We start from the raw sequence: 55008 nt of genomic DNA on the forward strand, positions 1-55008 counted from the left end.
TGGTACTGCAGGGGGGACCCTGTGGGAGAGTAGGACGCCGCCGAACAAATATTGCAAAGAAGCCCCCGCACCTCGGTGCGGGGGCTTCTTTGCGTCCAGATTCGTTTTCAGTTCGGATTCGCTTCCCGAGGGCCGCTTCCGTAGTACCCCGATATTACGGTGACCCCCATGAACCCTGATGTGCGCCCCGATGACCGCCCCGCCGGCAGCCGTGACGTCTTTGAGCAGTACCTGATCCGCTCGGTACGCGCCGAGGAGTGTCCCGTGGTCTGTCATACCGGGAGTTCGTGGTGGGGCCAGCGGGAGCGGGCCTGTTCGCGGGAGCGGAGGAGGGCCAGGGTGGGGAGGCCCCGGTCCGGGCCCGAGCCTCGGCCCGTGGAGAGCAGATCCGGGAGTTGGGGGAGCGGGGCCACCGCGGCGACGTCGTCCAGGACGAGGGCAAGTGGTGGGTCGAGGCGACCGGAGGATGACCGTTCGGCCATGCGACGGCCGCGCTCGACCACGCTTGAGGCGAGGGCCGTCAGGAGCGGCATGGCGCCGGGGTTCGACTTTGGGTCCTCGATGGGTTCACCTACCACATAAAGCGTGCCCCCTTCGTTGACGAAGGAATCCAAGGTGAGGGTGTCGGTTCGGTTGGGAGTGCAAGCTTCCCGGACGTTGACCGTGAAGAGCGCGGAGAGGGCTCGGGCCGTCAACTCCTGAGCGATGTCCCGGCGTTCCGGATGCGAGGTGAGCGCGGCTTCGAGTTCGCCCGCGGAGCCGGAGGCGGCCTTGGGGTTCGTACGGAGGATGCGTACGGCTTCCTGGACCTGGGTGCCCTGGGCCCAGCGGTGGATGTGGCGGATGGTGCGCCCGTCCACGGCGGCGGCATGGAGGTAGCTGCGCAGGAGCGTTTCCGCGGTGTCGGCGACCGCCTGGTCGATCTTGGCTGTGGGGCGGACCGGGGCGAGGAGTGCCGCCGCGCGGTCCTTCGCGGTGCCCTTGGTCTCGCAGCCCGCGGAGGGGGACCAGTGGAGGCGGGCCGGGGTGTCGCAGAGGTGGGAGGGATCGTAGAGGAGGACGGGGCCCAGTTTCGCCCGGGCGTCCTTCGTGCTCGACCAGAGGGCGGGGTCGGAGGTGATGACGAGGGCGGGGCCGGCCGCGTCCTGGATCGCCCGGACGGCGAGGGGGTGGCGGGTCTCGGGCGGGCCGAGGACCACGGGGCCCCGCGGGGCCGGCACGGGGCTCTCCCAGCCAGCCGCCCGTTCTTCGACGTCGGCTGCCAGAGAAACCGATTCCAGTGGCGGCTTCGCCGCCCGGTCCGGCGTCGCCACGGGATACTCCGCCGGTGGCCGCGGCGCCGTGACGTGCTCGACCGGCGGGCCGGACTCGTGCGCCCGATGTTCCGCCGCGGGGTGTGGCGCCGCCGGTCGCTCCGCCGCCAGGCCTCGTGCGGCCTCGCGGGGCTCGTCCTTGGTCAGAGGGTCTGGCGTCAAGTGGTCCGGGGCCACATGCTCCGGGGTCACGCGGTCCGGGGTCAGAAGGTCCGGCTCCGCCATGGCGAGCGCCCTGCGTCTCGCTCTTCCCGCGCGCCACCTCGCCACCGTCCCCAGCACGAACACCGTGAGGACCAGCAGCGCCATCAGTTGCCCGATGAACAGGCCCCAGAAGAGCCCGTACCCGGAGAGCTGGTCCGCCGGGGTGTCGGGCCAGGCGGCCGCGATGTCGTGCGGGGTCGAGATGAGCTGGCGTATGGCCAGAGGCGTACGGCGGAAGGTGATCCCGGCGGGCCAGGAGCCGTGGGAGAAGAGGCCGGCGAGGCCGGTCGCCGTCCACACCATGACGGTCATGCCGAGGCCGAAGGCCAGGAGGCCGAGCAACAGGCCGTCGGGAATGCCACCTTCGCCACGGCGGGGGTGATCGCGGTGATGATCGCGGTAGCGACTGCGATCGTCCGGGCTCATCTCGGGCCGCTCCTCTACGCCACTGTGGACTCGGACGAGTCGTCGAGATCGTTCAGGTGTTGCTCCATGAAGGCCGCCGCCCGCTCCTCGGCCTCCAGCTCGGCGGCGCGCAGGGCGTCGTCCGCGAGGTGGTCGGCCGACGACTGCGTCATGGCGCGGTCGGTGAAGACGAGCGGCCGTTCGGTCTCGGTGATCAGGTGTTTGACCACTTGGACGTTGCCGTTGACGTCCCACACGGCGATGCCCGGGGTGAGGGAGGGGATGATCTCGACCGCCCACCGGGGCAGGCCGAGTACCCGGCCCGTCATTCTGGCCTCGTCCGCCTTCTGGGCGTAGATCGTCCTTGTCGAGGCCATCTTCAGGATCGCCGCGGCCTCCTTGGCGGCGGCCCCGTCGACGACGTCGGACAGGTGGTGGACCACGGCCACGAACGACAGACCGAGCCGGCGGCCGAACTTCAGCAGGCGCTGGAAGAGCTGGGCCACGAACGGACTGTTGATGATGTGCCAGGCCTCCTCGACGAGGAAGATGCGCTTCTTCCGGTCGGGGCGGATCCAGGTGTGCTCCAGCCATACGCCGACGATCGCCATGAGGATGGGCATGGCGATGGAGTTGCGGTCGATGTGGGACAGGTCGAACACGGTGAGCGGGGCGTCGAGGTCGATGCCGACGGTCGTCGGGCCGTCGAACATGCCCCGCAGGTCACCGTCGACGAGGCGGTCGAGGACGAGGGCGACATCGAGGCCCCAGGCGCGTACGTCGTCCAGGGCGACGTTCATCGCCTCCGCCGAGTCCGGTTCGGGGTGGCGGAGTTGTTCGACGATGTCCGTCAGAACGGGCTGGCGGTCGACGATCGTCTCGTTGACGAACGCGTGCGCGACCTTCAGCGCGAAGCCGGAGCGCTCGTCCAGGCTGTGGCCCATCGCGACCTCGATGATCGTCCGGAGCAGTGCGAGCTGTCCGGTCGTCGTGATCGCCGGGTCGAGCGGGTTGAGCCGGATCCCCATGTCCAGGGCCGCGGTCGGGTCGAGGCGGACGGGGGTCAGTCCCAGTTCCTCGGCGATGAGGTTCCACTCACCGACCCCGTCCTCGCCCTGTGCGTCCAGGACGACGACCTGCCGGTCGCGGAACCGCAACTGCCGCATGACATACGTCTTCTCGAGCGCCGACTTGCCGTTGCCCGACTCGCCGAGGACCAGCCAGTGCGGCGCGGGGAGCTGCTGTCCGTACAGCTGGAAGGGGTCGTAGATGTATCCCTTTCCGGAGTAGACCTCGCGGCCGATGATGACGCCGGAGTCGCCGAGGCCGGGGGCGGCGGTCGGCAGGTAGACGGCCTGGGCCTGGCCGGTGGAGGTGCGCACCGGCGGTCGGGTCGTCTCGACCTTGCCGAAGAGGAAGGACGTGAAGCTTTCCGTGAGGACGGACAGCGGGTCCCGCATAGAGTCCTACCTCCGGATACCGGTCGCGAACGGGAGTGTGTTGACGAAGGCTCGGTGGTGCTCGCGGTCGCACCACTCCAGCTTCAGGTACGACTTGCCGGCCGAGGCCCTTATCGTCCGCTTGTCGCGGGCGAGGGCTTCGGGGTTGCGGGACGAGACGGTGATGTACCCGACGAGGTTGACGCCGGCGGCGCCGCTGGCGAGGTCCTGGCCGCGCTGGTCGACGCGGTTGTGCGAGGCGACGTCGCGCGGGTCGACGGTCCGGTTCATCTTGGCCTGGCGGCTGGCCTCGGCGTCGTCGTTCGTCTTCTCGGTCAGCATCCGCTCGATGGCGATCTCGGTGGGTTCGAGGTCCATGGTGACGGCGACCGTGCGGATCACGTCCGGGGTGTGGACGAGCAGCGGAGCGAGGAAGTTGACGCCCACCGGGGTCATCGGCCACTCCTTCACCCAGGCCGTGGAGTGGCACCAGGGGGCGCGGGTGGAGGACTCGCGGGTCTTGGCCTGGAGGTAGGTCGGCTCCATGGCGTCCAGTTCGGCCGGCCAGGCGTTGCGCCTGGTCATCGCCTGGATGTGGTCGATGGGGTGGTCCGGGTCGTACATCGAGTGCACGAGGGAGGAGAGTCTGCCCTGGCCGAGTGGCTGGCGGACCCGGATGTCGGCCTCCTGGAGGCGTGAGCAGATGTCGGTGAGCTCGCGGGCCATGACGACGGCGAGACCGGCGTCCTTGTCGAGTTTCTTGCCGCCCTTCGGACGGGCGGCGCGGGCCATCGCCTGGCCCTCGGCGGCGAGTTCGCGCGAGTAGTGCATGCAGGCGACGAGGTAGGCGCGGTGCTGCTCGCTGCTCGTCGACACCATGGACTGCAGCTGCTCGTACGACTGCTGGAGCCAGCCGGGTGCCCGCTCGTCGCCGCGTACGGAGACGTCCTTGGCGTGGGCGTCCGGGTCGGCGGGGAGCGTACGGGCGAGCATCTGGAGGCGGGTGACGAAGCCGTCGCCGTTGGCGACGTGCTTGAGGAGGGTGCCGAAGCGGTCGACGAGGGCTTCCTGGTCCTCGCTGTCGCGCAGGCCGACGCCCGGCCCCTCGATCTCGATCGCGGCGGTGACGGTCTTGCGGTCGGCGTGCAGGAGCACGGCGATCTCGTCCGGGCCGAAGGGGGCCGCGAGCCAGTTGATGCGGCCGATGCCCGGCGGCGGGCCGACCTCGACCTCGCGGCCGTCGGTACTGGTGCCCGACTCCATGACGTTGCTGCGGTAGGCGGAGCCCTGGCGCAGGCTGCGCTTGTAACTACGGTTGATCTCGAACCACTTGTAGAAGGTGCGCCGCTTGTACGGTACGTAGACCGCGGCCAGCGCGAGCATCGGGAAGCCCATGAGCAGCACGATGCGCAGGGAGAGCACGGGGACGATCAGGCCGCACATCATGCCGAGGAACGCGCCCGTGATGATCAGCCCGATCTCGCCGGACTCGCGGTTGCGGCCGACGATCGCGCTCGGCCGGGCGCGGCCGATCAGATATGTACGGCGGGGCGTGACCGGATGGGACACATGGGCCGCATGAGAATCGGTCGTCAACGCCCTTCACCTCCCGTGCGGTTGCTGTTGCTGTTGCGGTTGTTCCCGGCGTGGGGGGTGTTCATCGGGCTGGAGCGGGGCGGTGGTGCGGAGGGGACAGCTCCGCCGCCGCCCGAGGAGCCGCGTGAACTGTGGGCCGCGACGCCGCCGGAGATGGGGTTCGACGGGCGGGCGCCGCTGTTGCCGCCGCCTCCGCCGTTGTTGTCGGCCCGGGTGCTGTGGGTCTTGATGCCCTGGGCGACGAGGGTGGCGGGGGAGCTGATGGCGGCTGCGGCCTTGCCTTCGGCGCCCTGCATGATGCGGTTGTTGCGGCCGTTGGCGATCTCGTCGCCGAAGCCCGGTACGAAGCGGTAGATCATGGCGCTCGCGAAGATGGCGAGCAGGATGATCGCGAGGCCGGACACGACGGCGGAGAAGGCGTCCGGGCCGTCCTCCGCGGAGAGGGCTCCCGCGAGGCCCAGCACGATCACGATGACCGGTTTTACGAGGATGACGGCGATCATGATGCCCGCCCAGCGGCGGACGTGGCCCCAGAGGTTCTTGTCGACCAGGCCGGCGTAGACGACCGTGCCGAGCAGCGCGCCCACGTAGAGGAGCGCGGCGCGGATCACCAGTTCCAGCCACAGGACGCCCGCGGCCAGGATCGACACGAGGGAGACCACGATCAGCATGATCGGGCCGCCGCCGATGTCCGTGCCCTTGTTGAGGGCGCCGGAGAAGTTGCCGAAGAACTGGTCCGTCTGGTTGCCGGTCGTCTTGGCGAGGACCTCCGCGATGCCGTCGGTCGCCGACACGACGGTGTAGAGGATGAGCGGCGTGAAGGCCGACGCCAGCACCGTCAGCCAGAGGAAGCCGATCGCCTCTCCGATGGCCGTGCTGAGGGGGACACCTCGGACGGCTCGCTTGGTCACCGCGAGCAGCCACAGGAGGAGGGTGAGGATCGACGACGCGGCGAAGACCACCGCGTACTGCTGGAGGAACGTGCTGTTCGTGAAGTCGACCGTCGCCGTGTTCTGCACCGCGTCGCTGAGCTTGTCTATGGTCCAGGAGGCGGCTTTCGCACAGCCCTTGGCGAGGGAGGCGAGGGGGTCTAGGGCGGTGGTGGGGTCGTTCAGGGAGGGGCTGTCGCCGCCGCTTTTGCCGGTTTCTTGTTCGCAGAGTCCTTTGGAGGGGCCGACGATCAGGTCGCAGCGGGTGTCGGACGGCGAAGGGGTCGGCGTCGGTGCGGCGGCCGCGCGGGTGGCGAGCACGATGAACGTGGCCTGCACAGCTGCGACGGCGGCAGTGACCTTTAGTACGCGGCGTGAGCTACCGGGCATAGGTGAAGCCTCCGTACTCTTCGACGGCCTTCGAGATCTCGTCGGACGGTGAGACCGTGTTGTCGCCGTTCACCGGCGCCGGCCCATCCTTCTGGGAGAAGCTGTCGACCTTCCAGTCGCTCTCGGCCCACCGCAGCTGAAGTGTCATGGTGAACCAGTCGTTGCTGACCGGGTTCTTCGAGTCGTCGCCCGCCGTGCCGAAGACGCCTGTGCACCAGACCTCGACGGTCGCCGTGCTGTCCGAGTAGTCCGTGACCTTGGTGCCGACCGGCATGGTGCGCGAGACGTAGGTCTGTCCGGCCGCCGCGTTGCCGTTCTCGTCCAGGCCGACGTTGCTCAGGAACTCCTTGGAGTACGCCTTGTCCAGCTTGTCCTTGAGCGCGGCCACCTTGTCGGGGACGAACACCTGTTGGACGATCTCATCGCGCCTGGCGGGCTTGAAGATGTCGGCCGAGACCAGAACCGCCGCGTAGTTCGCAGCGGCCGACTCCGCCCCCTGCTTGTTCTGTGGGAATCCCGAGGGGATCCCGGCCGCCTTCGACTTCACCGGCTGATCGCCGGAGGCGGCCGTCGGGGCGGTGCCCGGCTTGTTGCCGCCGCCGGCCTCCCCGTCGGAATCTCCGCCACCACGGTTCGCGAAGGCGATGGCCGCAATCAGGAGGACCACGACACCCACCACCGTGACGAGGCTGCGTGACGACGAACGGCCGCCGCGTCGCGCCCCGCCGTGGACGTCGCCGGCGCTGTCGGGGAGCCGCGTGCGCGTCTGGCCGGTGCCGCCGTAACCGCCGTCCTCGCCGCGCGCTCCGTGCTGGTCGCCGAGACTCATGTCGCGTACGCCCCCTCAACCTCTTGCTGTACCGCGTGGTACGACGGTAGCCCCGCTGGCTCCCGCGCGGACACGGTGTGGTGACTCGACATCAGGGAAACGCAACCTCAGCCGGTGGGCACGACGGACGGGTGGGGTAGGGAAGGGGATCGGGTGTGCCCGGCCGGGTCTGAGGACGCCGGACCGGCGGTCGCCTAGACGGCCATGCCGTACACGATGGTGAAGAGCGTGCCCAGTGAACCGATGATGAAGACTCCGGTGAGCCCCGCGATGATCAGGCCTTTGCCCTGCTCCGCGCTGAAGGTGTCGCGCAGGGCTGTCGCGCCGATGCGTTGCTTCGCCGCTCCCCAGATCGCGATGCCGAGGCACAGGAGGATGGCGACCGCCATCACGACCTCGATCATTACCCGAGCCTCGTTGCCCAGGGTGCCGAACGGGCCCCAGTCCGGAGCGATTCCGCCGATGATCGTGTTGATGTCGCCCTTTTCGGCTGCGAAAAGCATGTAAGTCACCGCCCCTAGTGGGTTGTTCTGCCTCCCCTGCCACTCTGCGCAGAGGTCACGGCTATTGTCGCTGACAATGACGCTGTCGCATGTCGACTTGGCGTCATTGGTTGGCGGGTTTCGTACGAATCCCTTGTCACCGGCGCTCGCGGCACCCCTTCGGGGGCGCGGGACGGTATACGAGGAGGCGTATCGTCACTCTGTGTATCACGGCAGGTCACGCCGGGCAATGAAGTGGGTGCGGAACCTGTGGTGTGGTTCCGTCGTTAGTCCCTTCCTGCGCGACTGCCGCCTGATGGTGGCCGACTCCGCCTGTCCATCGAGCCCGACTCCGTCCCGTGTGCGCCGGTCCGTCGTGCTGATGTCTTCTGGGTCGTACGTCTCCTGGTGAGTAGACGTCACCCGTTTTGTGCTGGGCGAAGGTTATCCCGGGTGGGGCGATGGGGTGTGCCGGGGTGGGGGTGCGTGCTGCGCAACGGAGTGCCTTGCGGGTGGGATTGGCAACGGGGCGGAGTCCTCCTTACGGCTGCGACTACTGTCCAGTAACCTCGCACGGCAGGCCGCCCAGGCCCTTGTGGGCCGCATAGGAGGAACCGTGCCACGCTCTGAACGCTCGCCCCTGTTGCTCGCCGGCCTGTTGGCGTCCGCCGCAGTCGCCCACTTCGCGGTGCCCCGGCAGTTCGACTCGACCATTCCGCGTGCGCTGCCGGGTGAGCCTCGCACCTGGACGTACGCGAGCGGTGTCGTCGAGCTGGCGCTGGCGGCCGGGGTGGCGGTGCCCCGTACGAGGCGGGTGGCGGCGCTGGCCACCGCGGCGTTCTTCGTCGGGGTGTTCCCCGCCAATGTCCAGATGGCCGTGGACTGGCGTCACCGGCCCGCGCCCCAGAAGGCCGCGGCCCTGGCCCGGCTGCCGCTTCAGGTGCCGCTGGTGCTGTGGGCACGGGGTGTGGCGCGAGGTGGTTCCGCGGGGCGGTCCGCCTAGTTCTAGGGCTTGGCGCCCTGCTCGCCCCCGAGCGGATCCGTGTCCGGCGCCTCCACTCCCTCCACTCCCTCCACGAAGTGGTCGAACTCGCCTGCCTGTACGCCGAGTACGAAGGCGTCCCACTTCTTCTGGGTGGTCGTGACGACCGTCTCGGGGTCGCTGGTCTCGCGGATGTAGACGAGGTCGTTGTCGCCGAAGGCGAGCTCGATCCAGGGGCCCGGGCCGGTTGCCTCCGGCGGGGCAGCGCGTTCCCAGGTGAGGTTCGCGGGGATGTCAGACATGGGTCGGGCTCTCTTTGAGTACGTGGATGAGGGCGGCGAAGGCGTGGGGGGTGGCCCCGAGTATGGAGTGGGCCGGGTCGCCGCTTTCTGTGAGGTGGATGACGCCGGCGGGGGTGGTGGCTATGTGTACGCAGGAGGCTCCCTCGGAGCAGTACGACGACTTCTGCCAACGTGGGTTCATGGGCATTCCCTTCACAGCTCTCGCATCACGTGCTGGATGAGGTCGCGGGTCTTCTCCGGTGAGATCGTGATCCTCTCGATCCGGTCGAACAGTGTGCGGTACTTGTGCAACTGTGCGTCGGCGTCGAGGAACGCGAGGCCGTGGGCTTGATCGAGATACACGGTGTCGAGCTGCGATACGGGGCCGTGGGCGTAGTGGATCGATTGGCCGGACCCCGGGTAGGCCCCGGCGTCGAAGGTGATGGCCCGCAAGGTGATGCGCTCTCGGTCGCTCATGTCGAGCAGGTGCTGGAGCTGCTGTCGGGCCACGGTCGGTCCGCCGACCTTCATACGCAGGGCCGCCTCGTGGATGACGGCTTCGTACGGAGTGGGGTCGTCGCGGTAGAGCACGCTCTGTCGCTTGATGCGGAACGACAGGCGGTACTCGATATCGGGCGGTGTGAGTTCGGTGACCGCTTGGCGGAAGATCTCACGAGCGTGGTCGAGGGTCTGGAGCAGGCCCGGGATGCGAGCCGTGACGCTGTCGCGCAATGACGTGGCGTGATGTTCCAGTTCGGGTAGGTCCAGCAGCGGGCTGGGTACGAACTCGCGGTACTCCTCCCACCAGCCGCGCCTACGGTCGTTCGTCATGTTGGTGAGGGCTTCGATCAGGGCCTTGTCCGGGCAGTCGTAGTGGCAGGCCAGTAGGCGTACACGGTCCGGGCTCACGCCCATGCGGCCGGACTCCATGTTGCTGATCTGGTTCTGCTTCATGCCCAGGAGTTGACCCGCCTCGGTGGACGTCAGCCCCGCACGTCCACGGAGTTTGCGCAGCTCAGCGCCCAAACGGAGTTGACGTCCCGTCGGGTTGCTTCTCACGGTTCGCTTTGCCTCTCGCCACGGCTGGTCACTTACACGAGTGGGAGCCTAGCCCTTTTCGAGAATTCCGATAACTCATTATCGGTTCACGCCCTACCTTGGGGTTCAGGCGCCCCGCTCAGAAGTACCCCGCTCGACGGAGCGACCGCGGTCACTGAGCAACCGTCCAACTCCTCTACGTGATCGGAGACTTCTGATGGCAACCGTATCCCCGTCCCGGACCTACACCCTCACGCTCCCGCGCGACCCCCGTGCCCCGGGCATCGCCCGCGTGACCCTGCGTACCGTCCTCGCCGCGCATGACCTCGCCCGGCTCACCCCCACCGCTGAGCTGGTCGCCGCCGAGCTGCTCGCCAATGCCCACCTCCACACCGGCGGCCCGTACGCCCTACGGCTGCGGGCCGTCGATGCCGGGCGGGTGCGTATCGGTGTGTGGGACTCCGACCCCACCGTCCCGAAGGGCTTCGACGAGCCCGGTGTCGTACCGCCGGACATGGCGGAGAGCGGGCGCGGGCTGCACCTCGTGCAGGCGTGCGCCGATACGTGGGGCGCGTACGCGCCGAGCGGAGGCCGGGGCGGGAAGCTGCTGTGGGCCGAGTGTCAGTGACGTGACCTAGGGTGATGGTAGGTGGTCGGAACGTGAGGGGGAGTGGTGTGACAGAGGTTGAGCAGCGGCTCAGGATGACGGCGTGCACCCGTGCGGGTCGTGAAACGGACGCAGTGGAGAGACCGCGCAGTACGGCAGTTTCACTGCCGAGGTCGGACATCGTGACGGTGTCGTCAGTGCCGCGGATCCGTCCCAAGCCCCGCCCCGGAAATCTGCGCGAGGTCGCCGAGAATCTTGAGGAGGCGACAGGTCTGCGGGTGCAGGTTCTGAGAGGGAAGTTCGTGATGTCCCCGACGCCGCGTGGCAAGCGCGCCAAAGTGATCTATCTCCTTGAAGAGATGATCAGGCCGCAGCTGCCGCCGGAGCTTGTCGCTGTGAAGATGTCGTCCATCGAGATGCCGGATGAACCGGACGACTACGTGACGCCGGATCTCTTGGTCTGCCCCTGTGAGTTCTTGGAGTCGGACGACTGGCTGCTCGATCCGCGCGATATCGAAGTCGCCGTCGAGGTCATCTCGCAGTCCGAGAAGTCCAGGGAGATCAGGGACAAGACCGACTGGTACGCCGTCGCGGGCGTGGCGGCCCTCCTTGCCATCGACCCTCGGAAGGGCACCTGGGCCCTTCACACCCATCCGGACAACGGTGCCTATCGGGAGGTGCTGCCCGGCAAGTTCGGGGAGCCGCTCACGCTGCCTTCGCCCCTCGGCTTCGAGGTGGCCACGGACCGGTTCCCGTTGTACGGGGATTCGCCGCGTGCCGGGCGAGGCGCCGACGCGTAGGGGGCAGCGCGCAGGAGTTGGGCTACCGCTTCGCTGATCCGGTTCGTGCGGGATCGCCGCGCTGTGCCGGATATCCGGAAGGGTGGCAGGTGATCATTCCGTGGTGAGGCCGGCGCATCTACACTGACGGTCGGCGGATTACCGTGCGGCGAGGGGCGGTTGACGGTGCGTAAGGCCTGGATCTTGGCGGCCGCCGCAGCGGGAGCGGGGCTTAGCTTCGTCATGGTGCTGGTCGTCGGCGTCTACATGGTCGCCGGGAACCTCGCCAACGGCGTGGGGCAGGGGGCCGTCGGCCTGGCCAAGGGCGCCGTACCGGCGGCATATCAGACCCTCGTGCAGAAGTGGGGCAATCTGTGCAGCGCGATTAATCCGGCACTTCTCGCCGCGCAGCTGTATCAGGAGAGCGGGTTCAATCCCGACGCGAAGAGCCCGGCCGCCGCACAGGGGATAGCGCAATTCATCCCCGGAACGTGGGCCACGCACGGAATCGACGGCGACGGGGACGGCGACCGCGACGTATGGGATCCGAATGACGCGATTCCATCGGCCGCGAAGTACGACTGCTCGCTCGCGAAGTACGTCAAGGACGCGCCCGGAGACCCGACGAAGAACATGCTCGCCGCGTACAACGCGGGGGCGTACGCCGTCATCAAATACGGGGGCGTTCCGCCGTACAAGGAAACCCAGAACTACGTGAAGACGATCACGACACTGGAGGAGAGCTTCGCCGCTCCGGTCGGTCGTGTGCAGCCCTCGCAGCAGGCCGCCGCCGCCATCGACTACGCGCAGAAGAAGCTCGGCACGCTCTATCTCTGGGGCGGCAACGGCACCGCTGACCAGGGAGGACGCTTCGACTGCTCGGGGCTGACCAAGGCCGCGTACGAGAGGGTGGGGATCACCCTGCCCCGGGTGGCCAACGACCAGTACAACGCCGGGCCGCATCCCAAGCGGAACGAGCTGCTGCCCGGGGATCTGGTGTTCTTCTCGGACGACCTCACCAACTCCCGGGCCATCCGCCACGTGGGCATCTACGTCGGCGGTGGATATATGATCAACGCCCCTCGGCCGGGAGCCGTGATCCGCTTCGACCCCATCGACACTCCCGACTACTTCGGGGCGACCCGTGTGACCGAAGATGGCGCGAAAGCATTGCCCACCTCTGTGTGAAACCCTCCCCTGAACTGCAGTGATGTATCTCCCTTCGATAACGTCTGGGTGATCATTCGGTGGAGGGCGGAACGTATAGAGGGGGACTGTGCGTTCCTGTTCCTGAAGCCGACGACGGTGGTTGATGGCGCGGCGCATCCGATGGGGTGCGTCGGGAAGATGACGACGAAGGGCCGCTGCACCATGGCTGGACTCGCCGACTCCGGATCGAACCCAGACGTCGACTTGCTCTACGACATCAATGGTCTCGCCAAAGACGCGCCGCACTGGTTCGACCGCGTCATGGAGTTCGTGGGCGAGTGGGGACTCCTGCTCGTCATGGTTCTGCTGGTGCTCTGGTGCTGGCGGACCGTTCGGCTGCGGGGTGGAGACGATGCCGCCTCCTCCGTGGCCTCACTGATCTGGGCGCCGCTGGCCGCCGGGGTCGCCGTACTCGTGAATGTGCCGATACGGGGCTTTGTCGAACGGCCCCGGCCCTTTGTGGACCACGATGGGCTGGAAGTCCTGATCGGCGGCAAGAGCGACTATTCGTTCGTCAGCGATCACTCGACTCTCATGATGGCGATGGCTGTCGGGCTGTTTGTCGCGAACCGGAAGCTCGGCCTTGTCGGGATAGGGCTTGCGCTGTTCGGTGGGTTCTGCCGGATTTATATGGGCGTGCACTATCCGACTGACGTCGTGGGGGGATTTGCCCTCGGGACGGCGGTTGTTCTGCTGCTTTCGCCGCTTGCCACTGCTTTGTTGACGCCTGTGGTGAAGGCGGTCGAGCGGTCTGGGCGGGGGCGGTGGCTGGTCCACGCGGGTGGCTCCGCCGGTGAGCGGGGGAAAAGGGTTCCCGGGGCTCGGGGCGAGGTTGAGGCCGACGCGGGGGCCGGGGCTGGGGCTGGTGCCGGGTCCGAGGAGCGGGACCTCGCTGCGTAGGCAGAGGGCTGCCGGGGTGGCGGGGGGTCGGGGTGGCGTGTCGGGGCTCGTTGTCGGGTGCCGCTCGGTGGGGGCTTGTCGCGCAGTTCCCCGCGCCCCTAAAAGACTGCGCCGTTCCCCGCGCCCCTGGCCTGCGGCCTTGAAAGACTGCGCCGTTCCCCGCGCCCCTAGGCCCTCTGGCCCCTGGCCTGTGGCCTCGTGGCTCTAGAGGGACTGGGGGTCTTTGAAGAAGTCCTTGGGGTCGTACTTGGATTTCAGGGATTTCAGGTGTGGGGCCGCTGAACCGTAGTACGCCTTGCGCCAGTTGGTGAGGGTGGGGTCCGTGTAGTTCTGGTAGGCCGCGCCTGAGGCGTGGGGGCGCATGGACGTGTGGGCCTGTGCCAGCCAGGACTGGGACGCGGAGCCGGATGTGCCGGGGCGCCAGGCCGCGATGTACTGGGCCAGCATGCGCGAGCGGCGGTGGACGAAGGCCGTCGCCGTGGGGTCGACGCGGTTGATCGCGCCGCCGAGCGCGGTGAGCGCGATGCTTCCCGTGCCGCCCCGCACTCCGGATATTCGGGCGAGCAGGGTCTGTATGCCCGCCGCCGAGATCGAGCGGTCGTAGAAGTCCGAGCGGCCCGCGTACGTCTCGCGGCCCAGCGCGCCCCGCGCCGAGCGGCCCGGTGTCCCGCCCGGGAGATGGCACTGGGCGTCGGTCGGGAAGGTCGAGCAGCCCGCGTACACCTCCATCGACTCCTGGTAGGAACGGCGCTTGAGGGAGACGCTCCGGGCGGAGGCGCCGATCCGGTCGGCGAGGCGGTCCACGGCGTTCTGCAGTTCGCCGTACGTGCCGAGCGAGAACGCGGCGACGGAGACCGTGGGCGTGCCACCGGCCGAGTTCGCGAGGTGGAGCGAGGACCAGATCTCGTCGGGCTGGTCGGGGCCCCACTCCTGCCAGGCCTTGATGACCGCGGCCGCCCTCGACCAGGGCCAGGACATGTTCGCCGTGACGCCCTGTGGCGCCGGATGCGTCTTGAAGCGCAACTCGGTGACGACGCCGAAGTTGCCGTTGCCCGCGCCGCGCAGAGCCCAGAACAGGTCCTTGTTCTCGGTCGCGCTCGCGGTGAGCTGCTTGCCGTCCGCCGTGATCAGGGTCGCCTGCGTGAGGCTGTCGCACGTCAGGCCGTACGCCCTCGACACCACCCCGTGGCCGCCGCCCAGCGTCAGACCCGAGATGCCCACCGTCGGGCACGAACCCGCCGGAACGGTCACGCCCTTCGCGGCGAGCCCGCGGTAGACGTCGATCAGCTTGGCGCCCGCGCCGACCACGGCCTCGTCGCCGGACGCCCGCACCTTGGAAAGCTTCGATACGTCGACGATCAGTCTGCCGTCCCCGGAGGACCAGCCGGCGTACGAGTGGCCGCCGTTGCGGATGGAGACGCGGATGTCGTGGGCGCGGGCGTAGGAGAGCGCCGCACGGATGTCGTCGGAGTGGGCCGCGTACGCGACCGCCGTGGGCTTCAGGGCGTCGAACCGGGTGTTGTAGAGCTGGTGGGCCGCCGCCCAGTCGGCGTCGCCGGGGCGGACCAGGGGCCCGTCCAGATCCTTGGCCAGTGCCCGCCAGTCGGCCGCCGCGGTGCCCTTGGCTGTTGTGGTCGTCGTGCTGGTCGAGGTCGTTGCGGTGCCGGCTCCGGGGTCGGTCTGTGCACCGGATGCGCGCGTCCCCGTGGCCGACCGTGGTCCGGAGCCTTCGTCGCTGCACGCGGCCGACGCCGCTGTCACTGCGACCGCGGCGCCGCCGCCGATGAACGTACGCCGTTGCATGTGCCCCTCCCGTGCCATGTGAGCCTCTCGTTGCTCCCGTGGTACGAGACGGGCCCACGGTCCGGCGGGTTCCACCGGCGGCGCTCCGCAATCCCGGGGCCTGATGGGGTGCCGTCGTGTTCCGGCCGGGGAGGGCGAGCCGGGGTCGCCGTTCCGAAAGGGAGGCCTCCGGTCGTCGGGACCCGTACGTGTTCAACCCGTAAGCGTTCCGTGACCTCACCGCACTGACGGCAGGGGTTCACCCTGCGTTCACTCACGGCCATTGGTCGCTTCACCTGTTCTGCCTAATTTCGGCCTTACCCGGTGCGTAGTGCGGACGGAAGCGAGTGCATGCGCCGGTCGATGAACAGAAATACCAAGCAGTCTCGTCGGACCAGGGGCTGCCCCACGACATCGCACGCCGCCCACCACGGCGGCTTCTGGAAGGAACTCCCGAAAGTGAAGCTTCAGCGCAAGAACCGGCTTCGCGCCCTTTCCCTCGGTGCTGTCGCCGTCTCCGGCGCCCTGGCGCTGACGGCGTGCGGCTCCGACGACACCGGTGGCAGTGGGGACGGCGGCGGCACGACGGCCGCCAGCGGTTCCATCAAGTGTGACGACGCCAAGGGCCAGTTGCTGGCCAACGGCTCCTCCGCGCAGCAGAACGCGATCGACGCCTGGGTCAAGCAGTTCGCCGCTGCCTGCAAGGACGTCCAGATCAACTACAAGCCCGAGGGCTCGGGCGCCGGCATCACCGCGTTCACGCAGGGCCAGGTCGCCTTCGCCGGTTCCGACTCCGCGCTGAAGCCCGAAGAGGTCACCGCCGCCAAGGACGTCTGCAAGGGCGGCACGCCCATCGACCTGCCGATGGTCGGTGGCCCGATCGCGGTCGGCTACAACGTGCCCGGCGTGGACAACCTCGTCCTCGACGCCTCCACCCTCGCCAAGATCTTCGACAGCAAGATCAAGACGTGGAACGACAAGGCGATCAAGGCGCTGAACCCCGACGCCAAGCTCCCGAGCACCAAGATCCAGCCGTTCCACCGCTCCGAGGACTCCGGCACCACGGACAACTTCACCAAGTACCTGAAGGCCGCCTCCCCGGCCGACTGGAAGTACGAGGGCGGCAAGGCATGGCAGGCCGAGGGCGGCCAGTCCGCTTCGGGTTCGGCCGGTCTGGCGCAGAACGTGAAGCAGACCGCCGGCGCCATCTCGTACTTCGAGCTGTCGTACGCCAAGGACGGCGTCAACACCGTCGACCTGAAGACCGAGGCCGCCAAGCCGGTCGAGGCGACCGTCGACAACGCCACCAAGGCCATCTCCGAGGCCAAGGTCGTCGGCACGGGCAAGGACCTGGCCCTCGAACTCAACTACAAGCCCACCGCCGACGGCGCGTACCCGATCACCCTGGTGACGTACGAGATCGTCTGCGACAAGGGCAACAAGGCGGAGACCCTGCCCGCCACGAAGGCCTTCCTCACCTACATCGCGAGCGAGGACGGTCAGAAGCTCCTCGCCGAGGCCGACTACGCGCCGATCCCCGAGGAGATCATCGCCAAGGTCCGCACCACCATCGCCGACCTGAGCTGACCTGAGTGTGCGGCCCGGTCCCCCGGCGGGACCGGGCCGCACCGTCCGGTGCACCGCCGCCTGGAGCCGCTCCGCAACGGTTCCGCAGACCGGAGAACCCGATGGATATATCTACTCAAGACGCACCTCCGCCCCCCTCCGTCGCCCCGACCCCCGTCGAGCAGAAGCGCGCCGCCCGTGGCGCGACCCGCCCCGGCGACCGCATCTTCCTCGCGCTCTCCCGCGGGTCCGGCATCTTCCTGCTGGTGATCATGGCCGCGATCGCGGTCTTCCTCACCTACCGCGCCGCCCTGGCCATCAGCAAGGACGACGCGAACTTCCTCACCACCTTCGAGTGGAACACCAGCCTCGAACCGCCGTCCTTCGGTATCGCGGTCCTCGCCTTCGGCACGGTGGTCTCCTCGATCGTCGCCATGGCCATCGCGGTCCCCGTAGCGGTCGGTATCGCGCTCTTCATCACGCACTACGCGCCGCGCAAGCTCGGCGGCCTCCTCGCGTACGTGATCGACCTGCTCGCCGCGGTGCCGTCCATCGTGTACGGCCTGTGGGGCGCCCTGGTCCTCGTGCCGTACATGGGCGGGCTGTTCGGCTGGCTGAACGACTACTTCGGCTGGACCGGCATCCTCGCCTGGGAGGAGGGCGCGCCGCGCTCGATGCTGACCGTGGGCATCCTGCTCGCGATCATGATCCTGCCGGTCATCACGAACGTCAGCCGTGAGGTCTTCCGGCAGACACCGCGGATGAACGAGGAGGCCGCGCTGGCTCTCGGCGCCACCCGCTGGGAGGTCGTCCGGCTGACGGTCCTGCCCTTCGGGCGCTCCGGGGTCATCTCCGCCTCGATGCTCGGTCTCGGCCGCGCGCTCGGCGAGACCATGGCCGTCGCCACGGTCCTCTCGCCGGACTTCAAGATCCACGCCAGCCTGCTCGACCCGGGCGGCGGCACCTTCGCCCAGAACATCGCCAGCAAGTTCGGCGAGGCGTCGGAGTTCGGCCGTGACGCGCTCATCGCCTCCGGTCTGATCCTGTTCGTCATCACCCTGCTGGTCAACGGCGCGGCCCGCGCGATCATCGCTCGCCGCAAGGAGTACTCGGGGGCCAACGCATGAGCCAGGCCACAGTCACCGACAGGCGTCCCAGCACGCTGCGCGGCGCGAGCCTGCCCAAGTGGGGGCCATGGGCGATCGCCGCGGGTTCCCTCGTCGTCGCGATCGGCATCGGCCTGGGCGCCGGGCTGCACAGCCGCGTCCAGTGGGGGCTGATCGCCGCGATCCTCTACGTCCTCGGTACGTACGCCATCTCCACCAAGGTGGAGGGCCGCCGGCAGGCCAAGGACCGGATCGCCACCAGCCTCGTCTGGGTCTCCTTCCTCGTCGCCGTGATTCCGCTGGCCTCCCTGATCTGGGAGACCGTCAAGCGCGGTGTGAAGGTCCTCGACGTCTACTTCCTGACCCACTCGATGGGTGTGGTCGCGGACTCCGAGCCCGGCGGCGGTATCTATCACGCCATCCTCGGCACGCTGGAGCAGGTCGGTCTCGCCACCGTGATCGCGGCGCCGGTCGGTGTCCTCACCGCGGTCTACCTCGTGGAGTACGGGCGGGGCGGCCTCGCCAAGGCCGTCACGTTCTTCGTGGACGTGATGACCGGCATCCCCTCGATCGTCGCGGGTCTGTTCATCCTGAGCCTCATGGTCATGCTCGACCTGCAGCCCTTCGGATTCGCCGGTTCGCTCGCGCTGGCCATCCTGATGATGCCGATCGTCGTGCGCTCGACGGAGGAGATGCTCAAGCTCGTCCCGAACGAGCTGCGGGAGGCCTCCCTGGCGCTGGGCGTGCCCAAGTGGCGCACCATCCTCAAGGTGGTCCTGCCGACCTCCGTCGGCGGTATCACCACCGGCGTCATGCTCGCCGTCGCCCGCATCACGGGTGAGACCGCTCCGGTGATGCTGCTGGTGTGGGGCGCGGACTTCATCAACTCGAACCCGTTCGAGGGCGCCCAGGCGTCGTTGCCGCTGTACATCTACCAGCAGTACGCGAACAGCGCCGGCGCCAACGCGGCGTACGACCGTGCCTGGGCGGCGGCTCTCACGCTGATCGCCTTCGTGATGCTCCTGAACATGGCCGCCCGCGGGATCGCCCGCTGGAAGGCCCCGAAGACCGGCCGCTGAAGAAGAAGGTGCGGCTGCCGCCGCGCGGGGCCAACCAGTGACCTTTCCGAAAGAAGCAGTGATTGACATGGCCAAGCGAATCGATGTGAGCGGGCTCACCGCTTACTACTCAGCCCACAAGGCGATCGAAGACATCTCCATGACGGTGGAGCCGCGCTCGGTGACGGCGTTCATCGGCCCGTCCGGCTGCGGCAAGTCCACCTTCCTGCGGACCCTGAACCGCATGCACGAGGTCACCCCCGGCGGGCGCGTCGAGGGCAAGGTCCTCCTCGACGACGAGGACCTGTACGCGCACGGCATCGACCCCGTGTCCGTACGCCGGACCATCGGCATGGTCTTCCAGCGGCCGAACCCCTTCCCGACCATGTCGATCTTCGACAACGTGGCGGCGGGGCTGCGGCTGAACGGCTCGTACAAGAAGTCCGAGCTGAACGACGTCGTGGAGAAGTCGCTGAAGGGCGCGAATCTCTGGAACGAGGTCAAGGACCGGCTGAACAAGCCCGGCTCGGGGCTGTCCGGCGGTCAGCAGCAGCGGCTGTGCATCGCCCGTGCGATCGCGGTGGAGCCCCAGGTGCTGCTGATGGACGAGCCCTGCTCGGCGCTCGACCCGATCTCCACGCTGGCCATCGAGGACCTGATCGGTGAGCTGAAGGAGCGCTTCACGATCGTCATCGTGACGCACAACATGCAGCAGGCGGCGCGGGTCTCCGACCGGACGGCGTTCTTCAACCTCTCGGCGGTGGGACAGCCCGGCAAGCTCATCGAGATCGACGACACCGAGCGGATCTTCTCGAACCCGTCCGTGCAGGCGACCGAGGACTACATCTCGGGGCGCTTCGGCTGAGCCGGTCTCTTCCGTAGACCCCTCAGACCCCTCAGCCCCCTCCTCCACCCCTTCAGCCCCTCCAACACCTCAGACTCCTCGCGGTGCTGCATGGCGGTGCCACCGCGGGGCCCAATAGGGCCCGCCTCCCGGTCTCCGGGGGGCGGGCCCGTTGGCTGTTTTCACAGAAGGTTTCCAGCGAAGGACAGAAGGCTTCCAGCGAAGGACGGAAGGTTCTTGACGGAAAGTCTTTACAGGAATGCCAGGTTCACGATGTAGAAGCTGGCCGCTGCCACCAGGGCCGCCGCCGGCATGGTGATGAACCAGCCGAGGATGATGTTCTTGGCGACACCCCAGCGGACCGCCTTCACCCGCTTCGTGGCTCCGACACCCATGATCGCGGACGTGATGACATGCGTCGTGGAGATGGGCGCGTGGAAGAGGAACGCGGTGCTGAACATGATCGAGGCGCCGGTCGTCTCCGCGGCGAAGCCCTGCGGGGGATCCAGCTCGATGATCTTCCGCCCCAGCGTGCGCATGATGCGCCAGCCACCGGCGTAGGTACCCAGGGACAGCATCACCGCGCACGCGATCTTGACCCAGACCGGAATCGGGTCGCCCGCTTCCTCGACATCCGAGATGACCAGGGCCATCACCACGATGCCCATCGTCTTCTGGGCGTCCTGGAGGCCGTGGCCGAGGGCCATGCCGGCCGCCGACACGGTCTGCGCGATACGGAAACCGCGCTTCGCCTTGTGCGGGTTGGAGCTGCGGAAGAGCCACATGATCGCGCACATCACCAGATAGCCGGCGATCAGGCCGACCACGGGGGAGATGAACATCGGGATGACGACCTTCTCCAGGACGCCGGACCAGATGACATCGATGCCGCCCGCGAGCGCCGCGCCCACCATGCCGCCGAACAGCGCGTGGGAGGAGGAGGACGGGAGGCCGAAGTACCAGGTGACGAGGTTCCACACGATCGCGCCCACCAGGGCGGCGAACAGGATCCACATGCCCCTGTTGCCGTGCGGTGTCTCGATCAGGCCCTGGCTGACGGTCTTGGCGACGCCGCTGCCCATGAAGGCGCCGGCGAGGTTCATCACCGCGGCCATCGCGAGTGCCGCGCGCGGCGTCAGCGCACGCGTGGACACGGAGGTGGCGATGGCGTTGGCGGAGTCGTGGAAGCCGTTGGTATAGGTGAATCCGAGCGCGACGCCGATGGTCACGATCAAGGCGAAGGTGTCCATGAAGAGGTCAGGACTCCTTGACCGCGATGGTCTCCACCGTGTTGGCCACGTGCTCGAACGCGTCGGCGGCCTCTTCGAGGACGTCCACGATCTGCTTCAGTTTCAGCACTTCGATGGCCTCGTACTTGCCGTTGAAGAGCATGGCGAGCAGCTTGCGGTGGATCTGGTCGGCCTGGTTCTCCAGGCGGTTGACCTCGATCCAGTACTCGGTGAGGTTGTCCATCGTGCGCAGGTTCGGCATCGCCTCGGCGGTCAGCTCCGCCGCCCGCGCCAGCACCTCGATCTGCTGCTCGACGCCCTTCGGCAGTTCCTCCACGTTGTAGAGGACGACCAGGTCGACGGCCTCCTCCATGAAGTCCATGATGTCGTCGAGGCAGGAGGCGAGGTTGTAGATGTCCTCGCGGTCGAACGGCGTGATGAACGAGGAGTTCAGCTGGTGGAAGATCGCGTGCGTGGCATCGTCACCGGCGTGTTCCGCGGCCCGCATACGCTCTGCGATCTCGACTCGGCCGGACGAGTCCGCCCCGAGCAGTTCCATCAGGAGCTTGGAGCCCGTGACGATGTTGTCCGCGGACGCGGCGAACATGTCGTAGAAGCTCGTCTCCCTGGGGGTCAGACGAAAGCGCACGTGGGGTCCTCGGATTGCTTCGGTGTCGGTCAGGCTGATGCTAGGCGCATCATCCGGCCACGGCTAACGGCCGCCCCCCAGTGTCGCCCATCGGGCACAGTGATCAGCACGGGGTCCCACGAGGGCGTTGGCCAAGGGCCCTATACCCAGCAAAGTTCGTTACAATATACCCGGTAGGGGTATAAGTCAGCAGGAGGACGCGATGACGACCACCGAGGCCGGCGCCACGGCGCCCTCCGGGGAGAGTGCGGCAACCGGTGCCGCGGAGACGGGTGCCGGGGAGATCGTGACGGACCACGACCGCGGGATCCACGGCTACCACCACCAGAAGGGCGAGCACCTCAAGCGGCTGCGGCGGATCGAGGGCCAGGTCCGCGGCCTGCAGCGCATGGTCGACGAGGACGTCTACTGCATCGACATACTCACTCAGGTCTCCGCCTCCACGAAGGCCCTGCAGTCCTTCGCCCTCCAGCTTCTGGAGGAGCACCTGCGCCACTGCGTCGCGGACGCCGCCGTCAAGGGCGGCGCCGAGATCGACGCCAAGGTGGAGGAGGCGACGAAGGCGATCGCACGGCTGCTGCGTACGTGACCCTGCGGGGGCGGGGGCGGGGGCGGGGGCGGGAGCGCGGGGCCGGTGCGTTGTCCGCGAGCGGTGTCACTTTCCGGCGCTGTTGCCGTGTTCCTCGAGGAAGCGCTCTTCGGCCACTCTGAGCACCTCGTCGATACGGTCGGGGCTGAGCCGGTCCTCACGGGCGGCGGAGGCCGCGATGATCAGGTCGCCGCACAGCTCGATCTCGGCGAGGGCCACGTGGTCCTGAACTGCCGTACCGCGCGTAGGAGCCACGTGCATCACCTCTTCCTGCCGTCACCGACTTCCTAGAGTAGGGAGAGGCCCACGGACAGCGCATGGCACCAACGGACCATTTCCGGCCCCGTGTGTTCAGTCCTCCTACCGTCCCGCCCATGGCAGCTGCGGCCCGGCCACTCCGTCACTCCGGTGTCACTTCTCCCCCGTTCCTCCGCCGTTCCGTCACTCGCTGTCCCGCGACCCGCCGTTCCGTCACTCGCTGTTCTGCGACCTGGCGTTCCGTCATTCGGCGATCCGCCCGGCGAAGATGTCCTTCGCCTTCGGCAGATGTACGTCGACAGCGGTTCCGAAGCCGTACAGCAGCGTCGTGGAGAACACCGCGACCGTGGCCTTCTGCTGCCCGTTCACGAAGCTGAACCGGTGGCGGACCTTGCGGACGCGCCCCTGGTCGTCGAGGTAGACGTCGAAGGGGACCGTCGCCGTGGCGAAGCCCTTCGCCGCCGCCCGCAGCGCCGCCTGATGGCCCGCCGCGGCGCCGCGCGCGGCCACTTTGAGGTCGGCGGTCCCCCGATAGTGCCGTACGGCCGTGCCCGCGACCGACGTCCTCCCCATGTACGCCGCCTTGCGTGCGCCGCGCAGCAGCTCGGCGGCCGCGAACGGATCGGTCGCGCCGCCCGTGACCAGGTTCCCGTCGGAGAGGGTGGCCGTGTCGACGCGTACCCATTTGTCGGCGGGCACACCCGCGCCGCGGTTCTTCATGTAGAGGGCGCCCGGTGCGAGGAGCTCGGTGATCGGGCGGTGGCCGTCGGTGCCGGCCGGGTCCTGCGGGAGGAGCACCTTCAGTCGCCCCACCTGGCCCGCGAAGTCGTAGACGCCCTCGCCGCGGATGGTCACGCGGGTGCCGCCGGTGGCCATTTCCATCGACGTACGGGCCTTGGAGGTGCCAGCTCGGATCAGGTTCCCGGCGGCCCCGTGGAGCATCTCGACCGGGTCCTCGGCGGACCGGGCGTCGTCGGAAGCGGCCCCGCTGCCCGAGCAGCCGACGGCGCAGAGCAACAGCCCCGTCGCCGCGGCGGCCAGGGCGACCGCCCCGTCCTTTCGTTTTCGCTGCCGCTCCACCATCGCCTGCTACCCCCAGCCGGGACGTCCTTGGGCGGGCTTCCTGTTGTTCCGCCTAACGACGGGTGGGGGGTGTTGTCACGCCGGTCAGGGGTACGGGGAAGCGTTTGCCCGGCATCGGTACCGTGGAGCGCGTGGCGCGAGAGGAAGAGCTCAGTCCCCTGGAACACCGGACGACAACAGTCGAGCAGGGCCGTTTCTGCCTGGCTCGGTGCACCTGCGGCTGGAGAGGCCCGGCCCGCCGCGCCCGCAGCCTGGCCCGCACGGACGCGCAGACCCATGCGACGGGGGGCACCCGGTAGATGCCGCAGCCCCGTAAGGGGGCGCGGCTGAGGGGCGCGGGGAGCTGCGCGACAAGCCCCCACGCACCCGCAGCCGGACACGTGCGGCCCGCACGCAGCGCTAAACGTGCCGCAGGACCGCGAGCAGTTCGTCGACCAGGTCTCTGTCGCGGGGCTGGGTGATCCGTTCGCGGGCCGCCGCCGGGGGGAGCCAGAGGACGCGGTCCACCTCCCGGTTGGGGACGAAGCGGCCTCCAGTCGCCTCGGCGGCCCAGTAACGCACCTGCTTGGGGCGGTCGTTGGCCACGTAGTGGAGGGTCGTCAGACGGGGGCCGGGGGCACAGGTGTGGCCGGTCTCCTCCTCCACCTCGCGGAGCGCCCCGGCGAGTGCGTCCTCGCCGCTCTTCAGCTTGCCCTTCGGGTGGGACCAGTCGTCGTACTTCGGCCGGTGGACCAGGCAGATCTGCAGTTCGCCGTCGGCGGGCGAGCGGCGCCACAGTACGCAGCCCGCCGCGAGCACCGGCTCTCCGTTCGCGTGCGTGGGGTCTCCGTTCGCCTGCACTGGGCCTCCCATCGCGAGTACCGGCCTCCGTCGGTCACGGAGTGCCGACCGTCTCCCTCATCCAGGCTCGCTGAAACGTGAACCTGGCCGCTTCCACCTCGTGTCGCTGGTCCGCGTGGAGCACCCCGAGCGCGTATGCCGTCGCCGGGGCGATCCGTGGGGTGCGGGCCGCCGAGGCCGCCGCCGCGGCCGCCTCCGCCGCGTCGCGGTGCCGGTCCAGGGCCTGGCCGGCGTTCAACAGGCGTACGTCCACGAGGGCTTCGCCGCCGAAGAGGATCTCGCGCGCGTAGCGGTGCAGGCGCAGCAGGAGGCGTACCTGGTGCCAGGGGGCGTCCTGGGGCTGCGGCGCCGTGTCGGCGGAGAGGCCGTGGACGAGGGCCTGCGAGTTGTAGGGGTGGCCCGCGGTGACCAGGGGCAGTCCGGTGACGGCGTCGCAGAGGCGTTGCTCAGCGGCGGCGGCCAGCGGCTTGAGACCCGAGGCCGCCCCGGTCATGGCCGCGGTCGCGGTGAGCGGGACTTCGCTGGCCAGTACGGCGACGTTGTCGGCGACGGCGTGGAAGCGGCTGGAGCCCAGGGCCTGGAGCGCGGCCGAGTGGGAGCGTGTCCGGGCGAGGGTCAGCTGGCGTTCCAGGAGGGCGCCCGCCTTGGCCGCGCCGACGGTCAGGGTGCCCTTCTCGGTCCGTACCTCGGCCCGCACCTCCGTCCGCACGTCCGCCCGTACTTCCGTTCGTACCTCCGTGCGCACCTCGGAGGCGGCCTGGGCCGGGAACGCCGCCGAGCCCGACAGCCGGTGCAGTGCCGTGAGCAGCCGCTCCAGGCGGGCCCCGTAGGCGTGCTCGCGGGCCAGGGCCCCCGACAGCCAGGCCAGTTCGGGGCGCATGGCCTCCGACCAGCCCTCGTCGAGCAGGGGCCGGAACGTGTGCAGGGTGCCGCTGATGCGACGGGCCGAGCGGCGCAGGGCGCGCGCCGCGTCCACGGCCTCCTTCGAGCCGTTCTCCCCCACGCTCGAACGCGCTCGCGCGGGGGGACCCCCACCCGTGGCGCCGCCGGCCTCGCGGTGCTGGCGCAGCGCGCGGAGGAACTCCGTGGCCTGGGACCGGAGATAGGCCGCGAGGGCGTCCCCGGCCATGGGTCCGGCCGTCGGGTCAAGGTGTTGCTGTGCCACGCCGGCGCCTCCGGGCGTCAATGAGCATCTCCTGGACGTTGCGCAGGGGCTGTCCGTCGGCGTCGGTCGCGTGCCGGGTCCATTCGCCGTCGGGGCCGAGGTGCCAGGAGGAGGTGGTGTCGGACATGCCGGTCTCGAACAGCCGGCTGAGGGCCGCCCGGTGGGCCGGGTCGGTGATCCTGACCAGGGCTTCGATACGGCGGTCGAGGTTGCGGTGCATCATGTCGGCGCTGCCGATCCACACCTCGGGCTCGCCTCCGTTGCCGAAGCCGAAGACCCGGGAGTGTTCGAGGAAGCGGCCGAGGACGGACCGTACGCGGATGTTCTCGGACAGGCCCGCGACTCCCGGCCGCACCGCGCAGATCCCGCGCACCCAGATGTCGACCGGTACGCCGGCCTGGGAGGCACGGTAGAGCGAGTCGATGAGGGCCTCGTCCACCATCGAGTTGACCTTGATGCGGACATGGGCGGGACGTCCGGCACGGTGGTGCTGGACCTCCTTGTTGATCCGCGTTATCAGGCCGTCGCGCAGGGACTTGGGTGCGACGAGGAGGCGGCGGTACGTCTCGCGGCGGGAGTAGCCGGAGAGCCGGTTGAAGAGGTCGGAGAGGTCCGCGCCCACCTGTGGGTCGGCGGTCAGGAGCCCCAGGTCCTCGTACAGCCGGGCGGTCTTCGGGTGGTAGTTGCCCGTGCCGACGTGGCAGTAGCGGCGCAGGGTCTCGCCCTCCTGGCGCACCACGAGTGACAGCTTGCAGTGGGTCTTGAGGCCGACGAGGCCGTAGACCACGTGGCAGCCGGCCTCCTCCAGTTTGCGGGCCCACTTGATGTTGGCCTGCTCGTCGAAGCGTGCCTTGATCTCGACGAGGACGAGGACCTGCTTGCCCGATTCGGCGGCGTCGATGAGGGCGTCGACGATGGGGGAGTCGCCCGAAGTCCGGTACAGCGTCTGCTTGATGGCCAGCACGTCGGGGTCGGTCGCCGCCTGTTCCAGGAACGCCTGGACGGAGGTGGAGAAGGAGTCGTACGGGTGGTGCAGCAGGACGTCGCGCTCGCGCAGGGCCGCGAAGATGTCGGGTGCGGACGCCGACTCGACCTCCGCGAGGTCGCGGTGGGTGCCCGCGATGAACTTCGGGAACTTCAGCTCGGGCCGGTCGAGGGCGCCGATGCCGAAGAGGCCCGTGAGGTCCAGCGGGCCCGGCAGCGGGTAGACCTCGGCCTCGGAGATCTTCAACTCCCGTACCAGCAGGTCCAGTACGTACCGGTCGATGGACTCCTCGACCTCCAGGCGCACCGGCGGGCCGAAGCGGCGCCGCATGAGCTCCTTCTCCAGGGCCTGGAGAAGGTTCTCGGTGTCGTCCTCCTCGACCTCCAGGTCCTCGTTCCTGGTGAGGCGGAACGTGTGGTGCTGCAGGACCTCCATGCCGGGGAAGAGCTCCTCCAGATGGGCCGCTATGACGTCCTCGATGGGGACGTAGCGGTCCGGGGAGGCCTCCAGGAAGCGGGAGAGCAGCGGCGGGACCTTCACGCGCGCGAAGTGGCGATGGCCGGAGACCGGATTCCGTACGACGACGGCGAGGTTCAGGGACAGCCCCGAGATGTACGGGAAGGGGTGGGCCGGGTCGACCGCGAGGGGGGTCAGGACCGGGAAGATCTGGTGGCGGAAGAGCGTGAAGAGGCGGGCCTGCTCCTTCTCCGACAGCTCGCTCCAGCGGACGAGGTGGACGCCCTCCTCCGCGAGCTGGGGCGCCACGTCCTCCTGGTAGCAGGCGGCGTGCCGGGCCATGAGCTCCCGCGAGCGGGCCCAGATCATCTCCAGCACCTCGCGGGGCTGGAGGCCCGAGGCCGAGCGGGTGGCCACACCGGTGGCGATGCGCCGCTTCAGGCCGGCCACCCGGACCATGAAGAACTCGTCCAGGTTGCTGGCGAAGATCGCCAGGAATTTCGCCCGTTCGAGGAGGGGCGTGTTCGGATCCTCGGCGAGTTCGAGGACCCGCTCGTTGAACGCGAGCCAACTGCGCTCCCGGTCGAGGAACCGGCCCTGCGGAAGCTGGACGCCGTCCTGTACCAGGTCCTCGTACGCGTCGAGGTCGGCGTCGAGGTCGGGCTCCAGGTCGGAGACGTTCGCCGCCACGGTGTGCGGGCGGTGTGCGGCTATGGAACCGACGGACGGTTGCGGATGCTGTACCTGCGCCTGGACATTGGGCTGGCTCATGAACCCATTCTTCCGTGTCGGGCCGGAAAGCGGCGCGTCGGAACGAGCGGGCGGGAGCGCCGCATGGAGGTGCGGACTCTCGTTCTCCCTCGTGCGGGAGGGCTCGCGCTCCGGCGGAGGCGAGGGCTCGGGCGGGGCGGGGTTCATTGACCGAGGGTCGCAAGCCAGTCTGAATCACTGGTTACGGCGACATGACGTGCGGGATATCGGGGGGAGGCTCCCGGGGGTCCGCATGGCTGGTCCGTACGTCCCTCCCCCCGTAGGAGGGACGTACGGACCGGGGGCCGGGCGCTCCCGTCAGGCCGTTCGGCGGCGCAGGACCCAGAAGGCCGCCCCGGTGGCGAGAAGGGTGATGGCGAGGACGATTCCGGTCTCGACGAGGTGCATGGGCCAGTAGTGGGACTCGGGCTGGAAGGCCAGGTCGTCGAACTCCCACTTGCCGCTCCGCCACCCCTCCCCCAAGGAGCTGTCGCCGGACTTCGACGACCACAGGTGCGGCCGGTACTCCTCCAGGATGTGGTTGATCAGGTACATCACCCCGCAGGAGACGGCCAGCGCGGGCAGCGACCGCCGCAGCACGACCCCGGCGAGGGCGCCCACGGCCAGGGCGCACAGGGAGTACGCCACCAGGACCGGGCCGCGCGCGGCGAAGATGTCGGCGGAGGCCCAGTTGTTGCTCATCAGGTCCCGCTGGGCCACCCAGGCCCACCGGAACGCGAACACGAACACGGTGCCGCCGATCGTGAGCAGCAGCGCGGGCACCGCGAGCTTGGCGGCCAGCCAGCGCGTCGGCGAGACCGACTGGGTCCAGGCGAGCCGCGCGGTGCCGTTCTCCATTTCGCGGCCGATCAGGGCGCCGCCCGCGAAGGCGGCCACGGCGAAGAAGCTGTAGTAGACGAGGGTGGAGGCCCAGCCGATGGTTCCGCTGTAGCCGACCTGAGCCTGGATGGGGCACACGTACGAGTTCGGGCCCGACGGGTTCTGGCCGCAGGCGGCGAGCCGCTCGTGTACGGCTTCCGCGGTGACCTCGGTCTCCCAGACCAGCGTGGCGACGGCGGCCAGCAGGAAGGCGACCCACAGGACCAGCGCCGGGCGGTGCAGGCGCAGCACGGCCCACGGCAGCCCCGTGACCGGTCCGCCGTGCGGCCCCCCGGCTCCTTCGGCTGTTCCCTTGGCGGCGACGGTACTCATACGGCGGCTCCTGTGGCGGCGGTACGGCGGTTGAGCAGGACGAACGCGGCGGTGACCGCGAGTGCGGCGACGGCCGGACCGCACAGCGTGGCCGCAGGGAGGGCCACAACCAGCGGCAGCCAGGACCACAGGGCGGTCCGGTGCAGCCGTAGTACCGACCGAGCGAGGGCGCGGTCGGGGGCGCGGTCGGGGCGCGGGGAGGTGCCGGGCGGGGTGAGGAGGGTTGTCATACGCGCGCACCCCCCTCGTTCTCTGCCCCGGTCGCCCCGGTCGCTCCGGGCGTTGCGGTTTTCTCGGTGAACAGGTCGGGTGCCTTCGGGTTGCGCAGGTACGCCAGCAGCAGTTCCTCCAGGGAGGGCGTGGCGGTCTGCCAGTCGTCGGGCAGCGGGCCGTCCGGGCGGATCAGGGCGGTGAGCTGGCGGCCGGCATCGCGTGACTCGACGACGGTGTGGCCGGTGAGGTCGCGCGCCGGGCCGGTGAGCAGGGCGTGTGCGGCGAGCAGGTGCTCCGGGTCGCCGCCGAGTCTGATCCGGCCGCCGCCCATGAGGAGCAGGTGGTCGCAGGCGCCCTCCAGTTCGGCTATGACGTGCGAGGACATCACGATCGTCGTGCCGTGTTCGGCGGCCTCGCCCATCAGTACACCGAGGAGTTCGCGCCGGGCCAGCGGGTCGAGGTCGGCCATCGGCTCGTCCAGCAGCATCAGTTCGGGCCGCTTGCCGAAGGCCAGGGCGAGGGCGACCTGGGTGCGCTGGCCGCCGGAGAGCGAGCGGATCCTGTCGCCGGGATGGAGGGCACCCTCCCGGGTCGTGTCCGGGTCCGGTGTGTGCTGCCCGTACGCGATCCGTTCCGCGGCCGACCGGTCCCAGCGGGCGCGGTTCAGCTCCTCGCCGAGCCGGAGGGTGGCGGCGACCGTGAGCTGGGGCGGCAGCGGTTTGTCCTGGGCGACGTAGGCGAAGCGCTCGCGGGCCTCGGCGGGGGTGGTGCCGAGGACCTTCACCGTGCCTTCGGTGGGGCGGATCAGGCCGGCTGCCAGCGCCAGGAGGGTCGACTTGCCCGCGCCGTTCGGCCCGACCAGGGCGCAGATCCGGCCCGCCGGCAGGTGGAAGGCACAGTCCTGCAGCACGGGTCCGCGCCTGCGCCGGTACCGCTTGACCAGCCCGGCTGCTTCCAGCGCGGTCCGTTCGTTGTCCCTGCTCATCGCTCCCCCTCGGGGCACTTCTCGTCCAGTACAGAGGTGAAGAGCGCGGTGATGTCCTCGCGCTCCAGGCCTTCCCCGCGTGCCTCGTCCAGCCAGCCGGTCAGCGCCGAGCGCAGGGCGGTGTGGTCGGCGGGGGTGGCGCCCAGGGAGCGCCGCACGAAGGTGCCGACGCCGCGTCTGGCCTCGACCAGTCCCTCGCGTTCCAGCTCGCGGTAGGCCTTCAGGACGGTGTTCGGATTGATCGCGGTGGCCTCCACGACCTCGCGGGCCGTGGGCAGCTTGTCGCCGGGTTCGAGGACGCCCAGGCGCAGGGCCTGCTTCGTCTGCTGGACGATCTGGACGTACGTGGCGACACCACTGCGCCGGTCGATGCGATACTCGACCACTGAAAACCCCCTTTCACTAATTGAGTAGTGAAAGAGTGGGGTCAGGCCGGGTGCATGTCAAGGTGAATCCGGGATTCCGGAACTCGAAAACTTCTCGCGGATGCGTGAACCGAGGATGCGTGAACCGATTCGTGGTGCTCGTGCGATGAGGGAGTGTGAGGGAAACGAGAAGCGACGGGGATCTGCTGCGGGCCATCGCGGCGGACGGTGACCGGCGCGCCTTCGAAGAGCTGTACCGGCGGTATGCGCCATGGCTCGGGGCGAGGCTGCGAGGCCGCTGTTCCGACACGGGGACGGTCGACGACGTCGTACAAGAGACGTTTCTCGCGGTGTGGCGCGGCAGTGCCCGCTACCGCGAGGAAGGAGACGTGGCCGGCTGGCTGTGGCGGATCGGCTCGCGGAGGCTGATCGACACCCTGCGGGGCGACGGCGCCCGGGGCCGGATGCGGCAGGCGCTCGCGCGGCTGCGACACCGGGAAGAGGCGTCCGCGGAGGAGCGTGTGCTCGCGGGTGTGGAGCACGGGGACCTCGCGGGTGCCCTGGTCCGGCTGTCGCCGGAGCTGCGGTCGGTCCTGCAGGCCACGGTCATCGACGGACTGACCACCCGGGAGGCGGCCGTTCTGCTCGGCATTCCGCCGGGGACGGTCAAGACACGGGCCCTGCGGGCCCGCAAGCAGCTGCGGGAGGAGTTGGCATGAGCGACACGAACGAGGTCCGCGATTCGAGCGGCATGACCTGGCATGTCGCGCAGGCAGACCTTCGGGCGTACGTGCGGGGCGAGTTGGCGCCGCCGATGCTCTGGTCGGCCGACACACACCTGGTGGCCTGCGCGCGCTGCCGGGCGGTGCTCGCCGAGGTGAGCGACCCGGTCACGCTGGACGAGGGATGGCAGCGGCTCGACGCCGAACTGGACGCGCCGCGCGTGGGATTCCTGGAGTCGATGCTCGTACGGATCGGGGTGGCCGACCACACGGCGCGGCTGCTCGCGGCCACGCCCGTGCTGCGGCTGTCCTGGCTGGGCGCGGTCGTCGCCGTACTGGCCATGACGGTGATCGCGGCCAATTCCGCGCAGGCGCCCGACACACTGCCGATGTTCCTCGCCCTCGCCCCGCTGCTGCCCCTCGCCGGAGTCGCGCTGTCGTACGGTCCCGCGCTCGACCCGACGTACGAGATGGCGGTGGTGTCGCCGATGCACGGGTTCCGGCTGCTGATGATCCGCACCATTCCCGTGCTGGCCATCGCGCTCGTGCTGAACGGCCTCGCGACGCTCGCGCTTCCCTCGTACGGGCTGCGCGCCCTGGCCTGGCTGCTGCCCGCGCTCGCACTCACCGCCACCGGGCTCGCGCTGACACCCAGGCTGGGCCCGGTCCTCGCGCCCAGCCTGGTCGGCGGGACGTGGGTCGCCGTGCTGGTGGTCGCACAGGGGACGACAGAGGGGACCCTCGCGCCGTACACGGTGACGGGGCAGGGCATCGCGGCCGCGGTCGCCGTGCTCGCCGCCGGGTTCTTCTACCTCCGCCGCGACCGCTTCGACTCGACCTCCGCGCACACCCCGTTCGCGGGCTTCCCGGGTGGGGGTGCGGTCTGATGTCGAATGCCTCGCGCAGGCGGCTCAAGCTGTTCAAGGCCGGGCTGCTGATGACCGCTTCGATTCTCCTCAGGGTGCTCCACTTCATCGCCGTGCTCCTCCCGGCCTCCTCCCGCAAGCAGGGTTCGTCCTCCTCGTCCTCGTCCGACGGGGGCGGCGAGTAGGGGCCTTCGCCCCGCTCCTGCCTCGCTCCCGCCCCTGCCCCCTGCCTTCGCTCTCCCCGCCCCTCTGTCTTCCTCCTGTCTTCGCTCTTCCACTGGAGTCACGCATGTCTGACCTTCCCTCGACACCGACGGTGTCCGCTGCCGGGCTCACCCTCCGCTACGGCGGGACGGCGGCGCTCGACGGCGTGTCGGTGCGGTTCGGCGAGGGCGTCACCGGGCTGCTCGGGCCCAACGGGGCCGGAAAAACCACCCTGTTGCGGGTCCTGGCCACCGCCGTGCCCCCGGACAAGGGAGCGTTCACGGTGCTCGGGAACGACCCGGGCACGACCGCCGGACGCCAGGAGGTGCGGCGCACGCTGGGTTATCTGCCGCAGGCACCCGGCTTCCACCCGGACTTCACGGCCTTCGAGTTCGTCGACTACGTGGCGATCCTCAAGGAGCTGACGGACCGCACCGCCCGGCACCGCGAGGTGCGGCGGGTCCTCGACGACGTCGCGCTGTCCGACGTACGGGGCAAGCGCATCAAGAAGCTCTCCGGCGGGATGCGCCAGCGGGTGGCGCTGGCCGCCGCCCTCGTCGGCGACCCCGGTTTCCTGGTCCTCGACGAGCCGACCGTCGGTCTCGACCCCGAACAGCGCATGCGCTTCCGGGAGTTGATCGCCCGGGCGGGGGAGGGGCGGACCGTCCTGCTCTCCACCCACCAGACCGAGGACGTCGCGATGCTCTGCCACCGAGTGGTCGTCATGGTCAGCGGCCGCGTCCGCTTCGAGGGCACCCCGGCCGAGCTGAGCGCGCGCGCGGCGGGCCGGGTGTGGAGCAGCACCGAACGCGACCCGGGAGCGTGGGCCGGATGGCGCACCGGTACGGGCTCCTTCCGCAACGTCGGTGAGCCCCCCGCGGGCTCCGACCTGCTCGAACCTACCCTGGAGGACGGCTACTTGCTCACCCTCGACGGAGAGTCACCGGAGGAGGTGGCGGCGGCATGAGCACCGTACTCCAGACACCCGCGCGGACCGCCGGGCCGACGCACACGCCGCGCCCCTGGGCGGCCGTGTTCGCCCTCGCGCGGTTCGAGGCCCGCGAGCTGCGCATGATCACCTCCGTCTTCGGTACCGCGATCCTCTACATGGTGTGGACCGGGTACGAGGTCGCGCGGCGCCAGGGCGACTTCCCGGTGCTCCAGGACATCGACCGGGACACGCAGCTCATGCCGATGCTGTTCGGGCTCGTCGTCATGATGAACGTCAACCGTGGGGTCCTGCGCTCGCGCCGGCACGGCACGGACCGCCACTTCGACGTCCTGGTCGTCGAGCCCTGGCGGCGCACGGCCGCCCATGTGCTGTCCGTCGTCCCGGCGGTCCTGTTCACGGCCGCGTGTGTCACCTTCCAGTTCGCCTGGGCCGCGTTCAAGCCCGGGGCGGCCGGGACCGGTTCGCTCGCCGAACTGGCCGTCGGGCCGCTGACGGTCCTGCTCTGCGGCGCGGGCGGCGTCCTGCTCGCCCGGCTGTTCCCCTCCGTGTTCGCCGCGCCGATCCTCCTCGTCGTCCTGCTCTTCGGGCTGATGTTCGCGGCGACCCCGTCCGGTCCCGAATGGATGAGCTGGCTGAGCCCGGTCGTCACCTTCAGCGGCGCCTCCCCGTTCCCCTCCGACATGCTGGGCCGCCCCGCGGGCTGGCACGCCCTGTACCTCGTCGGGCTCGTCCTGTTCATGGCCCTGCTCGCGACGCTGGTCAGCGGCGGTCGTACGACGGTCGTCAAGGCGGCCGTCGCGGGATCGCTCGCCCTCATGCTGGTGGGTGTGGTCGGCCAGTCCCAGGGGACCCCGGCCGCGGCGATGGCGGCCCGCGAACGGGGGTCGGTCACCCCGGAGAAGGTCCGTACGTGTGTCGAGCACGGGAAGTCCTCGTACTGCGCGTTCCCCGAGTGGACGAGCCGCACCGACGACTGGGCCGCCGTGGTCGACCGCGTCCAGCGCCTCGCGGGCGGCAGGGCCGGCACCGAGCGGATGACGGTGGATCAGCGCCTCGACGCCCGTGACGGGCTGGACGCCGACGCCCAGCTCTCCCCGTCCGGCGAGCCCGGCCATGTGAGCGTCGGTATGGCCTGGGGCGGCAACCGGGTCCCCGAGTTCGCGGTCGCCGTGGCGTCCGTGCTGGTGGTGGGCGACGAGAAGGCGGCAAGTGAGGTGTGTGACGCCCGGGTGGTGACGATCATGTGGATGGCGTTGCGTGGGGCGTCCGACCCGATGGGCTCGCTGCGCGACGTCCGCCTCGACGACAGCGACTCGGGCTCCGCGTTCGTCCTGTCGCCCACTGAGTCCTTCGGCATGAGCGCCGAACAGACGCGGGTGGTGGCGGAGTTGCTCCAGAAGCCGCGCTACGACGTCGCCGGGAAGGTGAAGGCCAAGTGGACGGAGCTCACCTCGCCCAAGACGTCGATCGAGCGGGTGGCGGAACTGCTCGGCGTCCCGGCCGCGGGCAAGGCGACGGACGGCGCGGACGAGGACGGCGGGGCCGGCTCGTGCGAGGAGTGACGACCATGACGCGCGCTCTTCTCCCGCCCGTGTGGCGCGCGATGCCCCGGCGCGCGCTCGCGGCCGGCGCCGCCGCGGGGCTGCTGCTGGCCGGCGTCCCGCGCATGCAGCCCGGTACGCCCGACCCGCAGCTCGGCCTCTTCGCGCTGCGAGCCGCCGCGCTGGCCTTCGCCCTCGGCCTCGCGTTCCTGCTGGACGACCCGGCCCGGCACATCACCTCGGCGGTGCCGGTCCGCCGCCCGCTGCGCGTCGGCCTGCGCGTGGCGCTCGCCGCCCCGTGGGCCGCGCTCTGCTGGACGGCTGCGCTGCTCCTCGTACCCGAGGAGATACGACCGCCGGTCGGCGACCTCACCCTGGAGGCGGCGGCCACCGCGGTACTGACCCTCACGGCGGCGGCCCTGCTGGCCCGGCGGCGGCAGACAACCGAGCCGGGCGTCGTGGTGGCGACCTGGCTGCTCACCACCGCAGCCGCCGCCTACCTGCTGCTGCCCGACAACTGGACGCTCCTGGTGGCCCCGGGCGACCCTCACTGGAACAGCGCGCACGACCGCTGGGCGGTGCTGCTGGTCGTCGCGACAGCGATAGGCATACGGGCCTGCACGGAGCCGCTACGGGCCTTGCGGCCTAGCGCTGTGACCGGGTTCAGGACTCCGTCCGGTACATCAGATCCGTCTCATGGGTGACGAACCCGAGCCGCTCATAAACGGCAACGGCCGCCAGGTTGTCGGCATCGACGTACAACATGGCGACCGGCACCCCCGACCTCGCCAAATGCTGGAGGCCAACGGTGGTGAGGGCTTTCCCGAGGCCGCCGCCCTGCGCTTCGGGCCGCACCCCGACGACGTACACCTCGCCGAGCCCCTCGGCCTCGTGGACCTTCGTCCAGTGGAATCCGATCAGCTCATCGCCCCGGAAGGCGAGGAAGAACCCGGCCGGATCGAACCACGGCTGGGCCTTGCGGTCGTCCAGGTCGCGCTGGGTGAGCGAGCCCTGCTCGGGGTGGTGCGCGAAGGCGGCGGCGTTCGCGGCGAGCCACGCGGCGTCGTCCTCACCGGGAGTGAAGGTGCGTACCCGCACGCCGTCGGGGAGCTTCGGCCCGGGCAGGTCGAGGTCGGTCAAGGGCCGCCGCAGCTGACGCAGTTCGCGGAAGAGCGCCAGGCCGAGGACCTGGGCGAGATGGCGGGCCGCCGAGTGACCGCCGTGGGCCCACACCCGCAGCCGCTTGCCGGACTCGGCGAGCAGCGCGTTGCCCAGCGCCCGACCGTGCCCGTGGCCGCGGTGCGCCGGGTGGACGACCAGTTCGGCGGCCGGCGCCTCGATGGGATCGGTGTCCTCCAGCTGCGCGTACCCGACGAGAACGTCCTCGACGCTCAGCAGCAGATGCCGCACCCCCACCCGTGCGTCTCCGCGCAGGCGCAGCCGGCCCTGCTCGGACACCGCCTGCTGTCCGTCCGCCCGGGCGGCCTCCGCGAGGAGCGCGAGCACGGCCTCGGCCCGCTCGGGGCTCAGCGTGGCGAGGATGTCGAGGGAGCGGGCCGTGGGGGTGCCGCCCTGGCCGAGCGAGGCCGAGAGCTTGCGGGCAGCGGGTGCGGTGTCGTCGCTGGTCATGGGTACGAGGGTACGGCGCGTCCGGTTCATGGCGAAGTGGCCGGCCGAGGGGAGTACGTGACAGGGCGAGGGAGGTGCGGGGGAGATGCCGGCGAGGTGCTGGCGAGGTTCCAGGGACGTGCCAGGGAAGTGGGCGGCCGGGGCGCGGCCTGTCCGGTTCGCGGTGAAGTGCCCCTGACGGCAATCAGTCCGTAACCCTGAACCCCCTGTCGCGCTACGCGCGTTGACTCTAGGCTGCGCCGGGACGGGGGCCCGCATCTCAGCCGACCCACAGGGGGGCACATGTCAGCCACACCTCAGCCGTACCGCCGCAGACGCCGCACCACCCGCTTCCTTGCCACGGCCGCGGGCGTCGCCACCATCGGCGCCCTGGTCGCGGCGCTGCCCGCGTCCGCGGGCGAGTCGACGAAGAAGCCCGGCCACCAGCGCCCGAGCCGCTACCAGGACGTACAGCTGCTCTCCTTCAACGACCTGCACGGCAACCTGGAGCCGCCGGCCGGCTCCTCCGGCCGGGTCACCGAGAACCAGGCGGACGGCACCACCAAGACGATCGACGCGGGCGGTGTCGAGTACCTGGCGACGCATTTGCGCCAGGCCCGCGAAGGCAGCAAGGCCAACGGCTACTCGGTCACCGCGGCCGGCGGTGACATGGTCGGCGCCTCCCCGCTGATCTCTGGCCTCTTCCACGACGAGCCCACCATCGAGGCGCTGAACAAGCTCGACCTCGATGTGACGAGCGTCGGCAACCACGAGTTCGACGAGGGCGCCAAGGAGCTGGGCCGCCTGCAGAACGGCGGCTGTCATCCCACGGACGGCTGTTACGTGGCGGGCAAGAAGTTCAAGGGCGCCGACTTCCCGTACCTCACCGCGAACGTTCTCGACGAGAAGACCAAGAAGCCGATCCTCAAGCCCTACTGGGTGTGGAAGAAGAACGGCGTGAAGGTCGGCTTCATCGGCGTCACCCTTGAGGACACCCCGGGTGTCGTCTCCGCCGAGGGTGTGAAGGGCCTCAAGTTCAAGGACGAGGTCGAGACGATCAACAAGTACGCCAAGGAGCTGGAGAAGCAAGGCGTCAAGTCGGTCGTCGCGCTGATCCACGAGGGCGGTCAGCCGGCCTCGGCGTCGTACAACTACGACTGTGACTCGCCCGGTGGCGGCGACGGCATATCCGGCCCCATCGTGGACATCGCCAAGAACGTCACGCCGAAGGTCGACGCGCTGGTCACCGGCCACACCCACGCGGCGTACGCGTGCACGATCGACGACCCGTCGGGCAAGCCCCGCACGGTCACCTCGGCGGCGTCCTTCGGGCGGCTCTACACCGACACGACGCTGACGTACGACCGCTGGACCGGTGACATCGCCCGGACCGCCGTCGCCTCCGCGAACCACGTGGTGACGCGTGACGTGGCGAAGGCTCCGGACATGACCGAGCTGGTCACCAAGTGGAACACCCTCGCGGCGCCGATCGGCAACAAGCCCATCGGGTACATCTCCGGTGACATCTCCAACGCCGGCACCGAGTCCCCGATCGGCGACCTGATCGCCGACGCGCAGCTCGCGTACGGCAAGGAGCTGGACCCCGGGACCGACCTCGCGCTGATGAACCCGGGCGGCATCCGCGCGCCCCTCACCTACGCCGCCAAGGGCAGCGAGGGCGACGGCGTGGTGACGTACGCCGAGGGCTTCACCGTCCAGCCGTTCGCCAACACCGTGAACCTGCAGGACTTCACCGGCGCCCAGCTCGTCCAGGTGCTCAAGGAGCAGGTCACCGGCGTGAACGCGACCTCCACGAAGGTGCTGCAGATCTCGTCGGGCCTCACCTACACGCTCGACCTGACGAAGAGCGGCGCCGATCGTGTCGTCACCGGCTCCGTCAAGCTGAACGGCACCGCGATCGACCCGGCCGCCACCTACCGCGTCGCGACGAACAGCTTCCTCGCGGGCGGCGGCGACGGCTTCACCACCCTCGGCCAGGGCACGAACGACCTGGTGGGCGACGACGACCTCGCGGCCCTGGAGAAGTACCTGCTGGCCAACTCGTCAGCGGCGAACCCGATCGCGCCGCCGGCGGCGAACCGGATCACCGTCGTCCAGTAGGTAAGTGGTCCGTGCGGGTCCGTCCGGGTTCATCCGGGTCCGTGAGGCGGCCCCGAGGCGGCCCCGAGGCATTTAGGGGGCATCCGGGGGGCGTCCGGGGGGTAATGGCCGGTTGGCCGTGAGGTAAGTCGCAAACCGCGGGTACGAGTTGCGGGTGGGGTTGGTACGCATGGTCGAATCAGGCGATGCGTACCCCCCACCCCGATGCGGCGCATGCCCCTCCGAACCCGTACGAGGATCTCGCCGCCCTCGACGACGGACCCCTCGACGAAGGACCTCTTGACGACGGACTCCTTGAAGACTTCCTCCACGGCGACGAGCGCACATTCGCCGAAGGAGCGGAAGAGGACGAGGAGGAAGAAGCAGCCTGGGCACCCCCCAACCACCGCAGGGACTCCGGCAGCCGGTGGAGCGGCAGGACCGGCCGGACTCGCCGGCCGCGCGGCCGTGGCCGGACCACTCTTTCCGCACTGCCCCTTGCCGCGAAGGCCGTCGTCGCGGTACTCGTCCTCGCCGCCTTCCTCGCCCTCGGTGACCGCTGGGCACTGCTGTACGCAGAGCGCACGGCGGCCGAGAAGGTCCAGGACCAGCTGGACCTGCGGGCGACACCCGAGGTCGAGATCAACGGCTTCCCCTTCGTCACCCAGGTCTTCGACCGCCGGCTCGACTCCGTGTCGGTCACCGTCCCCGACGTCGCGGCGGACCGGATCTCCCTGGCGAAGGTCTCGGCCACGGCCACCGGTGTCCGCATCGACGGCGGACCGACCTCGCTCCGCGGAGCGAGCATTCCCGCGCTGCGAGGCGAGGTACTGCTCTCCTTCGACGACCTGAACCGTGAGCTCGGCGCGTCCCAGGTCACGTTCACCGGTCATGGTGGCGACGAGGTACGGGCGCGCGGCACGCTGCCGGTCGCCGGGCACGACCTGCGGCTGCGGGCCGACGCGCGCATCCAGCGGGACGGGGAGCGCGGCATATCGACCGAGGTCGGCGGTATGCGCCTGGACATCGGCGACCTCGCCACCTTCCGCCCCGGCACCCGTGCGTCCGAGGGCCTGCACCTGACCCCCGAGTCCGCCTCCCGCCTCGCGCGCGAGAAGCAGAAGGCGAAGGAACTGCTGTCCGTGCCGTCGATCGCCAAGCGGCTCGGCGTGCCGGGCTCCGCGGTGCGGGCGGCGCTGCGCAACGACAACGACTTCGCCGAGTTCACGGGCTCTCCGCAGTTCGTACGCCGGCTCATGAAGGTCAACCTCATCGACCTCGCCGCGGAGAACCCCGAGGTCCTCAAGCGTCTCGGCTTCGACCCGGCCCTCCTCGACGGCCTCTCCCGCCTCACCCGCCCGGCTCTCGTCGACCGGCTTTCCATCGGCTTCCGCCTTCCGGAGCCGTCCAAGGGCGACCTGCGGCTGCGGGACGTACGCGTCCAGAAGGACGGGATCAGGGTGCGGGTGACGGGCGACGGGCTCGCCATCGGCAAGTGATCGGTAAAGAGACAATTCCCGGATGGGCGGCGCAATAAAGCCTGTGTGAACAGGTATCTGGTCTCGACTCCGTCTGAAAGTGTCTCAGCCGCAACTAATCCGACGCGGCTGTCGCCGCAGCAGGCCCGGCAGGGGGCCGTGGGCTGATGACCAGCCCGGCTGGGGAGCGGCCCTAGGCTCGCGCTCCCCAGCCGGACGACTTGTGCCGGCTGTCAGGTCTGACGTCAGGCCTGGCGTCAGACGCCGGTCGGGATCCAGGCGCCCAGCCGGTCCGCGACCTCCTGGCCGGTGGCCTGGTTGTCGGTCAGCTGCGGGCGGTCCTGCGCTTGGCGCTGTGGGCCACGGGCGGCTTCCGTTCGTGTGGGGTGGGGGAGATGGTCAGTTGCTGGTCGCCGCCCGTGGGGAAAAGGTTGCCGCGGGACGGTACGACAGTACGGAGACCGAGGGCGTGCCGGTTGCTGCGCGCCGGGCCCCGGCATGTGCTCCTGTCATGCTTCCGCGCGCCTGCCCCGGCGGCCGCTACGCCGGTACATGGCCACCTGCCTCGTCGTTCACCCCTCGGACGGCGAGGGCGCGGACACGGGACGGGGGGCAGGTGGCCATGCGGATGCCATTGCGGGACGCACGGGTACAACGGCGAGTCGGGCTGGGCATGGGCGCCGCCGCGTTGCTCGCGCTGGCTGTCGCGCTGGCGGGCGGCGGCGGTCCCGACGGGACGTCGATGTGGATCTCCGCGGTCTCGGCGCTCGTCTCGATCGGCGCGTTCCTGGCAGATCTGCTGCGTGAGGAGGCGGACACCGGCACCGGCCCGGACCGGCGGCAGCGGGCGGCCGACGAACTCGCCGAAGCGGTGGACGCCCAGTGGACGGCGGAGGCCCGGCTGCGCCGGTTGCAGGACCCGGAGCCGCTGGACGTCCACTGGTCCCGACTCGGGCCGCCGCTCGCCGACAGGCCTCGCAACATCCGGCGCGGTGTCGCACTGCCGGAGCCGCGCGACGGCGACCAGCGGCTCGACCGGATCGTCGAGACGTTCATGGCGCTTCCGTCCCGCCGGCTGGTCGTACTGGGCGACCCGGGGGCGGGCAAGACCGTCCTCGCCGTGCGGTTCGTGCTCGGGGCGCTCGCCGCCCGGCAGCCGGGCGACCCGGTGCCGGTGCTGTTCCCGCTGGCGGGCTGGAACCCCGGTTCCATGGCCCTGCGCGACTGGCTGGCCGAGCGGCTGGCCGCGGAGTACCGGCCGCTGGCCGCCGTCACGGGCGAGCGCATCATGGCCCGCGAACTGCTGGACGCCGGCCTCCTGCTGCCCGTACTCGACGGTTTCGACGAGCTTCCCGGCCCGGCGCACGAGGTGGCGTTGCGGCGCCTCAACGCCGAACTCGACGAACGGCTGCCCGTCCTGCTCACCTGCCGCACGGAGGCCTGGACCCGGGCCGTGAGCGTCGGCGACGTGCTGACCGCCGCCGACGTCGTACAGCTGCGCCCGCTGGACTTCGCCACCGCGCACCGCTACCTGGAGAACACGGCGCGAGCGGACAGCGACGCCACCACCGCCTGGACGCCGGTCCTGGCCAGTCCACCGTCGCCCCTCGCGGAGGTCATGACTTCACCGCTGATGGTGGCGCTGGCCCGCACGGTGTACGGGGACACCTCCCGCGCCCCGGCCGAGTTGGCGGACGCCGACCGCTTCCCCACGGCCGGGCATATCGAGGAACACCTGCTGGCCGCCTTTGTCCCGGCGGCCTTCGGCGAGGCGGGCCGGGTTGGCGGCACCTGGAACCCGGACGCGACCTCGAACTCTGACGCGACCCTGAGCTCGGACACGGCCTGGAGTCCGGACGCGGCGCACCGCTGGCTCCGCCGTCTCGCCCGCGACTTCGGTACCACCGACACCTGTCGGCTGGCCTGGTGGGAGTTCCCGGCGGCGATGCCCCGGGCACTGCGCGTGATCGGCCCCGCCGTACTGGCGTTGGTCGCCTCCGCCGCGCTGCTGGTGCCGCTGGCCGAGTACGGGCGCGGGGTGGTCGCCAACTGGGACACCGTGCCGTCGGCCGTCCTCAACTACGCGGGCATTCTGCTGGGCCTGTGCTTCGGACTGGCCTGGCTGCTGCCCGCCACGGCGCAGACTCCGCAGGGCCCACGCCAGTTGGTGCGGCTGGCCCTGACGATGGCCGGCGCCGCCACGGTGGTCGCGGTGGGCATGGGCCTGCTCGTACCGCCCCTGGTCAGTTCCCGGCTCGGCGCGGTGCTCACGCAGAGGCCCGCCTGGTTTCTGAACGGCTGCTGTTTCGGGCTGATCCTGTCGATGATGTTCGGCGTCGCCGGACTGCCCCGGCGCCCCCTCCCGATGGGCCTGCCGTGGGCGGGCAGCCCGAGCGGTCCGCGGGCCGTGCGCGCGCTCGGCGCCGTAGTCGTCTTCACCGGTCTCGCTATCTACGGCTACGGCTATTCACGGCAGGCGGTCGTGGTCCCTGCCCTCACCTGTCTCGGAGCGGGGCTGCTGCTTCTCCTGGCCGGACTGCGGCGCGGAGAGCGGACGGCGGCGCCGTACACCGGCCCCGGCGCCGTACTGCGTGGCTTCGGCAGGGGACTGCTCCGGGGATTCGTGGCCTGCACGCTCATCGGTGTCTGCGTGGGGGCGCTCGTGGGCTGCGTGGCCGGTGCGTTCGCCGCGTACCGCGTCCAGGCGCCCGGCCAGGTCGTGGCCGGTGAGCGGATCGGTGGCTGGCAGCTCCAGGAGACGACCAAGGGCGACCACGTGGTCCGCTCGGTCCGTTCGGGCCCGCGGGAGGAGATCCTGCTGGTGGAGCGCACGGGGCTCGGCAAGCCGTTCGTGGTGAAGAGGGGTGCCCGGATCTCTTGCGACAACAAGCTCGGGGAATTCACGGGGAGGGTACGGATCCACGAGGAGCGGGACGCCTGGGTGATCGTCTGGCCCGGCGACCGCGGCGACCGCAGCGCCCACCCCGAGGACGCCCGCTGGAAGGGCAAGCCGGTCGACGCGCACAACCTGGTGCTTGCCCTGCCTTATGAGGCGCGGGTCTGGCTCGTACACCGTTCGGCCGGGGCCGTCGTTCTCGACGCGGTGGGCCCCTTCGTGGCATTCGGCGTGCTCATCGGTGCCATCGGCGGTTGCGCCTCCGGCGTCTACCGCGCCCTGAACACCCCGTCCGACACCATGCGCGCGGCAGGCCCGCACAGCACCCTGCGCACCGACCGTGACGCCACGCTCGCCAGAAGCGCGATCGCCGCCCTCCTCACGGGCGGGGTCTGCCTGGTACTGATCTCGGCGATGCCCCCGGGCGGCACGCTGGGCACCATGCACACCGAGGTGTGGGTCCAGGTCGGCACGTCGTCGCTCGCGCTGAGCGCCTGGGGCAGGCTCGGCCCGGCCAGAATCTGGCTGGCCCTGACCGGCCGGGCACCGTGGCGGCTCATGGGGTTCCTCGCGGAGGCCCACCGCCGAGGGGTGTTGCGCCAGTCGGGGGCGCACTACGAGTTCTGCCACCAGCGCCTGCAGCAGAGTCTGGCGGCGACGGCGGCCCCCGGGGCGAGCACCGGTCGCGGCGGAGGACCCCTGCCCGTCGCCCCCGCCTCCGCCTCCGCCTCGGCGGCCGTCGCGCCCGGAGAGGCGGGCCCGTGAGGCACATCGATTGCTCGGCCACTACTGAGCCTGCCGCCGTCTGGTGATCAGGGCACCCGCGCACCCCGGCTCACCGCGATGCGGAGTACGTCTTGCAGGCACTCCAGCGACCTGGTGGGCGCGAAGCGCACTTCGCGTTCGCCTGCCTTGGTGTCGGCGAGTACGGCACTGGCGCCCGCGAGGACCTGCTCGCCGGAGTCGAGTTGGGCCGCCTCCAGATCGTCGGCGAGCAGGGAGAGCCTGCTCGCCGGGCTATCGGTGCTCAGGTAGCAGGGCCTGCCCTCCGGGGTCGTCCAGGGCAGCAGACGCAGCGGGCCGTTCACGCGTGCACCGGGGCGAGTCGGCAGCGGCACGCGGGTGCGGCGAGGGCGGGGGCCGCTCGGTGGCGGCCCCGGGCGGGCAGCAGCAGGCGCAACAGCAACTCGCAGAGTTTCGTGCCGAGTCGGCCCATGGTTGAGCTCATTGTGGCTTGACTGAGGGGGCTTTGACGAGCGGCGATTACCGTTCGTGTCCCAATCGTCACTGCTCGGACGTACGCTGCGGAAGGGGGTGCCCGTTGTCTGGGCACCCAGGCAACGGTGAGGGGTGACGGTGGGCGAACAGGTTGACGCTGAGCAGGAGACGGGTCGGGCCGTGCTCGGCCGGACGCTTCGGTATCTCCGGGAGAAGGCAGGCAAATCGCTCGGGCAGTTGGCTGATGAGACCGGGTACGACAAGAGCTATCTGTCCCGGCTGGAATCGGGTGAGCGGCTTTCCAAGGTGACGGTCATGGAGGACTTGGACGCGTATTACAAGGCCGGTGACCTGCTGGTCAGTCACTGGAAGGCGGCGCGGCTGGATGCGTTCAAGGATCAGTACAAGAGGTTCATGCGGCTGGAGTCGACGGCGCGGGTCATGCGGCTGTTCACGCCGACGGTGCCGGGTCTCTTGCAGACGGAGGATTTCGCCCGCGAGGTGTTGTCTGGGGCCCAGACAACGGCTGACGGTGAGGATCTGGTGGAGGAGCGGGTGGCGGCGCGCATTGGTCGGCAGTACCTGCTGCGACAGAATCCGGAGCCCGATGTCCGGATCATCGTGGACGAGTGCGCGTTCCGGCGCCCGGCCGCCTGTGCCAAGACCTGGGCTGACCAGCTGCTTCACCTTGAGGCCGTTGCGAGGTGGTCCAATATGGCGCTTCAAGTGCTGCCGTTCTCCGTGGGAGTTCACCACCACATGACGGGGTCGCTGACGCTGCTCTGGCAGAGGGACGGAGGTGCTGTTGCCTACAAGGAGGGCAACGGATGCAGTGAGTTGGCCGAGGAGCCGGACGAGGTCCTGCGTCTCCGACTGTCCTACGATCGGCTCCGCGACCTGGCGCTGTCACCGTCGGACTCGCTGACGTTCATCAGAGACGTACTGGAGGAGCACAGATCATGACGCGCACCCCCGATCTCAGCACCGCTATATGGCGTAAGTCGAGTTACAGCGAGGGGGGAGCCAACGACTGCGTCGAGGTGGCCGACGGCTACCTCGGCCTCGTCCCCGTCCGCGACAGCAAGACCCCCGCAGCCCGGCCGCTGGCCTTCTCGGCGTTGTCCTGGTCCGCGTTCATGGAGGGCGTCAAGCGCGAGGCGGGTGTGAACACCGGCGGGTGAAGCGGGCGGGAAACCTGGACGGGAAGAGGTGCTGTCCAGCCACGGTGATGCCATGGCAGAGATCACGACCACAGACCCCTCGGCGGCTCATCGGCTGACCGCCGAGCAACTCGCCGAACGCGTCGCCGCCACGGGCGAGGCACTGCGCGAGCAGATGGGTTGCACGCTGACCGACGAGGGACTCGACAAAGGGCCGGATGTACTGGCCAACCTGTACGCCTTGGCCGCCGAGAAGGCCCGGGCCCAAGGGCTGCCGAGTGCGGCGGAGCCGGTGCGCGGACAATCCGCGGGGGGACGGTGAGCGCGGCTATGGTCGTAGAGACGACGCGTCGAAGGAGGACACCGATCATGGCTGCCCACGCTGCGGAACCCGATGCGGTGCTCCCCCTCATGCCCGAGCGGACCCCGAAGGCGCTGCGCAGGGCCCTCGCCGAGGACGCGCCCCAGCTCCTGCCCGACTTCGACAAGCACTGGAAGCGCGCGATCGCCGACACGTACGATCTCGGCCCTGTGCCCGCTTTCGTGGCCCGCTGGTGGTGCGAGTACGCGATTGCCCGTGATCCCGGGCTCGACGCTCACGTAAGGGATCTGTACCGCCGTGCGGAAGAAACCGCCGACTTCGCTGAGGCACAGGCCCTCCTCGAAGAGGTGTCGAAGATCCGCTACAGGATGCGGGAACTGGAGCCTGGCGAGTGACCGCCGGGTTCATGGGGCCGCCTTGGCAGATGGACTGGCGGCTCGACGCTCTCGCCTGCCGTGACGCACTGCCTGAACACGTGCGGAAGATGGTTGACGAGGCGCGGGCTGAGCTGGTTACCGCGGAGGATCCGTATTTCCGGGGGATCGATGCCGACGCCGGCCTGCCGGAGACGATGAGCGTTGAACCGGTCTGGTCCACCGATCCCAAGGGACCGCGCATTCTGCACTTCGACAACTACAAAGGCTGGCTGGTCTACACCTTCAAGCGGCGCATCGAGGATCCCCAGATCGTGGTGGTGGAGACCTTCTGGCAGTGAGCGGCGCGCGGCGCGAGGAGGCCGTGAGCGCTCGGGCCGCCCGCTGTGACGCACATCACGGGAAGGCGACCCCCGGTGCCGTACAGCTCATAGAAGTGACCACTCATATGCGAACCCGGGTACGGGCCGGGGATCAGGGCGCCTTCGCCGAGCTCTTCGACGCGTACGCCCGTGCCGTGTACAACCACGCCTACCGGCTGACCGCGGACTGGTCGACGGCCGAGGACGTGATGGCCTCGACCTTCATGGAGGCATGGCGGCTGCGGGACCGGGTCGACCCGGAGGGCGGCTCCCTGCGGCCCTGGCTGCTGGGCATCGCCACCAACACCGCGCGCAACCAGTTCCGCAGCAACCGGCGCTACCGCCGGGCCGCGAACGCCGCGGCGGCGGCCGAGACGGCCGTGCCCGATCACGCCGACGAGATCGCGGGCCGGCTCGACGACCGCCGGCGGCTCGCCACCGCCCTGACCGCCCTCGCCACCCTGCGCAGACCGGAGCGCGAGGTCATCACGCTCTGCCTGGGGGAGGGCCTGGACTACGAGGCCGCGGCGGAGGCGCTCGGCATCCCCGTCGGCACGGTCGCCTCCCGGCTCTCCCGGGCCCGTAAGAAGCTGCGCGCGGTCGCTGAGAAGCAACTAACCCTGCCCAAAGGGGAGTTGAGTCGGACTGCTCCGGAAGTCGCGATCGAGAAAGTTCGCGGAAATCGGGAAGGCCTCCGCCCCGGGCGACAGACAAGAGGCGATCACGCAAAAGCGATCCGGCCCGCACAGGGAGGAAACCGATGAACGCGAACACGCCCCGGCAGGGCTCTGCCGAGCCCGAGTCTGAGTCCGGGTCCGAATGGGAGCAGGACGCACAGCTCCTGTCCCGGACGGCGCGCGACCTGCCGTCGGGCCGTCACCAGTTCCACAAGGAGCGTCTGATGGCCCAGATTCACGAGCAGAACCAGCAGGAAGAGCGCATGGCGGCCTCGGCCGCACCGGCCAAGGCGCGGCGGTTCCGGCTGCCGCGTCCCGCGATCACGCTGCCCGCGATGGCGGCCGCCGTGGCCGCCGCGGTCGTCGCCGGAGTGGTGACGAGCGGTGGTGGCGGAGCCGAGGACGGCGGCCTCGCCACCGGACCCGCCCTCACCACGGACCTCGGTACGGTGACCACCTCGGGCGTGCCCAAGCTGCTCGACCAGATCTCGCTCGCGGCGGCCGAGGGGGAGCACCCGACGGTCAAGCCCGGCCAGTACATCTATGTCGAGTCCAAAACCGCCGATACCTTCCTGAAGACCGTCGACGACAAGACCAGCCTGGCCAGCCATGAACTGCACCGCCGCCAGATCTGGAACTCCCCGGACGGCGCCAAGGGCTGGCTGATCGACCCCGCCGTCAACGACAGCTCCGAGGGAGAGACCCTCAGCCTCCCCGACGAGCAGGGCAACGCTCTTGAGGAAGGCCTGAACCACCCCTCGTACGACTACCTGGCCAACCTGACCACCGACCCCGACAAGCTCCTGGACACGATCTACAAGGAGACCAAGGGGCAGGGGAACAGCCCCGACCAGCAGGCGTTCTCGACCATCGGGGATCTGCTCGGCGAGAGCTACCCGCCGGCGGAGCTGTACTCGGCCCTGTTCAGGACGGCCGCGAAGATCCCGGGTGTCGTCGTCGTCGACGACGTGGTGGACGCGGCCGGCCGGCACGGGGTCGCGGTGGCCCGGCTGGACGAGGCCAGTGGGCAGCGCGAGGAGTGGATCTTCGACAAGAAGAGCCATGTCTTCCTGGGTGAGCGCACCGTCCAGGTGAGGCAGCTCAAGGGGAAGGAGGAGGCCCTGATAAAGCCCGGCACAGTGATGTTCACCAGTGCCATCCTGAACCGGGCGGTCGTCGACGGTATGAAGCAGACGCCGTCACAGGCGGGCTGAAGCCCCCGAGGTCACTGGTCCAGGGTCACTGGTCCAGCGAGGGCGGCGGGGTCGGGGCGCCGGGCAACCGGATCGTCGCGACCGTGCCGCCGCCGGTGGCGGCCGGGCTCAACGCGACGGTGCCGCCCGCCTGTTGCACCGTACGGGCCACGATGGACAGGCCGAGGCCCGAGCCGGGCAGCGCCCGGGCGCTCGGGGAGCGCCAGAAGCGGTCGAAGACGTGCGGGAGTTCGTCGTCGGCGATGCCCGGGCCGTGGTCCCGTACGGTCAGTTCGCCGTCCTTGAGGGTGACGTCGATCGCGCCGCCCTCGGGGCTGAACTTCACCGCGTTGTCGAGGATGTTCACGATCGCCCGCTCCAGGGCGGTGGGCTCCGCCCGGACGAACCACGGGTGCACGTCCGCCGTGATCGTCAGCTCCGGGCCGCGCAGCCTGGCCCGGCGCAGGGCCGACTCCACGGTGTCCTGCAGCGCGACCACCTGCACGCGGTCGGCCGGCGCGCCCGCGTCCGACCGCGACAGCGTCTGCAGGTCGCCGATCAGCGCGGCCAGTTCGGTCATCTGCGCCTTCACCGAGGCGAGCAGCGCCTTGCGGTCCGCCGGGGGGATGGGCCGGCCCGTCTCCTCACTGCGGGTGAGCAGTTCGATGTTGGTACGGAGGGAGGTGAGGGGGGTGCGTAGTTCGTGACCGGCGTCGGCGATCAGCTGCTGTTGCAGCTCGCGGGAGTTCGCGAGCGAGGAGGTCATCGAGTTGAAGGAACGGGAGAGACGGGCGATCTCGTCCTCGCCCTCCTCCTCCACGGGGATGCGGACGGAGAGATCCTCGGTACGGGCCACGTGCTCGACGGCCTCGGTGAGTTTGTCGACCGGACGCAGACCCGCGCGGGCGACCGCGAGACCGGCGGCGCCGGCACCGAGGACTCCGATGCCGGAGACGAGGAGCAGGATGAGGGCCAGGTCGTTGAGGGTGCCCTGGGTGCTCTTGAGGGGCACGCCGATGAGGAGTGCCGTGTCGGGGTACAGCTGCGGTCGGCTCGGCCCCTGAGTGACGGTCAGAGGGACGGTCAGGATGCGTACGGCGTTGCCGTCGGTGTCGGTTCCGTTGCGGAAGATCCCGTCGTCACCGTCCGTGTTCCCGATGACGTCCGTGTCGTCGCCGGTGACCTTGACCGTGCCTTCGGAGTTCGCCGAGACGCAGGGCGTTCCGTCCGCCTTGACCAGTTGCAGGTAGAAAATGTCCCGGGCGCCGAAGTTGTCGTTCTTCGGCAGCGGTGTCTGGGTGCAGTTCTCCAGGGCGGCCTCGACCTGTGAGTGCGGCTGAGGCGTGGCGGCCGCTTTCAAGTCGTTGTCGACCTGGTCGTACAGTTTCCCCTGCACGATGAACCAGCACGTCACCGACACCGCCGCCACCGCGAACGCCACCGCCGCCGCCACCAGGAGGGACAGCCGCGCGCGGATCGGCAACGAGGTGAACCGGCGGACGACCCGCTTCACTCCGCCCCGCCCGACCGCAGTACGTACCCCACGCCCCGCACCGTGTGGACGAGGCGCGGCTCGCCGCCCGCCTCCGTCTTGCGGCGCAGGTACATCACGTACACGTCGAGGGAGTTGGAGGACGGTTCGAAGTCGAAGCCCCAGACCGCCTTCAGGATCTGCTCCCGGGTGAGGACCTGGCGCGGATGGGCCAGGAACATCTCCAGCAGGGTGAACTCGGTGCGCGTCAGCTCGACGGGACGCGCGGCCCGTGTGACCTCCCGGGTCGCGAGGTCCATGCGCAGGTCGCCGAAGGTGAGCGCGTCGTCCGCCGGGACACCGACCGCCGCGGCGGCGTACGAGCTGCGCCGCATCAGTGCCCGTACCCGGGCGAACAGCTCGTCCAGTTCGAAGGGCTTGACCAGGTAGTCGTCGGCGCCCGCGTCGAGTCCGGTGACCCGGTCGCCGACCGTGTCGCGGGCGGTGAGCATCAGGATGGGCGTCGTCGTGCCCGCGCCCCGCATCCGGCGGGCGGCGGTCAGGCCGTCCATCCGCGGCATCTGGATGTCGAGGACGATCAGGTCGGGCTGGTACGCGATGGACTTCTCCAGGGCGTCCGCGCCGTCGACGGCCACCTCGGTGTCGTACCCCTCGAAGGCGAGGCTGCGCTGGAGTGCTTCGCGCACGGCCGGCTCGTCGTCGACGATCAGGATGCGCTGGGGTTCACGGTCGCCTTCGGCGGGGTTCATCGCGGTCAGTTCCTCGGGTGCGGTGGGACGTGGTCGGGGCGCTTTCAGACTCGCACGTTTCAGGGCTGTTCTCGTAGCGCCGCCGGGCCCGGGAATCGCGGGAGGCAGCCCGGGAGGGAGGCCGGGAGGGATCAGCTTCGGGCGGTACGGCGGGTGCGGGCGGCGGCAGTCCGGCGGGCGGCGCCACGCGGCGCCGGCGCGGAGGCCACCTCGGGCGCGCGGAGCGCCGGCGCGTGCAGCTCGTGGGCCACCGCGAGGGCCAGGGCGAAGCCGGCCGGGTTGTTGTGGGTGTCCGGGGCGGTGCCCGTGAGGGTGTGGGACACGTTCTTGATCATCATGACGACCTCCGGGGTCCGGGTCGGCTCGGGGTGAGCTCTGGTCAGCTGTCGGAACCGCCGGACCGGAGCGAGTCCAGGTCGGCCTTGACGGTGTTGACCGGGATGGCGAAGCCGAGGCCGACGCTGCCGGCGGTCGACGAGGAGGCGTCCGCGGCCGAGTACATCGCGGAGTTGATGCCGACGATGTTGCCGTTCATGTCGATCAGCGCGCCGCCGGAGTTGCCCGGGTTGAGGGACGCGTCGGTCTGGAGTGCCTTGTACGTCGTCTTGGACGAACCGGTGTCGCCGTTGAACTCCTGGCCGCCGAACTCGAACGGCCACTGGCCGCTGCCGCCACCGCCCTGCTGCTGTTGCTGCTGGCCCTGGCTCTCGTCGGTGGAGACGGTGACGTCCCGGTCGAGCGCGGAGACGATGCCGCTGGTGACCGTGCCGGTCAGGCCTTCGGGGGAGCCGATCGCCACGACCTCGTCGCCGACCTTGACGGCGTCGGAGTCGCCGAGCGTCGCGGGCGTCAGACCGGACGGCGCGTCCTCCAGCTTGATCAGCGCCAGGTCCTTCTTGCTGTCGGTGCCGACGGTGGTCGCGGTGTACGACTTGCCGTTGCTGAGCTGCACCTTGATCTGGGAGGCGCCGGAGATCACGTGGTTGTTGGTGATGATCTCGCCGCCGGTCGTGATGACCACGCCGGAACCGGTCGAGGAGCCCGCGTTCGAGGTCGCGCTGATCTCGACGATGCTCGGGCTGACCGCCTCGGCGACCCCCGCGACCGTGCCCTTCTTGCTCGTGGCCACGACACCGGTACTGGTACTCGTGCTGCTGCTGGCCGCGGTGTCGTTACCGGTCAGCTCCTGGAAGGCGTACGCGGTACCGCCGCCCACGGCCGCCGCGGCTATCGCGACGGCGGCCAGCAGGGCCAGCGGCCCCTTGGCACGCCTGCGGGAAGCCGCGGCGGGGACGGGAGCGGCGGCGGGGGAGACGGGTTCCGTGAGGAGAGTGGTGGGGGCGCCGGTGGGAGCGCCGCCCTGCTCGGTCGGCTGGTGCGCCGGCGGGGGCGGCCACTCCGGGTCCACGGAAGAGGTGTACGGCTGTTCGTGCGACTGCTCGTACGGCTGTCCTGAGTACGCGGACTGCTGCTGGTCGCCCTGGGGGTACTCGCCGCTGCGGCGGAGGCTCTCGGTCATGAGTCAGACTCTGTCGCCCCACCATGAGAGCTCCCTGAGTGCTCCCTGAGAAGCCCGACAGAACCTCGTATGCCCGATATAAAGGCGCCGAGCTCTCACTCGGTGTCTGCGCTTGGCGAGCTAGCCACACCCGCATGAGCGCCGGACAACCAACTGCGAGGGGAACAACTTCAACCGCTCGCGGCGAGCACCGGCAACCCGCACCCCGTCATCGAGTACGAGGTCGACCGCGGCGCGGGCCATCGCAGGCCGGTCGGACGCGATCGTGGTCAGCGGCGGATCGGTCAACGCCGCTTCCTTGATGTCGTCGAACCCGGCGACAGCCAACTCACCCGGCACATCTATCCGCAGCTCACGAGCCGCCCGCAGCAGCCCGATCGCCTGGTCGTCGGTGGAACAGAAGATCGCCGGCGGCCGATCAGGACCGGCCAGCAGTTCGAGGCCCACCTTGTAGGCGTCGTAACGGTTGTAGAGCGCCTCGAAGAGGCGACCCTCGGTCGAGCGCCCCGCCTCGTGCATCGCCCGCCGCCACCCCTCGACGTGGTCGGAGACCGGGTCACCGACGGTGGGGGTCTCCGCGACACCGCCGAGACAGGCGACGTACTCGTGGCCGTGCTCCAGAAGATGCTGCGTGGCGAGATGCGCGCCGCCCACGTCGTCCGTGACGACCGCGACGTCGTCGATGGCCTCGGGCCGCTCGTGCAGCAGCACCACCCGGGCGTCCCACGCCTCGATCTCGGCGGCGGCCAGATCGTTCAACGCGTGACTGACGAGGATGAGCCCCGAGACCCGCATACCGAGGAAGGCCCGCAGATAGTGGACCTCGCGCTCGCCGACATAGTCGGAGTTGCCGACGAGCACCATCTTTCCGCGCTCGGACGCGGCCTGTTCGACCGCGTGCGCCATCTCCCCGAAGAAGGGCTGGCGCGCGTCCGGCACGATCAGGCCTATGAGGTCCGTCCGCCGCGACGCCATGGCCTGGGCGACCCGGTCGGGCCGGTACGCCAGCTCCTTGATCGCGGCGAGGACACGCTCGCGCGTGGCCGGGGCGACCGGCCTGGGTCCGTTGTTGATGACATAGCTGACGACGGCGGTAGAAGTACCCGCCAGTCGCGCAACGTCATCCCGAGTCACCTTGGCCACGCGCGGAGTCTACGCGGATGGACCTACCGCTGGGCAGGTCGTACGGCTTCTTCCTGCGGCTTTGGCGGTGCCTCCGCGGAGTCGGCGGCGTCGAGGTGCGCCGTCTCGTCCGCATCCTCCGGCTTTGGCGGGTCGGCCTTGGCCTTCGCCTCCGCCGCGGCCCGGTCCACCTTCTCCGGAGTGACGAATCGATAACCGACGTTCCGGACGGTTCCGATCAGCGACTCGTGTTCGGGGCCGAGCTTCGCGCGCAGCCGCCGTACGTGGACGTCGACGGTCCGCGTACCGCCGAAGTAGTCGTAGCCCCAGACCTCCTGCAGCAACTGGGCGCGGGTGAAGACGCGGCCCGGGTGCTGTGCGAGGTACTTGAGGAGCTCGAACTCCTTGAAGGTCAGGTCGAGGACCCGGCCCTTGAGCTTGGCGCTGTAGGTGGCCTCGTCCACGGAGAGATCGCCGTTGCGGATCTCCATGGGGGAGTCGTCGTTGACGATCTGCTGTCGGCCCATGGCCAGCCGCAGCCGTGCCTCGACCTCGGCCGGACCTGCGGTGTCGAGCAGTACGTCGTCGATGCCCCAGTCGGCGGTGACGGCCGCGAGGCCGCCCTCCGTCACGACGAGTACGAGGGGGCAGCCGGGCCCGGTGGAGCGCAGCAGCTGACAGAGGCTGCGGACCTGTGGGAGGTCGCGGCGGCCGTCGATGAGGATGACGTCGGCACCGGGGGTGTCGACGAGAGCGGGGCCCTCCGCCGGAGCCACGCGCACGTTGTGCAGCAGCAGGCCGAGAGCGGGAAGCACCTCCGTCGACGGCTGGAGGGCGTTGGTGAGCAGCAGCAGAGAGCTCATCGCGCCCCACCTGCCCGGGTCGTCTTACGGTCACGCACGGTTCGCTCGCCCATAACGTCGGTTCCTCCTCGGTCCCTGCGAGGACGTTTTCGGCACTGCTCAACGCTGTATACAGCGTTCGTATACAACGCTCCAGAAAGCGCAAAAGGACCCGGGGGCTTCGCTGCCCGAGTCCTCTGCCCAGCAGAATAGCCCACATGAGCCAAAGTCCGGCAGGTCATGTGACGCGATCTTTCATTCGTCCAGAACCTGAGACGGCGGGGAGATGTACGGAAAGCTCTCCGGAAGGATCTCCGCGAGGGCCGCTGCGAGGGCCGCTGCGAAGGTTTCTGCGCACCGCCGACGGGGTCACGATCGACGCCGCGTACCAGCCCGGAACAAGCACGTCAGAAACCTCTGACACGTCAGACACCTCCCGTACTCACGACGCAGCCGGCGGTCTCGCCATTGTCGTCGCGCACGGCTTCACGGGCGACCTGGAGCGCCCGCACGTCCGACGGGCGGCGACCGCGTTCGCGCAGTACGCGGCCGTGGTCACTTTTTCCTTCCGCGGCCACGGCGCGTCGGGCGGGCGCTCCACGGTCGGCGACCGCGAGGTGCTCGACCTGGCGGCGGCGGTGGAATGGGCGCGAGAGCTCGGTCACACCCGGGTGGCCACCGTCGGATTCTCCATGGGCGGCTCGGTGGTGCTCCGGCACGCGGCTCTGCACGCGAAGAGTGACGAGGAGCACGAGGGGCGCACGGGAGCGCATTCGGACGCGGTGGTTTCGGTCAGCGCACCCGCCCGCTGGTACTACCGGGGTACGGCCCCTATGCGGCGCGTGCACTGGCTGGTAACCCGGCCGGTCGGCCGTGCGGTCGGCCGCTATGGGCTGCGCACTCGCATCCACCACCGCGACTGGGACCCTGTCCCTTCCTCCCCGGTGGAGTCGGTCCCGCTCATCGCGCCCACCCCGCTGCTGATCGTCCACGGCGAACGGGACGGTTACTTCCCCGTGGATCATCCGCGCATGCTGGCCGCCGCGTCCGGCGACCACGCCGAACTGTGGCTGGAGCGGGGGATGGGCCACGC

At 69.8% G+C, this 55008-nt stretch carries 57 protein-coding genes (1 of these 57 only partly in view); 27 read left to right on the forward strand and 30 right to left on the reverse strand.

Annotated features, from left to right (window positions below):
* Positions 1-272: 272 nt before the first annotated feature.
* The 6 genes from AB0D14_RS34545 to AB0D14_RS34570 form a co-directional block, all read right to left on the reverse strand.
* Positions 273-1943: a type VI secretion protein gene (locus tag AB0D14_RS34545; RefSeq protein WP_362786975.1), complete on the reverse strand. Its 1671-nt coding sequence runs from the start codon at positions 1941-1943 to the stop codon at positions 273-275.
* A gap of 14 nt (positions 1944-1957) precedes the next feature.
* Positions 1958-3382, reverse strand: coding sequence for an ATP-binding protein (locus AB0D14_RS34550; RefSeq protein ID WP_362786977.1), 1425 nt, complete (start codon positions 3380-3382; stop codon positions 1958-1960).
* Positions 3383-3388: 6 nt separating this feature from the next.
* Positions 3389-4957 (reverse strand): SCO6880 family protein, encoded by a 1569-nt coding sequence (locus AB0D14_RS34555; RefSeq protein ID WP_362786979.1) that lies wholly within the window; start codon positions 4955-4957, stop codon positions 3389-3391.
* Positions 4954-6276, reverse strand: a complete 1323-nt coding sequence (locus AB0D14_RS34560; protein ID WP_362786981.1) for a hypothetical protein — start codon at positions 6274-6276, stop codon at positions 4954-4956. Before AB0D14_RS34560 ends, AB0D14_RS34555 begins: the two co-directional genes overlap by 4 nt.
* Entirely contained in the window at positions 6266-7105 is an 840-nt protein-coding gene (locus tag AB0D14_RS34565) for a hypothetical protein (protein WP_362786983.1), read from the reverse strand. Before AB0D14_RS34565 ends, AB0D14_RS34560 begins: the two co-directional genes overlap by 11 nt.
* 194 nt (positions 7106-7299) lie before the next feature.
* The gene (locus AB0D14_RS34570; RefSeq protein WP_107015212.1) at positions 7300-7608 is read right to left on the reverse strand and encodes a hypothetical protein; all 309 of its coding nucleotides are present in this window, start codon (positions 7606-7608) and stop codon (positions 7300-7302) included.
* 595 nt (positions 7609-8203) lie between these two features.
* Between AB0D14_RS34570 and AB0D14_RS34575 the strand changes: the two genes are divergently transcribed.
* The gene (locus AB0D14_RS34575) at positions 8204-8590 is read left to right on the forward strand and encodes a hypothetical protein (protein WP_362786985.1); all 387 of its coding nucleotides are present in this window, start codon (positions 8204-8206) and stop codon (positions 8588-8590) included.
* 2 nt (positions 8591-8592) lie between these two features.
* On the opposite strand, the gene AB0D14_RS34580 is transcribed toward AB0D14_RS34575, so the two are convergent.
* The 3 genes from AB0D14_RS34580 to AB0D14_RS34590 are packed head-to-tail and all read right to left on the reverse strand — an operon-like array spanning position 8593 to position 9909.
* Positions 8593-8871 (reverse strand): DUF397 domain-containing protein, encoded by a 279-nt coding sequence (locus AB0D14_RS34580; protein ID WP_362786987.1) that lies wholly within the window; start codon positions 8869-8871, stop codon positions 8593-8595.
* Positions 8864-9052 carry a DUF397 domain-containing protein gene (locus tag AB0D14_RS34585; RefSeq protein WP_362786989.1) on the reverse strand — a complete coding sequence of 63 codons (189 nt, stop codon included), beginning with the start codon at positions 9050-9052 and terminating at the stop codon, positions 8864-8866. Before AB0D14_RS34585 ends, AB0D14_RS34580 begins: the two co-directional genes overlap by 8 nt.
* 11 nt (positions 9053-9063) lie before the next feature.
* Complete coding sequence (locus AB0D14_RS34590) at positions 9064-9909, reverse strand: helix-turn-helix transcriptional regulator (protein WP_362786990.1); 846 nt, start codon at positions 9907-9909, stop codon at positions 9064-9066.
* A 196-nt stretch (positions 9910-10105) separates the two neighbouring features.
* Between AB0D14_RS34590 and AB0D14_RS34595 the strand changes: the two genes are divergently transcribed.
* The 4 genes from AB0D14_RS34595 (at position 10106) to AB0D14_RS34610 (ending at position 13383) form a co-directional block, all read left to right on the forward strand.
* Entirely contained in the window at positions 10106-10516 is a 411-nt protein-coding gene (locus AB0D14_RS34595; protein WP_362786992.1) for an ATP-binding protein, read from the forward strand.
* A 161-nt stretch (positions 10517-10677) separates the two neighbouring features.
* Positions 10678-11295, forward strand: coding sequence for a Uma2 family endonuclease (locus AB0D14_RS34600; protein WP_362786994.1), 618 nt, complete (start codon positions 10678-10680; stop codon positions 11293-11295).
* 165 nt (positions 11296-11460) lie between these two features.
* Positions 11461-12462, forward strand: a complete 1002-nt coding sequence (locus AB0D14_RS34605; RefSeq protein ID WP_362786996.1) for a bifunctional lytic transglycosylase/C40 family peptidase — start codon at positions 11461-11463, stop codon at positions 12460-12462.
* A 183-nt stretch (positions 12463-12645) separates the two neighbouring features.
* Positions 12646-13383 (forward strand): phosphatase PAP2 family protein, encoded by a 738-nt coding sequence (locus AB0D14_RS34610; protein WP_362787096.1) that lies wholly within the window; start codon positions 12646-12648, stop codon positions 13381-13383.
* A gap of 204 nt (positions 13384-13587) precedes the next feature.
* Here the strand turns inward: AB0D14_RS34610 and AB0D14_RS34615 are convergent, their stop codons facing one another.
* Positions 13588-15186 carry an FAD-binding protein gene (locus AB0D14_RS34615; RefSeq protein ID WP_362786998.1) on the reverse strand — a complete coding sequence of 533 codons (1599 nt, stop codon included), beginning with the start codon at positions 15184-15186 and terminating at the stop codon, positions 13588-13590.
* 438 nt (positions 15187-15624) lie between these two features.
* Between AB0D14_RS34615 and pstS the strand changes: the two genes are divergently transcribed.
* The 4 genes from pstS to pstB all read left to right on the forward strand — a co-directional run bounded on the left by pstS (position 15625) and on the right by pstB (position 19760).
* The gene (gene pstS, locus AB0D14_RS34620; RefSeq protein WP_362787000.1) at positions 15625-16752 is read left to right on the forward strand and encodes a phosphate ABC transporter substrate-binding protein PstS; all 1128 of its coding nucleotides are present in this window, start codon (positions 15625-15627) and stop codon (positions 16750-16752) included.
* Between the two features lie 101 nt (positions 16753-16853).
* Positions 16854-17858 (forward strand): phosphate ABC transporter permease subunit PstC, encoded by a 1005-nt coding sequence (pstC, locus tag AB0D14_RS34625; protein ID WP_362787002.1) that lies wholly within the window; start codon positions 16854-16856, stop codon positions 17856-17858.
* Positions 17855-18916 carry a phosphate ABC transporter permease PstA gene (gene pstA / locus AB0D14_RS34630; protein WP_362787004.1) on the forward strand — a complete coding sequence of 354 codons (1062 nt, stop codon included), beginning with the start codon at positions 17855-17857 and terminating at the stop codon, positions 18914-18916. Before pstC ends, pstA begins: the two co-directional genes overlap by 4 nt.
* 67 nt (positions 18917-18983) lie before the next feature.
* Complete coding sequence (pstB, locus tag AB0D14_RS34635; protein WP_362787006.1) at positions 18984-19760, forward strand: phosphate ABC transporter ATP-binding protein PstB; 777 nt, start codon at positions 18984-18986, stop codon at positions 19758-19760.
* A gap of 230 nt (positions 19761-19990) precedes the next feature.
* Here pstB and AB0D14_RS34640 read toward each other — a convergent pair whose 3' ends face one another.
* Both AB0D14_RS34640 and AB0D14_RS34645 read right to left on the reverse strand, forming a co-directional pair.
* Positions 19991-20989 (reverse strand): inorganic phosphate transporter, encoded by a 999-nt coding sequence (locus AB0D14_RS34640; protein ID WP_362787008.1) that lies wholly within the window; start codon positions 20987-20989, stop codon positions 19991-19993.
* A gap of 7 nt (positions 20990-20996) precedes the next feature.
* Positions 20997-21617: a DUF47 family protein gene (locus AB0D14_RS34645; RefSeq protein ID WP_362787009.1), complete on the reverse strand. Its 621-nt coding sequence runs from the start codon at positions 21615-21617 to the stop codon at positions 20997-20999.
* Between the two features lie 202 nt (positions 21618-21819).
* Here AB0D14_RS34645 and AB0D14_RS34650 point away from each other — a divergent pair, with 202 nt between their 5' ends.
* The gene (locus AB0D14_RS34650) at positions 21820-22206 is read left to right on the forward strand and encodes a metal-sensitive transcriptional regulator (protein ID WP_362787011.1); all 387 of its coding nucleotides are present in this window, start codon (positions 21820-21822) and stop codon (positions 22204-22206) included.
* A gap of 66 nt (positions 22207-22272) precedes the next feature.
* On the opposite strand, the gene AB0D14_RS34655 is transcribed toward AB0D14_RS34650, so the two are convergent.
* The 9 genes from AB0D14_RS34655 to AB0D14_RS34695 all read right to left on the reverse strand — a co-directional run bounded on the left by AB0D14_RS34655 (position 22273) and on the right by AB0D14_RS34695 (position 30539).
* Positions 22273-22467, reverse strand: a complete 195-nt coding sequence (locus AB0D14_RS34655; protein ID WP_362787013.1) for a hypothetical protein — start codon at positions 22465-22467, stop codon at positions 22273-22275.
* Between the two features lie 240 nt (positions 22468-22707).
* Entirely contained in the window at positions 22708-23547 is an 840-nt protein-coding gene (locus AB0D14_RS34660) for a hypothetical protein (protein ID WP_362787015.1), read from the reverse strand.
* 399 nt (positions 23548-23946) lie between these two features.
* Positions 23947-24387 carry an NUDIX hydrolase gene (locus AB0D14_RS34665; protein WP_362787017.1) on the reverse strand — a complete coding sequence of 147 codons (441 nt, stop codon included), beginning with the start codon at positions 24385-24387 and terminating at the stop codon, positions 23947-23949.
* Positions 24388-24421: 34 nt separating this feature from the next.
* Positions 24422-25552, reverse strand: a complete 1131-nt coding sequence (locus AB0D14_RS34670) for a CHAD domain-containing protein (RefSeq protein ID WP_362787018.1) — start codon at positions 25550-25552, stop codon at positions 24422-24424.
* Positions 25533-27764, reverse strand: a complete 2232-nt coding sequence (locus AB0D14_RS34675) for an RNA degradosome polyphosphate kinase (protein ID WP_362787020.1) — start codon at positions 27762-27764, stop codon at positions 25533-25535. The genes AB0D14_RS34670 and AB0D14_RS34675 overlap by 20 nt, the downstream gene beginning before the upstream one ends.
* Positions 27765-28061: 297 nt before the next feature.
* Positions 28062-28955, reverse strand: coding sequence for a hypothetical protein (locus AB0D14_RS34680; RefSeq protein ID WP_362787022.1), 894 nt, complete (start codon positions 28953-28955; stop codon positions 28062-28064).
* A complete protein-coding gene (locus AB0D14_RS34685; protein WP_362787023.1) occupies positions 28952-29185 on the reverse strand; it encodes a hypothetical protein in 234 nt (77 codons plus the stop codon). The genes AB0D14_RS34680 and AB0D14_RS34685 overlap by 4 nt, the downstream gene beginning before the upstream one ends.
* Positions 29182-30153, reverse strand: coding sequence for an ABC transporter ATP-binding protein (locus tag AB0D14_RS34690; protein ID WP_362787025.1), 972 nt, complete (start codon positions 30151-30153; stop codon positions 29182-29184). Before AB0D14_RS34690 ends, AB0D14_RS34685 begins: the two co-directional genes overlap by 4 nt.
* Positions 30150-30539, reverse strand: a complete 390-nt coding sequence (locus tag AB0D14_RS34695) for a GntR family transcriptional regulator (RefSeq protein ID WP_362787027.1) — start codon at positions 30537-30539, stop codon at positions 30150-30152. The genes AB0D14_RS34690 and AB0D14_RS34695 overlap by 4 nt, the downstream gene beginning before the upstream one ends.
* Positions 30540-30694: 155 nt before the next feature.
* Between AB0D14_RS34695 and AB0D14_RS34700 the strand changes: the two genes are divergently transcribed.
* From AB0D14_RS34700 to AB0D14_RS34725, 6 genes are all read left to right on the forward strand, one after another.
* A complete protein-coding gene (locus AB0D14_RS34700; RefSeq protein ID WP_362787029.1) occupies positions 30695-31237 on the forward strand; it encodes an RNA polymerase sigma factor in 543 nt (180 codons plus the stop codon).
* Positions 31238-31269: 32 nt separating this feature from the next.
* Positions 31270-32127, forward strand: a complete 858-nt coding sequence (locus AB0D14_RS34705; RefSeq protein WP_362787097.1) for a zf-HC2 domain-containing protein — start codon at positions 31270-31272, stop codon at positions 32125-32127.
* A complete protein-coding gene (locus AB0D14_RS34710) occupies positions 32127-32291 on the forward strand; it encodes a hypothetical protein (RefSeq protein WP_362787031.1) in 165 nt (54 codons plus the stop codon). The genes AB0D14_RS34705 and AB0D14_RS34710 overlap by 1 nt, the downstream gene beginning before the upstream one ends.
* 104 nt (positions 32292-32395) lie before the next feature.
* Positions 32396-33277, forward strand: coding sequence for an ABC transporter ATP-binding protein (locus tag AB0D14_RS34715; RefSeq protein ID WP_362787032.1), 882 nt, complete (start codon positions 32396-32398; stop codon positions 33275-33277).
* Positions 33274-34824, forward strand: coding sequence for an ABC transporter permease (locus AB0D14_RS34720; protein ID WP_362787034.1), 1551 nt, complete (start codon positions 33274-33276; stop codon positions 34822-34824). The genes AB0D14_RS34715 and AB0D14_RS34720 overlap by 4 nt, the downstream gene beginning before the upstream one ends.
* 5 nt (positions 34825-34829) lie before the next feature.
* On the forward strand, positions 34830-35507 hold the full coding sequence (locus AB0D14_RS34725; RefSeq protein ID WP_362787036.1) for an ABC transporter: 678 nt from the start codon (positions 34830-34832) through the stop codon (positions 35505-35507).
* Here AB0D14_RS34725 and mshD read toward each other — a convergent pair.
* Entirely contained in the window at positions 35467-36432 is a 966-nt protein-coding gene (mshD, locus tag AB0D14_RS34730; RefSeq protein ID WP_362787037.1) for a mycothiol synthase, read from the reverse strand. The two genes, AB0D14_RS34725 and mshD, sit on opposite strands and share 41 nt — an antisense overlap.
* A gap of 282 nt (positions 36433-36714) precedes the next feature.
* Between mshD and AB0D14_RS34735 the strand changes: the two genes are divergently transcribed.
* The 3 genes from AB0D14_RS34735 (at position 36715) to AB0D14_RS34745 (ending at position 43650) form a co-directional block, all read left to right on the forward strand.
* Positions 36715-38532, forward strand: coding sequence for a bifunctional metallophosphatase/5'-nucleotidase (locus tag AB0D14_RS34735; protein ID WP_362787039.1), 1818 nt, complete (start codon positions 36715-36717; stop codon positions 38530-38532).
* Between the two features lie 185 nt (positions 38533-38717).
* Positions 38718-40010 carry a DUF2993 domain-containing protein gene (locus tag AB0D14_RS34740; protein WP_362787041.1) on the forward strand — a complete coding sequence of 431 codons (1293 nt, stop codon included), beginning with the start codon at positions 38718-38720 and terminating at the stop codon, positions 40008-40010.
* Positions 40011-40611: 601 nt separating this feature from the next.
* Positions 40612-43650 carry an NACHT domain-containing protein gene (locus tag AB0D14_RS34745; RefSeq protein WP_362787042.1) on the forward strand — a complete coding sequence of 1013 codons (3039 nt, stop codon included), beginning with the start codon at positions 40612-40614 and terminating at the stop codon, positions 43648-43650.
* 47 nt (positions 43651-43697) lie between these two features.
* Here the strand turns inward: AB0D14_RS34745 and AB0D14_RS34750 are convergent, their stop codons facing one another.
* On the reverse strand, positions 43698-43973 hold the full coding sequence (locus tag AB0D14_RS34750) for a hypothetical protein (RefSeq protein WP_362787044.1): 276 nt from the start codon (positions 43971-43973) through the stop codon (positions 43698-43700).
* A complete protein-coding gene (locus AB0D14_RS34755; protein WP_362787046.1) occupies positions 43970-44101 on the reverse strand; it encodes a hypothetical protein in 132 nt (43 codons plus the stop codon). Before AB0D14_RS34755 ends, AB0D14_RS34750 begins: the two co-directional genes overlap by 4 nt.
* Positions 44102-44241: 140 nt before the next feature.
* On the opposite strand from AB0D14_RS34755, the gene AB0D14_RS34760 reads away from it, so the two are divergent.
* From AB0D14_RS34760 to AB0D14_RS34790, 7 genes are all read left to right on the forward strand, one after another.
* Positions 44242-45066 carry a helix-turn-helix transcriptional regulator gene (locus AB0D14_RS34760; protein ID WP_362787048.1) on the forward strand — a complete coding sequence of 275 codons (825 nt, stop codon included), beginning with the start codon at positions 44242-44244 and terminating at the stop codon, positions 45064-45066.
* Positions 45063-45284 carry a DUF397 domain-containing protein gene (locus AB0D14_RS34765; RefSeq protein ID WP_362787050.1) on the forward strand — a complete coding sequence of 74 codons (222 nt, stop codon included), beginning with the start codon at positions 45063-45065 and terminating at the stop codon, positions 45282-45284. Before AB0D14_RS34760 ends, AB0D14_RS34765 begins: the two co-directional genes overlap by 4 nt.
* Before the next feature lie 52 nt (positions 45285-45336).
* Positions 45337-45585: a hypothetical protein gene (locus AB0D14_RS34770; protein ID WP_362787051.1), complete on the forward strand. Its 249-nt coding sequence runs from the start codon at positions 45337-45339 to the stop codon at positions 45583-45585.
* 47 nt (positions 45586-45632) lie between these two features.
* Positions 45633-45980, forward strand: coding sequence for a DUF6247 family protein (locus tag AB0D14_RS34775; RefSeq protein ID WP_362787053.1), 348 nt, complete (start codon positions 45633-45635; stop codon positions 45978-45980).
* Complete coding sequence (locus AB0D14_RS34780) at positions 45977-46300, forward strand: hypothetical protein (protein ID WP_362787054.1); 324 nt, start codon at positions 45977-45979, stop codon at positions 46298-46300. The genes AB0D14_RS34775 and AB0D14_RS34780 overlap by 4 nt, the downstream gene beginning before the upstream one ends.
* A gap of 107 nt (positions 46301-46407) precedes the next feature.
* On the forward strand, positions 46408-47085 hold the full coding sequence (locus tag AB0D14_RS34785) for an RNA polymerase sigma factor (protein WP_362787098.1): 678 nt from the start codon (positions 46408-46410) through the stop codon (positions 47083-47085).
* Positions 47082-48212 (forward strand): CU044_5270 family protein, encoded by a 1131-nt coding sequence (locus AB0D14_RS34790; RefSeq protein WP_362787056.1) that lies wholly within the window; start codon positions 47082-47084, stop codon positions 48210-48212. Before AB0D14_RS34785 ends, AB0D14_RS34790 begins: the two co-directional genes overlap by 4 nt.
* A gap of 25 nt (positions 48213-48237) precedes the next feature.
* On the opposite strand, the gene AB0D14_RS34795 is transcribed toward AB0D14_RS34790, so the two are convergent.
* From AB0D14_RS34795 to AB0D14_RS34820, 6 genes are all read right to left on the reverse strand, one after another.
* Positions 48238-49704: a HAMP domain-containing sensor histidine kinase gene (locus AB0D14_RS34795; protein ID WP_362787058.1), complete on the reverse strand. Its 1467-nt coding sequence runs from the start codon at positions 49702-49704 to the stop codon at positions 48238-48240.
* Positions 49701-50432 carry a response regulator transcription factor gene (locus AB0D14_RS34800; RefSeq protein ID WP_362787060.1) on the reverse strand — a complete coding sequence of 244 codons (732 nt, stop codon included), beginning with the start codon at positions 50430-50432 and terminating at the stop codon, positions 49701-49703. Before AB0D14_RS34800 ends, AB0D14_RS34795 begins: the two co-directional genes overlap by 4 nt.
* 131 nt (positions 50433-50563) lie before the next feature.
* Positions 50564-50767 carry a hypothetical protein gene (locus AB0D14_RS34805; RefSeq protein WP_362787099.1) on the reverse strand — a complete coding sequence of 68 codons (204 nt, stop codon included), beginning with the start codon at positions 50765-50767 and terminating at the stop codon, positions 50564-50566.
* 44 nt (positions 50768-50811) lie between these two features.
* Positions 50812-51951 carry a trypsin-like peptidase domain-containing protein gene (locus tag AB0D14_RS34810; protein WP_362787061.1) on the reverse strand — a complete coding sequence of 380 codons (1140 nt, stop codon included), beginning with the start codon at positions 51949-51951 and terminating at the stop codon, positions 50812-50814.
* A gap of 120 nt (positions 51952-52071) precedes the next feature.
* Complete coding sequence (locus AB0D14_RS34815) at positions 52072-53094, reverse strand: LacI family DNA-binding transcriptional regulator (RefSeq protein WP_362787063.1); 1023 nt, start codon at positions 53092-53094, stop codon at positions 52072-52074.
* Between the two features lie 23 nt (positions 53095-53117).
* Positions 53118-53936 carry a response regulator transcription factor gene (locus AB0D14_RS34820; RefSeq protein ID WP_362787065.1) on the reverse strand — a complete coding sequence of 273 codons (819 nt, stop codon included), beginning with the start codon at positions 53934-53936 and terminating at the stop codon, positions 53118-53120.
* 197 nt (positions 53937-54133) lie between these two features.
* On the opposite strand from AB0D14_RS34820, the gene AB0D14_RS34825 reads away from it, so the two are divergent.
* On the forward strand, positions 54134-55008 hold the 5' portion of the coding sequence (locus AB0D14_RS34825) for an alpha/beta fold hydrolase (RefSeq protein ID WP_362787066.1). The gene runs 67 nt beyond the window's last position; 875 of the gene's 942 nt are visible here — the first part of the coding sequence; its start codon is at positions 54134-54136; its stop codon lies beyond the right edge, outside the window.

Origin of the sequence: Streptomyces sp. NPDC048484, from assembly GCF_040651415.1 — a bacterium.
Classification (GTDB): Bacteria; Actinomycetota; Actinomycetes; order Streptomycetales; family Streptomycetaceae; genus Streptomyces.

What these genes read in the sequence shown, in the direction of transcription:
- AB0D14_RS34785 (WP_362787098.1), top strand. Translation starts at nt 46,408, where the DNA reads ATGCGAACCCGGGTACGGGCCGGGGATCAGGGCGCCTTCGCCGAGCTC.
- AB0D14_RS34775 (WP_362787053.1), top strand. Translation starts at nt 45,633, where the DNA reads ATGGCTGCCCACGCTGCGGAACCCGATGCGGTGCTCCCCCTCATGCCC.
- AB0D14_RS34755 (WP_362787046.1), bottom strand. Translation starts at nt 44,101, where the DNA reads ATGGGCCGACTCGGCACGAAACTCTGCGAGTTGCTGTTGCGCCTGCTG.
- AB0D14_RS34715 (WP_362787032.1), top strand. Translation starts at nt 32,396, where the DNA reads ATGTCTGACCTTCCCTCGACACCGACGGTGTCCGCTGCCGGGCTCACC.
- AB0D14_RS34710 (WP_362787031.1), top strand. Translation starts at nt 32,127, where the DNA reads ATGTCGAATGCCTCGCGCAGGCGGCTCAAGCTGTTCAAGGCCGGGCTG.
- AB0D14_RS34580 (WP_362786987.1), bottom strand. Translation starts at nt 8,871, where the DNA reads ATGTCTGACATCCCCGCGAACCTCACCTGGGAACGCGCTGCCCCGCCG.
- AB0D14_RS34560 (WP_362786981.1), bottom strand. Translation starts at nt 6,276, where the DNA reads ATGCCCGGTAGCTCACGCCGCGTACTAAAGGTCACTGCCGCCGTCGCA.
- AB0D14_RS34770 (WP_362787051.1), top strand. Translation starts at nt 45,337, where the DNA reads ATGGCAGAGATCACGACCACAGACCCCTCGGCGGCTCATCGGCTGACC.
- AB0D14_RS34705 (WP_362787097.1), top strand. Translation starts at nt 31,270, where the DNA reads ATGACCTGGCATGTCGCGCAGGCAGACCTTCGGGCGTACGTGCGGGGC.
- AB0D14_RS34570 (WP_107015212.1), bottom strand. Translation starts at nt 7,608, where the DNA reads ATGCTTTTCGCAGCCGAAAAGGGCGACATCAACACGATCATCGGCGGA.
- AB0D14_RS34615 (WP_362786998.1), bottom strand. Translation starts at nt 15,186, where the DNA reads ATGCAACGGCGTACGTTCATCGGCGGCGGCGCCGCGGTCGCAGTGACA.
- AB0D14_RS34550 (WP_362786977.1), bottom strand. Translation starts at nt 3,382, where the DNA reads ATGCGGGACCCGCTGTCCGTCCTCACGGAAAGCTTCACGTCCTTCCTC.
- AB0D14_RS34690 (WP_362787025.1), bottom strand. Translation starts at nt 30,153, where the DNA reads ATGAGCAGGGACAACGAACGGACCGCGCTGGAAGCAGCCGGGCTGGTC.
- AB0D14_RS34745 (WP_362787042.1), top strand. Translation starts at nt 40,612, where the DNA reads ATGCGGATGCCATTGCGGGACGCACGGGTACAACGGCGAGTCGGGCTG.
- AB0D14_RS34720 (WP_362787034.1), top strand. Translation starts at nt 33,274, where the DNA reads ATGAGCACCGTACTCCAGACACCCGCGCGGACCGCCGGGCCGACGCAC.
- AB0D14_RS34820 (WP_362787065.1), bottom strand. Translation starts at nt 53,936, where the DNA reads ATGAGCTCTCTGCTGCTGCTCACCAACGCCCTCCAGCCGTCGACGGAG.
- AB0D14_RS34545 (WP_362786975.1), bottom strand. Translation starts at nt 1,943, where the DNA reads ATGAGCCCGGACGATCGCAGTCGCTACCGCGATCATCACCGCGATCAC.
- AB0D14_RS34740 (WP_362787041.1), top strand. Translation starts at nt 38,718, where the DNA reads ATGCGTACCCCCCACCCCGATGCGGCGCATGCCCCTCCGAACCCGTAC.
- AB0D14_RS34660 (WP_362787015.1), bottom strand. Translation starts at nt 23,547, where the DNA reads ATGGTGGAGCGGCAGCGAAAACGAAAGGACGGGGCGGTCGCCCTGGCC.
- AB0D14_RS34735 (WP_362787039.1), top strand. Translation starts at nt 36,715, where the DNA reads ATGTCAGCCACACCTCAGCCGTACCGCCGCAGACGCCGCACCACCCGC.
- AB0D14_RS34685 (WP_362787023.1), bottom strand. Translation starts at nt 29,185, where the DNA reads ATGACAACCCTCCTCACCCCGCCCGGCACCTCCCCGCGCCCCGACCGC.
- AB0D14_RS34640 (WP_362787008.1), bottom strand. Translation starts at nt 20,989, where the DNA reads ATGGACACCTTCGCCTTGATCGTGACCATCGGCGTCGCGCTCGGATTC.
- AB0D14_RS34650 (WP_362787011.1), top strand. Translation starts at nt 21,820, where the DNA reads ATGACGACCACCGAGGCCGGCGCCACGGCGCCCTCCGGGGAGAGTGCG.
- AB0D14_RS34655 (WP_362787013.1), bottom strand. Translation starts at nt 22,467, where the DNA reads ATGCACGTGGCTCCTACGCGCGGTACGGCAGTTCAGGACCACGTGGCC.
- pstA (WP_362787004.1), top strand. Translation starts at nt 17,855, where the DNA reads ATGAGCCAGGCCACAGTCACCGACAGGCGTCCCAGCACGCTGCGCGGC.
- AB0D14_RS34565 (WP_362786983.1), bottom strand. Translation starts at nt 7,105, where the DNA reads ATGAGTCTCGGCGACCAGCACGGAGCGCGCGGCGAGGACGGCGGTTAC.
- AB0D14_RS34790 (WP_362787056.1), top strand. Translation starts at nt 47,082, where the DNA reads ATGAACGCGAACACGCCCCGGCAGGGCTCTGCCGAGCCCGAGTCTGAG.
- AB0D14_RS34725 (WP_362787036.1), top strand. Translation starts at nt 34,830, where the DNA reads ATGACGCGCGCTCTTCTCCCGCCCGTGTGGCGCGCGATGCCCCGGCGC.
- AB0D14_RS34765 (WP_362787050.1), top strand. Translation starts at nt 45,063, where the DNA reads ATGACGCGCACCCCCGATCTCAGCACCGCTATATGGCGTAAGTCGAGT.
- AB0D14_RS34805 (WP_362787099.1), bottom strand. Translation starts at nt 50,767, where the DNA reads ATGATCAAGAACGTGTCCCACACCCTCACGGGCACCGCCCCGGACACC.
- pstC (WP_362787002.1), top strand. Translation starts at nt 16,854, where the DNA reads ATGGATATATCTACTCAAGACGCACCTCCGCCCCCCTCCGTCGCCCCG.
- AB0D14_RS34800 (WP_362787060.1), bottom strand. Translation starts at nt 50,432, where the DNA reads ATGAACCCCGCCGAAGGCGACCGTGAACCCCAGCGCATCCTGATCGTC.
- AB0D14_RS34675 (WP_362787020.1), bottom strand. Translation starts at nt 27,764, where the DNA reads ATGAGCCAGCCCAATGTCCAGGCGCAGGTACAGCATCCGCAACCGTCC.
- AB0D14_RS34680 (WP_362787022.1), bottom strand. Translation starts at nt 28,955, where the DNA reads ATGAGTACCGTCGCCGCCAAGGGAACAGCCGAAGGAGCCGGGGGGCCG.
- mshD (WP_362787037.1), bottom strand. Translation starts at nt 36,432, where the DNA reads ATGACCAGCGACGACACCGCACCCGCTGCCCGCAAGCTCTCGGCCTCG.
- AB0D14_RS34810 (WP_362787061.1), bottom strand. Translation starts at nt 51,951, where the DNA reads ATGACCGAGAGCCTCCGCCGCAGCGGCGAGTACCCCCAGGGCGACCAG.
- pstB (WP_362787006.1), top strand. Translation starts at nt 18,984, where the DNA reads ATGGCCAAGCGAATCGATGTGAGCGGGCTCACCGCTTACTACTCAGCC.
- AB0D14_RS34585 (WP_362786989.1), bottom strand. Translation starts at nt 9,052, where the DNA reads ATGAACCCACGTTGGCAGAAGTCGTCGTACTGCTCCGAGGGAGCCTCC.
- AB0D14_RS34610 (WP_362787096.1), top strand. Translation starts at nt 12,646, where the DNA reads ATGGCTGGACTCGCCGACTCCGGATCGAACCCAGACGTCGACTTGCTC.
- AB0D14_RS34595 (WP_362786992.1), top strand. Translation starts at nt 10,106, where the DNA reads ATGGCAACCGTATCCCCGTCCCGGACCTACACCCTCACGCTCCCGCGC.